This is a genomic window from Modestobacter caceresii (assembly GCF_000761485.1).
GTDB lineage: Bacteria > Actinomycetota > Actinomycetes > Mycobacteriales > Geodermatophilaceae > Modestobacter > Modestobacter caceresii.
Genome location: NZ_JPMX01000022.1, coordinates 1 through 46086 on the forward strand (window position 1 = coordinate 1; position 46086 = coordinate 46086).

The 46086-nt window shown below is 74.6% G+C and carries 44 protein-coding genes, 1 tRNA gene and 1 pseudogene; 33 read left to right on the top strand and 13 right to left on the bottom strand.

Going from position 1 to position 46086, the window contains the following annotated elements; translation table 11 throughout:
- From dacB to IN07_RS06745, 10 genes are all read left to right on the top strand, one after another.
- Positions 1–1586, top strand: a 1586-nt coding sequence (dacB, locus tag IN07_RS06700; RefSeq protein ID WP_331437122.1) for a D-alanyl-D-alanine carboxypeptidase/D-alanyl-D-alanine endopeptidase, incomplete at its 5' end; no start/stop codon positions are given.
- 38 nt (positions 1587–1624) lie between these two features.
- A complete protein-coding gene (locus IN07_RS06705; protein ID WP_197058383.1) occupies positions 1625–2719 on the top strand; it encodes a zinc-dependent metalloprotease in 1095 nt (364 codons plus the stop codon).
- A gap of 14 nt (positions 2720–2733) precedes the next feature.
- Positions 2734–3759 (top strand): tRNA lysidine(34) synthetase TilS, encoded by a 1026-nt coding sequence (tilS, locus tag IN07_RS06710; protein ID WP_036334577.1) that lies wholly within the window; start codon positions 2734–2736, stop codon positions 3757–3759.
- 5 nt (positions 3760–3764) lie between these two features.
- Positions 3765–4355 (top strand): hypoxanthine phosphoribosyltransferase, encoded by a 591-nt coding sequence (hpt, locus tag IN07_RS06715; RefSeq protein WP_331253759.1) that lies wholly within the window; start codon positions 3765–3767, stop codon positions 4353–4355.
- Between the two features lie 181 nt (positions 4356–4536).
- Positions 4537–6537, top strand: a complete 2001-nt coding sequence (ftsH, locus tag IN07_RS06720) for an ATP-dependent zinc metalloprotease FtsH (protein ID WP_036334578.1) — start codon at positions 4537–4539, stop codon at positions 6535–6537.
- Positions 6534–7232, top strand: coding sequence for a GTP cyclohydrolase I FolE (gene folE / locus IN07_RS06725; RefSeq protein WP_081975240.1), 699 nt, complete (start codon positions 6534–6536; stop codon positions 7230–7232). Before ftsH ends, folE begins: the two co-directional genes overlap by 4 nt.
- A complete protein-coding gene (gene folP, locus IN07_RS06730; protein WP_036334580.1) occupies positions 7229–8086 on the top strand; it encodes a dihydropteroate synthase in 858 nt (285 codons plus the stop codon). The genes folE and folP overlap by 4 nt, the downstream gene beginning before the upstream one ends.
- Entirely contained in the window at positions 8079–8441 is a 363-nt protein-coding gene (gene folB / locus IN07_RS06735; protein WP_036334581.1) for a dihydroneopterin aldolase, read from the top strand. The genes folP and folB overlap by 8 nt, the downstream gene beginning before the upstream one ends.
- Positions 8438–8941: a 2-amino-4-hydroxy-6-hydroxymethyldihydropteridine diphosphokinase gene (gene folK / locus IN07_RS06740; protein WP_036334582.1), complete on the top strand. Its 504-nt coding sequence runs from the start codon at positions 8438–8440 to the stop codon at positions 8939–8941. Before folB ends, folK begins: the two co-directional genes overlap by 4 nt.
- Positions 8938–9441, top strand: coding sequence for a DUF3180 domain-containing protein (locus IN07_RS06745; RefSeq protein WP_036334584.1), 504 nt, complete (start codon positions 8938–8940; stop codon positions 9439–9441). The genes folK and IN07_RS06745 overlap by 4 nt, the downstream gene beginning before the upstream one ends.
- Positions 9442–9489: 48 nt before the next feature.
- On the opposite strand, the gene IN07_RS25675 is transcribed toward IN07_RS06745, so the two are convergent.
- From IN07_RS25675 to IN07_RS06765, 4 genes are all read right to left on the bottom strand, one after another.
- Positions 9490–10449 carry a glycine betaine ABC transporter substrate-binding protein gene (locus IN07_RS25675; RefSeq protein ID WP_052090968.1) on the bottom strand — a complete coding sequence of 320 codons (960 nt, stop codon included), beginning with the start codon at positions 10447–10449 and terminating at the stop codon, positions 9490–9492.
- A gap of 86 nt (positions 10450–10535) precedes the next feature.
- Positions 10536–11378, bottom strand: coding sequence for an ABC transporter permease (locus IN07_RS06755; protein WP_081975247.1), 843 nt, complete (start codon positions 11376–11378; stop codon positions 10536–10538).
- Entirely contained in the window at positions 11375–12067 is a 693-nt protein-coding gene (locus tag IN07_RS06760; RefSeq protein WP_081975241.1) for an ABC transporter permease, read from the bottom strand. Before IN07_RS06760 ends, IN07_RS06755 begins: the two co-directional genes overlap by 4 nt.
- Positions 12064–13200, bottom strand: a complete 1137-nt coding sequence (locus IN07_RS06765; RefSeq protein ID WP_036334586.1) for an ABC transporter ATP-binding protein — start codon at positions 13198–13200, stop codon at positions 12064–12066. The genes IN07_RS06760 and IN07_RS06765 overlap by 4 nt, the downstream gene beginning before the upstream one ends.
- Positions 13201–13614: 414 nt before the next feature.
- Between IN07_RS06765 and IN07_RS06770 the strand changes: the two genes are divergently transcribed.
- Complete coding sequence (locus IN07_RS06770; protein ID WP_036334587.1) at positions 13615–15069, top strand: DUF6779 domain-containing protein; 1455 nt, start codon at positions 13615–13617, stop codon at positions 15067–15069.
- Here the strand turns inward: IN07_RS06770 and IN07_RS06775 are convergent.
- A complete protein-coding gene (locus IN07_RS06775) occupies positions 15066–15818 on the bottom strand; it encodes an SDR family oxidoreductase (protein WP_036334588.1) in 753 nt (250 codons plus the stop codon). The two genes, IN07_RS06770 and IN07_RS06775, sit on opposite strands and share 4 nt — an antisense overlap.
- A 303-nt stretch (positions 15819–16121) precedes the next feature.
- On the opposite strand from IN07_RS06775, the gene IN07_RS06780 reads away from it, so the two are divergent.
- The 9 genes from IN07_RS06780 to IN07_RS06820 all read left to right on the top strand — a co-directional run bounded on the left by IN07_RS06780 (position 16122) and on the right by IN07_RS06820 (position 26782).
- Positions 16122–17078 carry a Rossmann-like and DUF2520 domain-containing protein gene (locus IN07_RS06780; RefSeq protein ID WP_052090970.1) on the top strand — a complete coding sequence of 319 codons (957 nt, stop codon included), beginning with the start codon at positions 16122–16124 and terminating at the stop codon, positions 17076–17078.
- The gene (panC, locus tag IN07_RS06785) at positions 17075–17929 is read left to right on the top strand and encodes a pantoate--beta-alanine ligase (RefSeq protein ID WP_036334590.1); all 855 of its coding nucleotides are present in this window, start codon (positions 17075–17077) and stop codon (positions 17927–17929) included. The genes IN07_RS06780 and panC overlap by 4 nt, the downstream gene beginning before the upstream one ends.
- An 11-nt stretch (positions 17930–17940) precedes the next feature.
- A complete protein-coding gene (panD, locus tag IN07_RS06790; RefSeq protein WP_269429949.1) occupies positions 17941–18354 on the top strand; it encodes an aspartate 1-decarboxylase in 414 nt (137 codons plus the stop codon).
- A 14-nt stretch (positions 18355–18368) separates the two neighbouring features.
- Complete coding sequence (locus IN07_RS06795) at positions 18369–20036, top strand: L-aspartate oxidase (protein ID WP_036334594.1); 1668 nt, start codon at positions 18369–18371, stop codon at positions 20034–20036.
- Positions 20037–20126: 90 nt separating this feature from the next.
- Positions 20127–21062 (top strand): carboxylating nicotinate-nucleotide diphosphorylase, encoded by a 936-nt coding sequence (gene nadC / locus IN07_RS06800; RefSeq protein WP_036334634.1) that lies wholly within the window; start codon positions 20127–20129, stop codon positions 21060–21062.
- A gap of 1 nt (position 21063) precedes the next feature.
- Positions 21064–21888, top strand: coding sequence for a type III pantothenate kinase (locus tag IN07_RS06805; protein ID WP_036334596.1), 825 nt, complete (start codon positions 21064–21066; stop codon positions 21886–21888).
- Between the two features lie 11 nt (positions 21889–21899).
- Positions 21900–23405 (top strand): lysine--tRNA ligase, encoded by a 1506-nt coding sequence (gene lysS / locus IN07_RS06810; protein ID WP_036334598.1) that lies wholly within the window; start codon positions 21900–21902, stop codon positions 23403–23405.
- Positions 23406–23544: 139 nt separating this feature from the next.
- Positions 23545–23898, top strand: coding sequence for a histone-like nucleoid-structuring protein Lsr2 (locus tag IN07_RS06815; protein WP_036334599.1), 354 nt, complete (start codon positions 23545–23547; stop codon positions 23896–23898).
- Positions 23899–24238: 340 nt separating this feature from the next.
- The gene (locus tag IN07_RS06820) at positions 24239–26782 is read left to right on the top strand and encodes an ATP-dependent Clp protease ATP-binding subunit (RefSeq protein ID WP_036334600.1); all 2544 of its coding nucleotides are present in this window, start codon (positions 24239–24241) and stop codon (positions 26780–26782) included.
- Positions 26783–26905: 123 nt separating this feature from the next.
- On the opposite strand, the gene IN07_RS06825 is transcribed toward IN07_RS06820, so the two are convergent.
- Positions 26906–27820, bottom strand: coding sequence for an HhH-GPD family protein (locus tag IN07_RS06825; protein WP_081975242.1), 915 nt, complete (start codon positions 27818–27820; stop codon positions 26906–26908).
- A 184-nt stretch (positions 27821–28004) separates the two neighbouring features.
- Here IN07_RS06825 and IN07_RS06830 point away from each other — a divergent pair, with 184 nt between their 5' ends.
- A complete protein-coding gene (locus tag IN07_RS06830) occupies positions 28005–28715 on the top strand; it encodes a hypothetical protein (protein WP_036334638.1) in 711 nt (236 codons plus the stop codon).
- A 130-nt stretch (positions 28716–28845) separates the two neighbouring features.
- Here the strand turns inward: IN07_RS06830 and disA are convergent, their stop codons facing one another.
- The 3 genes from disA to IN07_RS06845 form a co-directional block, all read right to left on the bottom strand.
- Complete coding sequence (disA, locus tag IN07_RS06835) at positions 28846–29928, bottom strand: DNA integrity scanning diadenylate cyclase DisA (RefSeq protein ID WP_036334601.1); 1083 nt, start codon at positions 29926–29928, stop codon at positions 28846–28848.
- Positions 29929–30040: 112 nt separating this feature from the next.
- On the bottom strand, positions 30041–31408 hold the full coding sequence (radA, locus tag IN07_RS06840; RefSeq protein WP_036334602.1) for a DNA repair protein RadA: 1368 nt from the start codon (positions 31406–31408) through the stop codon (positions 30041–30043).
- A 47-nt stretch (positions 31409–31455) separates the two neighbouring features.
- Positions 31456–32100: a copper chaperone PCu(A)C gene (locus tag IN07_RS06845; RefSeq protein ID WP_036334604.1), complete on the bottom strand. Its 645-nt coding sequence runs from the start codon at positions 32098–32100 to the stop codon at positions 31456–31458.
- 102 nt (positions 32101–32202) lie between these two features.
- Here IN07_RS06845 and IN07_RS06850 point away from each other — a divergent pair, with 102 nt between their 5' ends.
- Complete coding sequence (locus IN07_RS06850; RefSeq protein ID WP_036334606.1) at positions 32203–33768, top strand: cryptochrome/photolyase family protein; 1566 nt, start codon at positions 32203–32205, stop codon at positions 33766–33768.
- A gap of 36 nt (positions 33769–33804) precedes the next feature.
- Here IN07_RS06850 and IN07_RS06855 read toward each other — a convergent pair whose 3' ends face one another.
- Positions 33805–34665, bottom strand: coding sequence for a UbiA family prenyltransferase (locus tag IN07_RS06855; RefSeq protein ID WP_231558030.1), 861 nt, complete (start codon positions 34663–34665; stop codon positions 33805–33807).
- A 130-nt stretch (positions 34666–34795) separates the two neighbouring features.
- On the opposite strand from IN07_RS06855, the gene IN07_RS06860 reads away from it, so the two are divergent.
- The 5 genes from IN07_RS06860 to rlmB are packed head-to-tail and all read left to right on the top strand — an operon-like array spanning position 34796 to position 38867.
- Positions 34796–35278: a CarD family transcriptional regulator gene (locus IN07_RS06860; protein ID WP_036334607.1), complete on the top strand. Its 483-nt coding sequence runs from the start codon at positions 34796–34798 to the stop codon at positions 35276–35278.
- Positions 35279–35330: 52 nt separating this feature from the next.
- A complete protein-coding gene (ispD, locus tag IN07_RS06865; protein WP_036334609.1) occupies positions 35331–36002 on the top strand; it encodes a 2-C-methyl-D-erythritol 4-phosphate cytidylyltransferase in 672 nt (223 codons plus the stop codon).
- The gene (gene ispF, locus IN07_RS06870; protein ID WP_036334641.1) at positions 35999–36508 is read left to right on the top strand and encodes a 2-C-methyl-D-erythritol 2,4-cyclodiphosphate synthase; all 510 of its coding nucleotides are present in this window, start codon (positions 35999–36001) and stop codon (positions 36506–36508) included. Before ispD ends, ispF begins: the two co-directional genes overlap by 4 nt.
- Positions 36505–37905, top strand: a complete 1401-nt coding sequence (cysS, locus tag IN07_RS06875; RefSeq protein ID WP_036334611.1) for a cysteine--tRNA ligase — start codon at positions 36505–36507, stop codon at positions 37903–37905. Before ispF ends, cysS begins: the two co-directional genes overlap by 4 nt.
- Positions 37905–38867: a 23S rRNA (guanosine(2251)-2'-O)-methyltransferase RlmB gene (gene rlmB, locus IN07_RS06880; RefSeq protein WP_036334613.1), complete on the top strand. Its 963-nt coding sequence runs from the start codon at positions 37905–37907 to the stop codon at positions 38865–38867. The genes cysS and rlmB overlap by 1 nt, the downstream gene beginning before the upstream one ends.
- A gap of 131 nt (positions 38868–38998) precedes the next feature.
- Here the strand turns inward: rlmB and IN07_RS06885 are convergent, their stop codons facing one another.
- The gene (locus IN07_RS06885; protein ID WP_052090974.1) at positions 38999–40279 is read right to left on the bottom strand and encodes a DUF445 domain-containing protein; all 1281 of its coding nucleotides are present in this window, start codon (positions 40277–40279) and stop codon (positions 38999–39001) included.
- Between the two features lie 103 nt (positions 40280–40382).
- Positions 40383–41888 carry a S1C family serine protease gene (locus IN07_RS06890; RefSeq protein ID WP_036334615.1) on the bottom strand — a complete coding sequence of 502 codons (1506 nt, stop codon included), beginning with the start codon at positions 41886–41888 and terminating at the stop codon, positions 40383–40385.
- A 219-nt stretch (positions 41889–42107) separates the two neighbouring features.
- Between IN07_RS06890 and IN07_RS06895 the strand changes: the two genes are divergently transcribed.
- The 3 genes from IN07_RS06895 to IN07_RS06905 all read left to right on the top strand — a co-directional run bounded on the left by IN07_RS06895 (position 42108) and on the right by IN07_RS06905 (position 43203).
- Positions 42108–42755, top strand: a complete 648-nt coding sequence (locus tag IN07_RS06895; protein WP_036334616.1) for a hypothetical protein — start codon at positions 42108–42110, stop codon at positions 42753–42755.
- Between the two features lie 80 nt (positions 42756–42835).
- Positions 42836–42910: transfer RNA gene (locus IN07_RS06900), tRNA-Thr, on the top strand.
- A gap of 83 nt (positions 42911–42993) precedes the next feature.
- The gene (locus IN07_RS06905) at positions 42994–43203 is read left to right on the top strand and encodes a dodecin (protein WP_036334618.1); all 210 of its coding nucleotides are present in this window, start codon (positions 42994–42996) and stop codon (positions 43201–43203) included.
- 115 nt (positions 43204–43318) lie between these two features.
- Here IN07_RS06905 and IN07_RS06910 read toward each other — a convergent pair whose 3' ends face one another.
- Positions 43319–43717 carry a DUF5313 family protein gene (locus IN07_RS06910; RefSeq protein ID WP_052090981.1) on the bottom strand — a complete coding sequence of 133 codons (399 nt, stop codon included), beginning with the start codon at positions 43715–43717 and terminating at the stop codon, positions 43319–43321.
- A gap of 97 nt (positions 43718–43814) precedes the next feature.
- On the opposite strand from IN07_RS06910, the gene rarD reads away from it, so the two are divergent.
- The 3 genes and pseudogenes from rarD to IN07_RS06925 all read left to right on the top strand — a co-directional run.
- On the top strand, positions 43815–44726 hold the full coding sequence (gene rarD / locus IN07_RS06915; protein WP_036334621.1) for an EamA family transporter RarD: 912 nt from the start codon (positions 43815–43817) through the stop codon (positions 44724–44726).
- A gap of 134 nt (positions 44727–44860) precedes the next feature.
- On the top strand, positions 44861–45262 hold the full coding sequence (locus IN07_RS06920) for a DUF3263 domain-containing protein (protein WP_081975246.1): 402 nt from the start codon (positions 44861–44863) through the stop codon (positions 45260–45262).
- Positions 45263–45456: 194 nt separating this feature from the next.
- Positions 45457–46086: pseudogene (locus IN07_RS06925) on the top strand (hypothetical protein); the annotation flags it as partial.

Genomic DNA, 46086 nt, shown 5'->3' on the forward strand with positions numbered 1-46086 from the left:
GCGCTGCGGCGGAGCGCAGGGCCGCGGCCGACCGCGCTGAGGCCGACCGTGCCGCCGGGGAGCGGGCCGAGCGCGACGAGCGGGAACGGGCGCAGGCCGCGCGCGCGGCAGGTCGCCGCGACGTCCCCGAGCGCACTGCCGCTGCTCCCGCAGCCGTGGGCGCCACCGCTGTCACCTCGGGTCGGCGGCGGGCAGAGCCCGGTCGCGGGGGCGGCCGGCTGGTGAAGGTCCTGGCCGCCGCGGTCCTCGCCGTCGTGCTGGTCGCGGCGGGTGTGGTGCTCGCCCTCGACCTGACCGGAGGTGGCGACTCCACCGTGGCCGAGGACGCCGAGCAGGTGCCGGACGCCGTCCTGCCCGAGCTCACCGACCCGAGCCCGGTGCTCGCCCCGCTGTCCGCGGAGGCCCCGGTGCCCGACCCGACAGCGCTCGCGGCCGTGCTGACCCCACTGCTCGCGGACCCGGTGTTCGGCAGCGACCTCTCCGCCCAGGTGGTCGACGTGGCCACCGGTCAGGTGCTCTTCGACCGCGACGCGACCGACCCCAGCACCCCGGCCTCCACCGCCAAGCTCCTCACCGCCCTCGCCGCGGTCACCACCCTGGAGCCCACCGACACCCTGTCGACGACCGTGGTCGCCGGCAGCGCCCCCGGCGAGGTCGTCCTGGTCGGCGGCGGTGACCCGACCCTGTCGACGACCGCCCCGTCGGTCGACTACCCGGGCGCGGCGACCGTCGCCGACCTGGCCGCCCAGGTCCAGCAGGCGCTCGGCGGCCAGCCGGTCACCAGCGTCGTCGTCGACAACTCGTTGTTCAGCGGCCCGCTCACCGCCCAGGGCTGGGGCCCGGACGACGCGCCGTCGACCTACGCCGCCCCGGTGACCGCCACCGCCGTCGACGGCGCCCGGCAGGTCCCCGGCAACACCCCCCGCAGCGGGTCCCCGGGCACCGACGCCGGAGCGGCCCTGGCCGCGGCTCTGGGCGCCCCGGGTGCCGCGGTCAGCCTCGGTGCGGCGCCGGCTGGCGCCCGCACGCTGGGCAGCGTCGAGTCCGCGCCCGTCGCTCGGCTGGTCGAGCAGGCGCTCACCACCTCGGACAACCTGCTGACCGAGTCGCTGGCCCGGCACGTCGCCATCGCCCGGGGACTGCCGGCGACCTTCGACGGCGCCGGGCAGGCGATCGCCGCGGCGCTGGCCGAGGTCGGGTTGGACACGACCGGGCTCGCCCTCTCCGACGCCAGCGGCCTCTCCCGCGACGACCGGGTGCCCGCCGGGCTGCTGGTCGACGTCGTCCAGGCCGCCGCCGACGGCAGCATCCCCGACGCCGACCTGCTGCTCTCCGGTCTGCCGGTCGCCGGGTACGACGGCACCCTGACCGACCGCGCTGCGGCCGGCCCGGGCAGCCCGGGGTCGGTGCGGGCCAAGACCGGCACGCTGCTGGGCGTCAACGACCTGGCCGGCACGGTGCAGACCGCTGACGGTCGGCTGCTCGCGTTCGCGGTGCTCGCCGACGGGGCCACCGGGAGCATCGCGGCCACCGAGACCGCACTGGACGCCGTGGCGGCCGCGCTGGCCGGCTGCGGCTGCCGCTGACGGCGGCCGGGCGAGGTGCCCCCGCGTAAGGTGAGGCGATGAGCCGCTCCTCGTCACTGGTCGACTGGGACCTCGCCGGCCGCACCGCCCGTCGCCTGACCGGCGCCGGCCCGGAGACCACCCGGGAGGAGGCGGCGGCCGTCGTCGCGGAGCTGCACAGCGCTGCCGCGATCGCCGTCGCGCACGTCGAGGAGCTGACCGGTCTGCGCCCAGTCCCCGGCGGCCCGGTGCCCACCGTGGCGGTCGTCGACCGGCCGGGCTGGATCGACTCGAACACCACGGGCATGGCGGCCTTGCTGGACCCGCTGGCCGACGGGCTGCAGGCGGCGTCGGGCACGACGCCGGGGCCGCTGGCCACCGCGATCGGCTCCCGGGCGACCGGCGTGCAGGCCGGTGGCGTGCTGGCCTTCCTGTGCACCCGCGTGCTGGGCCAGTACGAGGTCTTCGGCAGCGGCGGCCGGCTGTTGCTGGTGGCGCCCAACATCGTCGAGACCGAACGCCGGCTCGGCGTCGACCCCAGCGACTTCCGGCTGTGGGTCTGCCTGCACGAGGTCACCCACCAGTTGCAGTTCACCGCCGTCCCCTGGTTGCGCGGCTACCTCGAGGAGCAGATCGCCGCCTTCGCCGAGGCGACCGACCTCACCCCCGACGTGCTGCGCGAGCGGCTCAGCGACGTGCTGCGCAGCCTCACCGACGTCGTCCGCGGCACCGGTGCCGACGACGACGCCCCGCAGGGGCTGATGGCGCTGATCCGGGACCCCGAGCAGCGCGCCGTGCTCGACCGGGTCACCGCGGTGATGAGCCTGGTGGAGGGGCACGCCGAGTTCGTGATGGACGGCGTCGGCCCCGACGTCGTCCCGTCCGTGCGCACGCTGCGCAAGCGCTTCGCCCAGCGCCGCAAGGGCCGCGGCCCCATCGATCGGGTGCTGCGCCGGCTGCTCGGCCTGGAGCAGAAGATGCAGCAGTACGCCGACGGCCGGGTCTTCGTCGCCGGGGTGGTCGAGCTGGCCGGCATGGACGGGTTCAACCAGGTCTGGGCCGGGCCGGAGAACCTGCCGTACAAGGAGGAGCTGACCGAGCCCGCCCGCTGGGTGCAGCGGGTGCTGGAGTCGCGGCCGGCCTTCCCGGCCTGATCCGGGTCCCCCAGATGGCCGGACCCGACCCCGCCGTCGCGGCGCTGCGCACTGCGGTGCGCCCGGGCCTCGCCGCCGGCACGGGGCCGGTGCTGGCCGCCTGCAGTGGGGGAGCGGACTCCCTGGCCCTGGCCGCCGCGCTGGCCTTCGAGGCGCCGCGCGCGGGCCGGCCGGTCGGCGGGGTCACCGTCGACCACGGACTGCAGCCCGGCTCGGCCGAGCAGGCCGAGCGCACCGCCGGCCTGCTCCGTTCCGTCGGGCTCTCCCCGGTGCTGGTGCTCACGGTCGACGTCGGCGACGCGGGCGGGCCGGAGGGGGCAGCCCGGGCGGCCCGGGCAGCGGCGCTGGCCGGGGCGGCGGCGGAGCACGGGGCGACGATCGCCCTGGGCCACACGCTGGACGACCAGGCCGAGACCGTCCTGCTGGGGCTGGCCCGCGGTTCCGGCCCCCGCTCGGTCGCCGGCATGGTCGAGCACCGCCCGCCGTTCTGGCGCCCGTTGCTCGGCGTCCGGCGGGAGACGACCCGGGCCGCCTGCACGGCCCAGCAGCTGCCGGTGTGGGACGACCCGTGGAACAGCGACCCCGCCTACACCCGCGTCCGGCTGCGCACCGAGGTGCTGCCGCTGCTGGAGGAGGTGCTCGGCGGCGGGGTGGCGGCGGCCCTCGGCCGGACCGCGGCGATGACCCGGGAGGACCTGGACACCCTCGACGCGCTCGCCGACACCGAGCTCGCGGCGCTGATCGGGCCGGACGGCGACCTGCCCGCTGCCCCGCTGGCCGGCCTGCCTCCGGCGCTGCGGCGCCGGGTGCTGCGCGCCTGGCTCCGCCGGGCGGGGGTGCCCGACCTGCAGGGCGTGCACCTGTCGGCGGTGGACGCTCTCCTCGCCCGGTGGAGGGGACAGGGACGGGCGGACCTCCCCGGCGGTGCGGGGGTGCGGCGTGCGTCTGGCAGGCTGACCGTGCAGCTCGGCGCTCCTCCCGGTCGCGGGACCGGTCCGCGCCCCGCTGCACCTGATGCCGTCCCCCCAGAGGAGCCCTGACCGTCGTGAGCGAGCCCGCCATCCCCGCAGCCGGCCCGTTGGGCCCGGACCACGGCTACGGCCCGGACATCGACCACGTGCTGCTCTCCGAGGAGCAGATCCAGGGGAAGATCGCGGAGCTCGCCGCGCAGATCGCCCACGACTACGCCGGTCGCGAGGTGCTGCTGGTCGGCGTCCTCAAGGGCGCGGTGCTGTTCATGTCCGACTTCGCCCGGGCGCTGCAGCTGCCGACCCAGATGGAGTTCATGGCGGTCTCCTCCTACGGCAGCGCCACCAGCTCCTCCGGCGTGGTGCGGATCCTGAAGGACCTGGACCGCGACATCGCCGACAAGCACGTGCTGGTGCTCGAGGACATCATCGACTCCGGGCTCACGCTGTCCTGGCTGCTGAAGAACCTGGGCAGCCGGCGGCCGGCGTCCCTGGAGGTGTGCACGCTGCTGCGCAAGCCGGACGCGGTGAAGGTCGACGTCCCGGTGCGCTACATCGGCTTCGACATCCCCAACGAGTTCGTCGTCGGCTACGGGCTCGACTACGCCGAGCGGTACCGCGACCTGCCCTACATCGCCACGCTCAAGCCCGAGGTCTACTCCTCCTGACGGGGTACAACCGCGAGGCCAGCCCCTCCTTGCCCAGCAGGGACACAGGTCCTGCGGTGTACCTTCGGCACCAACGACGTCGCCCCGCGCGGGGCGTCCCCCAGGGTCGCGAGCGGCGTCCAGCGACGATCAGGAGGGTCGACGGGCAGGTCGGGCTCACCCCGGCGCCCGGCCACGGTGTATGGAACGCAAGAAGATCTTCCGGAGCGTCTGGTTCTGGATCGCCATCGTCGTCCTGCTGGCCTTCGTCGGCTCCAGCTTCTTCCGTGGTGACCCCGAGTACCAGGAGGTCTCGACCTCCACGGCGCTCGCCCAGTTCGCCGAGGGCAACGTCGACTCCGCCACCATCAACGACCGCGAGCAGACGGTCGACCTCGACCTGATCGACCCGGTCGAGGGCAGTGACCAGGTCACCGCCTTCTACCCGGTCGGCGCCGAGGAGGACGTCTTCGACCTGGTCAGCGGCCTGGGTGAGGGCGAGGGCGTCGACTTCGACACCAACGTCTCCCAGGACAACCTGCTGGTCAGCATCCTGGTCAGCTTCCTGCCCTTCGTGCTCCTCCTGCTGCTGCTCTTCTGGCTGTTCAGCTCCATGCAGGGCGGCGGCCGGGGCGTGATGGCCTTCGGCAAGTCCAAGGCCAAGATCGTCAGCAAGGACAGCCCGAAGACGACGTTCAGCGACGTCGCCGGCGCCGACGAGGCGATCCAGGAGCTCCACGAGATCAAGGACTTCCTGCAGAACCCGGTCAAGTACCAGGCGATCGGCGCGAAGATCCCCAAGGGCGTGCTGCTGTTCGGCCCGCCCGGCACCGGCAAGACGCTGCTGGCCCGCGCCGTCGCCGGTGAGGCCGGCGTGCCGTTCTACTCGATCTCCGGGTCGGACTTCGTGGAGATGTTCGTCGGCGTCGGCGCCAGCCGGGTCCGCGACCTGTTCACCCAGGCCAAGGAGAACGCCCCGGCGATCATCTTCATCGACGAGATCGACGCCGTCGGCCGGCAGCGCGGCGCCGGCATGGGCGGCGGGCACGACGAGCGCGAGCAGACGCTGAACCAGATGCTCGTCGAGATGGACGGCTTCGACGTCAAGGGCGGGGTCATCATGATCGCCGCCACCAACCGGCCGGACGTCCTGGACCCCGCGCTGCTGCGCCCCGGCCGGTTCGACCGGCAGATCCCGGTCGACCGCCCCGACCTGCAGGGCCGGACGGCGGTGCTCAAGGTGCACGCCACCGGGAAGCCGCTGGCCGACGACGTCGACCTGGAGACCGTGGCCCGGCGGACGCCCGGCTTCACCGGGGCCGACCTGGCCAACGTGCTCAACGAGGCCGCCCTGCTCACCGCCCGCCAGGACGGCACGATCATCACCGACGCCACCCTCGAGGAGGCGATCGACCGCGTGCTCGCCGGTCCGGAGCGCAAGACCCGGGCGATGAGCGAGAAGGAGAAGAAGGTCACCGCGTACCACGAGGGCGGCCACGCCCTGGTGGCGCACGCACTGCCGAACACCGACCCGGTGCACAAGGTGACGATCCTGCCGCGCGGCCGCTCGCTGGGCCACACCCTCGTGCTGCCCACCGAGGACCGGTACACCCAGACCCGCTCGGAGATGATCGACACGCTGGCCTACGCGCTGGGCGGCCGGGCGGCCGAGGAGCTGGTCTTCCACGAGCCCACCACCGGCGCCGGCAACGACATCGAGAAGGCCACCTCGCTGGCCAAGTCGATGGTCACCCAGTACGGGATGAGCGCGAAGCTCGGCGCGGTCAAGTACGGCAGCACCGACTCCGAGCCGTTCCTGGGCCGGGACATGGGCTCGCGGCCGGACTACTCCGACGCCGTCGCCGCCGACATCGACGGCGAGGTGCGCGCGCTGATCGAGGCCGCGCACGACGAGGCGTGGGAGATCCTGGTCGAGTACCGCGACGTCCTGGACCGCCTGGTGCTGGAGCTGCTCGAGCGGGAGACCCTGTCCCGCGAGGACATGGACCGGATCTGTGCCGGGGTGGTCAAGCGCCCGTCGATGGCGCCCTACAACGGCTTCGGCAAGCGCACCCCCTCGGAGCGTCCGCCGGTGCTGACCCCGGCCGAGGTCGCCGCGGCCAACGGGGCGGTGCACGGCTCGGCCAACGGCGCTACGCAGGCGCCGGTCGGCGACGTCGGCGCACCGGCCCAGGGCCGGTGAGCAACGCACTCGGGGGAGCGTCACTCGGGGGAGCCGCGGACGGTCGGGGCGACGCCCGTCGGGGGCCGGTCGACGGCCTCGGTCAGGACCCGGGGACCGGCGACCCGGTGGCCGACCTGGCCGAGGGGCGGGTCGACGCAGCCCGGATCGAGACCGCCGTCCGGGAGATCCTGCTGGCGATCGGGGAGGACCCGGATCGGCCCGGCCTGGTCGACACCCCGGCGCGGGTCGCCCGGGCGTACGGGGAGACCTTCGCCGGCCTGAGCCAGGACCCCTACGACGTCCTGGCGACGACGTTCGACGAGGACCACGACGAGCTGGTCCTGGTCAAGGACATCCCGATGTACTCGACCTGCGAGCACCACCTGGTGCCCTTCCACGGTCGGGCGCACGTCGGGTACATCCCCGGCGCCGACGGGCGGGTCACCGGGCTGTCTAAGCTGGCCCGCCTGGTGGAGGTCTACGCCCGGCGGCCGCAGGTGCAGGAGCGGATGACCCGGCAGGTCGCCGACTCGCTGTTCGAGGTGCTCAAGCCCCAGGGCGTCATCGTCGTGGTCGAGGCCGAGCACCTGTGCATGGCGATGCGGGGCGTCCGCAAGCCCGGCGCCACCACGATCACCTCGGCGGTGCGCGGCATCTTCCGGGAGAGCCCGGCCACCCGCAGCGAGGCGATGAGCCTCATCCTGGGCAGGTGAGCAGCTCCCTGCCGCGGCCGGGGCGGTGCCTGGTCATGGGCGTCCTCAACGTCACGCCGGACTCCTTCTCCGACGGCGGCTGCTACGCCGACGCGGGCGCCGCCATCACCCACGGGCTGGAGATGCACGCCGCCGGGGCGGACTACGTCGACGTCGGCGGTGAGTCGACGCGGCCGGGCGCGGACCGGGTGGACGCGGCCGAGGAGTGCCGGCGGGGGGTGCCGGTGGTCCGGGAGCTGGCCGACGCCGGCGTGCGGGTCAGCGTGGACACCACTCGCGCGGAGGTCGCCGCCGCGGCCCTGGAGGCCGGGGCGGTGCTGGTCAACGACGTCAGCGGGGGCCTGGCCGACGAGGGCATGGCCCGGCTGGTGGCCGAGACCGGGGTGCCCTGGGTGCTGATGCACTGGCGCGGGCACAGCCGGGAGATGTACGCGGCCGCGCGCTACGGCGACGTGGTCACCGAGGTCGGCGCGGAACTGACCGCCCGGGTCGAGGACGTCGTGGCCGCCGGCGTCGACCCCGCCCAGCTGGTGCTCGACCCGGGGCTGGGGTTCGCCAAGAACGCCGAGCACAACTGGGCGCTGCTGGCCGGGCTGGACCGGCTGGTCGCCCTCGGGCTCCCGGTGCTGGTCGGCGCCTCGCGCAAGACCTTCCTGGGCCGACTGCTGGCCGGGCCCGGCGGGGAGCTGCGGCCGGTCGAGGGCCGGGAGGCGGCGACCCTGGCGATCTCGGTGCTGGCCGCGCAGGCCGGCGCCTGGGGTGTGCGGGTGCACGACCCGGTGCAGTCGCTGGACGCGATCGCCACCCTGGCCGCCGTGCGCGCGGCCGCCGGCGCAGGAGGAGCACGTGGCTGACCGGATCACCGTGCACGGCCTCACCGGGCACGGCTTCCACGGCGTGTACCCCCCCGAGCGCGAGCACGGCCAGACCTTCCGGGTCGACGCGGTCCTCGAGCTGGACACCGCCCCGGCCGCGGCGGACGACGACCTGACCAAGACCGTCCACTACGGCGAGCTGGCCCAGCAGCTGCACGCCGTGCTCGTCGGCGAGCCGGTCGACCTGCTGGAGACGCTGGCCCAGCGGCTGGCCGACCTGTGCCTTGCCTACCCGGTGGTCGACGCGGTGGAGATCACCGTGCACAAGCCCGAGGTCGACCTGGGCGTGCCGGCCGACGACGTGACCGTGGCGATCCGCCGCACCCGCTCATGAGCCGGGCGGTCCTCTCCCTCGGCGGGAACCTCGGCGACCGGGCCGGCACGCTGCGACGCGCGCTGGTGGCGCTCAAGGAGCACGGCCTGGTGGCCCGGTCGACGCTGTACGAGACGCCGCCGTGGGGGCCGGTCGAGCAGCCGCCGTACCTCAACGCGGTCGCCGTCGTCCGGGGTGAGCGGGACGCCGCCGGCTGGCTCGCCCTGGCGCAGGAGCTCGAGCAGGCCGCCGGGCGCACGCGGGAGGTCCGCTGGGGCGCCCGGACGCTGGACGTCGACGTCGTCACGGTCACCGCCGACGACGGGACGCCGGTGGTCTCCGCCGACCCGGTGCTGACCCTGCCGCACCCGCGGGCCGCGGAGCGGGCCTTCGTGCTCGTCCCCTGGCTGGCGCTGGACCCCACGGCGGCCCTGCCCGGGCACGGCCGGGTCGCCGACCTGGTGGCGGCGCTCCCGGCCGACGAGGTGGCCGCGGTCGTCCGCTGGGAGCAGCTGGCATGACCTCGGTCCGTCGCCGGGACCTGCTGGCCCTCGCGGCCGGGCTGGCGCTGGCCAGCTGGCTGCTGGTCCGGGCCGGCTACGGCTCGCTGCCGGAGCTGCAGTGGTGGCTGCCGGTGCCGCTCGGCGTGCTGGCCGTCGCCGAGCTGCTCGGCGCCCGGGCGCTGGCGGCCCGGCTGTCCGCGCAGCGCGACCGCCGTCCGTCGCCGGGGCGGACCCCGGGTGCCACCCGGCCGGTCGAGCCGATGCTGGTGGCCCGGGTGGCGGTGCTCGCCCAGGCCAGCGCCTACGTCGGCGCGGTGCTCACCGGCTGCTGGGCGGGGCTGCTGCTGCACACGGTGCCGCTGCTGGGCCGGCTGTCCGCGGCCACCGCCGACACCGTCACCGGGGTCCTCGGCGTCGTGTTCGCCGCCGGGCTCACCGCTGCGGCGCTGTGGCTGGAGCACGTCTGCAAGATCCCGCCCGGCGAGGACGACGACGCGGCACCCACCGCCCGGGCCTGAGGCGGTCCGGCCGGGCAGGGAGGACCGGCCCGGCCGGACCGCCGTGGGTCAGGGCTGCTCGGCCAGGTCGGCGATCGAGGTGAGGCCGTACTCCTCCGCGGTCTCCCGGGTCACGACGATGGCGTCCTTGTCCTCCGCCTCCGACTGCTCGAGCACGGTCAGGTTCTCGGGCAGGGCCTCGGGGAGCGCGGCGTAGACGTCCTCGGAGCTCACCGCGGTCGCCTCCTCGTCGAAGTACTCCAGCAGCACGCCGGTGTACTCCGGGATCAGGTCGATCGACCCGTCCTGCAGGCCGGGCATGTAGACCTCCCGGCTGCCGATGTTGAGCTGGGTCTGGACCGTCGCGCCCTGGGCCTGCAGCGCCTGCGCGTAGATGTTGGCCAGGGTGATGTTCTCCGGGAAGTTGGCCGACCCGATGGTGAGGTCCGCCCCGGCGGCCTGCGTGCCCGTCGCGTCCAGACCCTGCTCGGCCAGCCACTGCCCGGCGACCGCGGCCGGGTCCTGCCGGTCGATGATCACCTGCTCGTTGAGCGAGATGAGGTCCTCGGTGGTGAGCTCCGCGGACACCGCGTTCAGCACGGCCCCGACGCCGTCGGTGGCCTCCTCGGTGCTGATCAGCGGGACCACGTTCTGCGCGGCGAACAGGTTCTCCGGGTCCTCCAGGACCACCCAGTCGTTGGCCGCGATGTTCGGGTCGGTGGTGAAGACGTCGGCTGCGTCGATCTGGCCGTTGGCCAGCGCGTTGATGGTGAGGGGGCCGCCGGCGTCCAGGCTGCGGAACTCACCGAAGGAGACGCCGTAGACCTCCTCCAGGCCGGGGACGCCGTCGGGTCGGGTCTGGAACTCCGGCGGCCCGCCGAGGACCAGCTCGGCGGCGATGGTGTCGCCGCCCCCGGCGGGGGTGCTCTCGCCCCCTCCGGCACTGCTGCTGCCGGACTCTCCGCACGCGGTCAGTGCCGTGAGCAGGGCGGTCCCGCCGGTCAGCGCCGTGGCGATCCTGCGGTTCATGTGGTCTCTCCTGGGGTCGGTCGCGGCGCGGCGCGCCGGGTCACTGGGTGCCGGGTGGCGGGTGCCACCCGTGGAAGGGGACCGGGTCACCCCGAGGGGTGTTCGCCGGAGGGGGTCAGGGCAGCCGCCGGTGTGGTCGCCTGCCCGGGGCGCGGCCCACCGTCGGGCCCGCCGCGCGGTGGCTCGGGCCGCACCACGGTCACCGCCGCGCTGCGGCTGTCCCGGGTCGACCGGCGGGAGAACCGGCCGGAGACGCCGCGTGAGACGGTCGCGCGCTGCAGCAGCGAGAGCGCCAGGTCGACCAGCAGGGCCAGCGCGGCGACCAGGACCGCGCCGCCGGCCATCTGGCCGAAGTCCCGGCTGGCCAGCCCGTCGTACACGTAGCGGCCCAGGCCGCCGAGCCCGACGTAGGCCGCGATCGTCGCGGTGGCGATGACCTGCAGTGCGGCGCTCCGCAGGCCGGAGAACACCAACGGGAGCGCGTTGGGCAGCTCCACGCGGAACAGCACCTGCCGGCCGGTCATGCCCATGCCGCGGGCCGCATCGCGGGCGTCCGGTGACACGTTGCGCACCCCGGCGTAGGTGTTGGCCAGGATCGCCGGCAGGGCCAGCAGGACCAGGGCGATCTCCGTGGGCACCAGGTAGACGGCGTCCCCGCGGCCGCTGATCAACGGCGACACCATCACGTACAGGAGGATCAGCAGGCCGACCGTCGGCAGCGCCCGCAGCCCGTTGGCCACCGAGACCAGCCAGGACGCCCGGCCGGTGTGGCCGAGGACGAGCCCCAGCGGGAAGGCGATCACCCCGGCGATCGACAGGGCGATCGCGGTGTACGCCAGGTGCGCGGAGGCCTGCTCGACGATGCCGGGCGTGACCCGGGTACCGGTCCAGTTCTGCGGGTCGTTGAGCCACAGGAGCACGTCGTTCATCGGGCCGCCGAGACCCGCTGCCACGGGGTGATGAGCCGGGCACCGAGGACGATCGACCGGTCGAGCAGCAGCGCCAGCGCCACGGACAGGACGATGCCCAGCACGATCGGCGGGTAGTAGGGGCCGGTCACCGACAGCTGGAACCCGGTGATGAACAGCTGGCCGAGCTGGGGGATCCCGATGGTCGCCGCGATGGCGACCAGGCTGACGTTGGCCACCATGGCCACCCGCAGGCCCGCGGCGATGACCGGGACGGCCAGCGGGAGCTCCACGGTCCGCAGCCGCTGCAGCCGGGTGAAGCCCATCGCGGTGGCCGCCTGCACGGCGTCCTCGGGGACGGCGGCCAGGCCGTCGGCGACCACCCGCACCAGCAGCGCGACGGTGTAGAGCGTCAATGCGGCGACCACGTTGAGCGGGTCGAGGATCTGCGTGCCCAGCAGGGTCGGCATGACGACGAACAACGCCAGCGACGGGATCGTGTAGAGGAGGCCGGACACCGAGACGACCGGTGGGTAGGCCCACCGGTACCGGCGGGCCAGCCAGCCGATCGGGAGGGCCACCAGCAGGCCGATGACCACGGGCAGGACCGACAGCCAGGTGTGCGCCCACAGCAGGTCCAGCACCTCGGCCCGGTGGTCGGCGAAGTAGCCGAACAGGTCCCAGGGCGCCGAGCCGGCGGCCGAGCTCATGGCCTGACCTGGGCGGAGGGGTCCGCGGTGGCGGCGTGCAGGTGTTCCAGCACGGTGCCGGCCCGGACCGAGCCGATGAGCCGCCCGTCCTCGTCCACCACCACACCGCGACCGCTGGGCGAGGAGAGCGCGGCGTCCAGTGCTTCGCGCAGGGTGCCGCCGAGCGCGGAGAGGGTGCCGCCCAGGTTCAGCAGGTCCGGGGTGACGGGATCGCCCGGCGCGGGCCCGGGCCCGCCGTCGGGATGGGCCCGGAGGTGCAGCCAGCCCTGGGGGAGCTGCCCGTCGTCCACCACGAGCACCCAGTCGTCGACGGCGACGTCGTGCGCCCGGGCCACCGGTGCGCCGAGCGCCACGGTGGGCTCGGTCGCCACGGCCACCTCGGCGGAGATGAAGCCCAGCGCTCGGTAACCGCGGTCACGACCCACGAACTCGGCCACGAAGGGATCCGCGGGAGTGGCCAGCAGGTCGGCGGGGGCGGCCACCTGGGCCAGTCTCCCGCCCACGGCCAGGACGGCGACCCGGTCGCCGAGCGTGATCGCCTCGTCGATGTCGTGGGTGACGAACAGGATCGTCTTGCCCAGCTCGCCCTGCAGCCTCAGGAACTCCTGCTGCAGCTGGTCGCGGACGACCGGGTCGACGGCGCTGAACGGCTCGTCCATCAGCATGACCGGCGGGTCGGCGGCCAACGCCCGGGCCACGCCCACCCGCTGCTGCTGACCGCCGGAGAGCTGGGCGGGATAGCGGTCGGCGAAGGAGGCCGGCAGTCCGACCAGCTCCATCAGCTCGATCGCCCGGCGGCGCGCCTGCCGACGGCCGGTCCCGGTGAGCAGCGGGACGGTGGCCACGTTGTCCACGACGGTGCGGTGGGGGAAGAGCCCGGCGTGCTGGATGACGTACCCGATGCCCCGGCGCAGGTCGGTGGCGGACACGGAGGTGACGTCGCGGTCGTCGATCGTGATCGTGCCGGAGGTCGGCTCGACCATCCGGTTGACCATCCGCAGGCTGGTCGTCTTGCCGCAGCCGGACGGCCCGACGAGCACGGTGATCTGGCCCGAGGGGGCGGTGAGGCTGAGTTCGTCGACCGCGACGGTCCCGTCGGGGTACGCCTTGGACACCGCGTCGAAACGGATCATCGGGGTCCTCCCTGCGGCTGGTGTGCACTGGGCCGGAGTCGACGGTCGTGGGTGGGCGGTGCGCTGCTCTCGGTGTCCGCTGGCGTCACGGAGGTGGGTGTGGCCACCGGCTCTCCTCGATCGACTGGCGGTTGCGGCACGTTCGACCGGTGCTGCCCCCACGGGGGCCACAGCGCGGGCACCATCGAAACACATCGCGTCGTGCACGATCATTCCCTCGGCGCGACGTGCGCGTCTCGGGTCAGTGGCCCCGACCCGGGGCTGTGCGGAGAGACACTTGGCGCGTACACAGCGGAGTTGACCGGTGCCGGCGGCGGCCGCCCGTACGCTGCGGACATGGGAGGTCGCCGCGACGACGGAGTCCCCGCCGCGCATCCCCTCCCGCCCGCGCCACCCCGGAGGGTCACGGTTCCGGTGGCACCGTCGGCCGGGCTACCAGCGCAGCGGGTCTGGCTGGGGGCCGCGCTCGTGCTGGCCGTGCCGGCCACGGCCGCGGTCTTCCTGACCGAGGACCCACTGCACCTGCGCGTGGCGCTGCTCGCCGTCTGCTGGGCCTTCGTGATCGCCGCCTTCCTCGCCGGCAGTCGGCGCGCCGACCAGGTGGCCGCAGCCGCCCGGGAGGCCGAGCTCCGGCACGCCTACGACGTGGAGCTGGCGCGGGAGGTCGCCGCCCGGCACGAGCACGAGGCCGAGCTGGAGAACCGCCTCCGGCGCGAGGCCGAGCAGGCCACGCATGACCAGCTCGGTCGACTGCGCACCGAGCTCACCGCCCTGACCGAGCTGCGCGGTGAGCTGACCGCCCTGAGCGAGCTGCGCGCCGAGCTGGCCGGGCTGGGCGAGCTGCGCAGCGACCTCGGCCGGATGCGCAGCGAGCTGACCGAGCAGCTGTCCGGCGAGCTGCTGATCGAGCGCATGGTGATGCGGGCGCAGTCCGTCCGGGGTGCGGCGCAGCCCGCCGACGTCGGCCGCACGGTGGCGGGCGCGCCGCCGGTGTGGGAGTCCTCCGGGTGGATGTCGTCCCCGGCCGGGCGGGACCCCCGCAGCGAGGCCGGCCGGGCCCTCCCGACGGCCGCCGCCGAACCCCGCGACGAGCCCGCGTCGGAGTCCAGCACGGCACGCCCGCCGGTCGCCGAGGCCGCTCCGTCCGCGCCGGCCGGGGAGCAGCCCTCCCGGGACCGGCCGCCCTCGCCGCTGGAGTGGCTGGTCGAGGAGGCCGTGCTGGAGAGGGCGGTGCTCGAGGACGCGGTGCCTGAGCCGTGGGTCGAGCCGAGCCCGAGGTCGCCGCTGGCGTGGCTGGAGGACGAGGCGCTGCTCGGCGCAGCCGGCCGGGCTCCCGCTGAACTGCCGGTGGTGCCGATGCCCTCCCGGCCGCCGCTGCCCGAGCCGGCGCTCCGCGTGTCCGACGTCGTGGCCGCGATGGCGGAGCCGGTGGAGCCGCCGCGGCGTCGTCACCGCCGGACCGCAGAGCCCGACGAGGAGGCTGTCGCCCCCTCGACCGGCCGCCGGCGCAGCCACGCCGCCCCGGAGGAGCACCTGGCCACGAGCGCCGGCTGGTCGGGCGGGGCAGCCGCGGCCGTGACCCCCGTACCGGGCACGCCGGCCGCGGACCTCCCGCCGTGGGCGTCGTGGGAGCCGCCGGCCGAGCCGGCCCCGACGGACGACGCGCTGCCCGGGAGCTGGTCGGACGCCCCGACCGCGGACCCGGTGCCCCCGGCGGCGCCCCCGGCGCAGGGGCACGCCCGGCTGGAGCAGATCCTGGCCGGGAGCGGGGTCCCCGCACCCAGTGGCGGCCGGTCCCGGCGGCGCCGCTACCGCGACGAGGGCGAGGACGCCGGCGACGACGTCCTCGCCCGGGTGCTCGGCCGCTAGATCGGGCCGCGGGACAGTGCGCCGCCGTCGAGCACCAGCGTCTGACCGGTGACCCAGCCGGCCTGGTCGCTGAGCAGGTAGGCGGCCGCCTCACCGATGTCCTCGGGCACGCCGAGCCGGCCGACCGGGTACTGGCCACCCAGCTCGTCCTCGCGGCCGGTGAACAACGCCTCGGCGAACCGGGTCTTCACCACGGCCGGGGCGACGGCGTTGACCCGCACCTTCGGGCCCATCTCCACGGCCAGCTGCGTGGTCAGGTTGATCAGCGCGGCCTTGCTGACGCCGTAGGCGGCGATCCCCTCGCTGGACTTCAGCCCGGCGACCGACGCCACGATCAGCACCGAGCCGCCGTGCTCGGACATCCACGCCTTCCAGGCCTCCTGGACCAGGCCGAGGCTGGCGACGACGTTGGTGTCCAGGATCTTGCGGAAGGCGTCCAGCGGGGCGTCCATCAGCGGGCCGAACACCGGGTTGATGCCGACGTTGCCGACCAGCACGTCCAGGCTGCCGAACGTGTCGATCGCGGTGCGGACGGCCTCGGCGCGGTGCTCCGGGTCGCCGACGTTCCCCGCCACGGCGACCGCCTTCTCCGGGCCGCCGAGCGCCTCCACCGCCTCGGCGAGCGCGTCGGGCTTGCGCGCGGTGACCACCACCCGGGCGCCTCGCTCCACCAGGCTCTGTGCGATCGCCAGGCCGATGCCCCGGCTCGCGCCCGTCACCAGGGCAGTGCGTCCTTCGAAGCTGCTCACCGTGCTCCTCCTGCTCACCAGTGCCGGCTCCGCTGCCGGCCGACCCACCCAATCACGGGCAGATCCGGCCCCGGAGGTCGCCCGGGTGAGTCAGGACACACCTCGCCGGCGTTGCCCGGGAGGCTGTGGATGACAGACTCGTTGCTGGCGGTACTCCTGCGTGACACGTCCTCCGGGGTGGTTGCAGCAGACGGCCCGCCGCGATCCACCGCTCCACGCGCCACCCACACGGCCCACGACGACGTGGGACGACGCGACCTGAGTCCGGTACCCGCGAGGGACTGGAACGAGAGGTGCACCGGGATGTCCGTCCGTCCCCGCGCGAACCCCGCGCGCCCTGCTGTCCTGCCTGCGGGTCTGCCCGCCGCGACCGAGGCGCCCGCCCGCCTCCGGGTCGGGATCGTCGGCGCCGGCCGGGTCGGCGCCGTGCTCGGCGCCGCGCTCTCCACCGCCGGCCACGAGGTGGTCGCCGCCTCCGGGGTGTCCGCCGCCTCCGCCGAACGCGCGGCCCGCCTGCTGCCCGGCGTCCCGCTGCTGCCCGCCGACGAGGTCGTCGCCGCCAGTGACCTGGTGGTGCTCGCGGTCCCCGACGACACCCTCGCCGGCCTGGTCGCCGGCCTCGCAGAGACCGGCGCCTGGCGGCGCGGCCAGCTGCTCTTCCACACCTCCGGCGCGCACGGCCTGGCCGTGCTGCTCCCGGCCGAGCGTTGTGGCGTCCTGACCCTGGCGCTGCACCCGGCGATGACCTTCTCCGGCGCCCCCGAGGACGCCGCCCGGCTGGCGGCCGCGCCGTTCGGGGTGACCAGCCGCTCCGAGCACCGCCCGGTCGCCGAGACCCTGGTGCTGGAGATGGGCGGCGAGCCCTTCTGGATCGACGAGGCCGACCGCGGGCTCTACCACGCGGCGCTGGTCACCGGCGCGAACCACCTGGTCACGCTGGTCGCCGAGGCCGCCGACCTGCTCCGGGCCGCCGGTGTCCACGAGCCGGCCCGGGTGCTCACGCCGCTGCTGACCGCCGCGCTGGACAACGGGCTGCGCCGCGGCGACCGCGGGCTCACCGGCCCGGTCAGCCGCGGCGACGTCGGCACGGTGGCCGCGCACCTGGACACGCTGGCCGAGCGCGCGCCGGCGGCGGTCGACGCCTACGTGGCGCTGGCCCGGCGCACCACCGAACGCGCGCTGGCCGCCGGCCGGCTCCGGCGGCACGAGGGCGCGCCGCTGCTGGAGCTGCTCGACTCGGCCCAGGAGGCGGCGCGATGAGCACGTCCCTCCGGTCGCCGGTGGTCGCCGAGACCACCGCCGAGCTGCGCCGGCTGCGCGCCGAGCTGCCCGGGCCGGTCGTGCTGGTGCCCACGATGGGCGCCCTGCACGAGGGGCACCGCACGCTGGTCCGCGCCGCCCGTGAGCTCGGCGGCAGCGTCGTCGTCTCGGTGTTCGTCAACCCGACCCAGTTCGGCCCCGGTGAGGACTTCGACCGCTACCCCCGCACCTGGGACGCCGACCTGGCCGCGCTCGCCGAGGAGGGCGCCGACCTGGTGTTCCACCCGCCGGTCGACGAGGTGTACCCACCCGGCGCGCTGGGGGTCACCGTGCAGGCCGGGCCGCTGGGGGAGGTGCTGGAGGGCGCCGTCCGCCCCGGGCACTTCGCCGGCGTGCTGACCGTGGTCGCGAAGCTCTTCGGCCTGGTCCGCCCGGACGTCGCCGTCTTCGGCGAGAAGGACTACCAGCAGCTGACGCTGATCCGGGCGATGGCCCGTGAACTGGCGCTGGGGGTGCAGGTGGTCGGCGTCCCGACGGTCCGCGAGGACGACGGCATGGCGCTGTCCTCCCGCAACCGCTACCTGTCCCCGGAACAGCGCCGGGCCGCTGCGGCGTTGTCCGCAGCACTGCGTGCCGGCGCCCAGGCGGGGCCGCAGGGCACCGACGCGGTCCTGGCCACGGCCCGCGCGGTCCTCGCCGAGGCGCCCGACCTGCTCCAGGACTACCTGGAACTGACCGATCCAGACCTCGGACCGGCACCCGCCGCCGGCCCCGCCCGGCTGCTGGTCGCCGCTCGCGCCGGCAGCACCCGACTCATCGACAACACCGCTGTGGAACTGGGGAACCGCTGATGATGCGCACCATGCTGAAGAGCAAGATCCACCGGGCCACGGTGACCCAGGCCGACCTGCACTACGTCGGGTCGGTCACCGTCGACGAGGACCTGATGGACGCCGCCGACCTGCTGGCCGGTGAGCAGGTGGCGATCGTGGACGTCACCAACGGCGCCCGGCTGGAGACCTACGTCATCCCCGGCGAGCGCGGCACCGGCGTGCTGGGCATCAACGGTGCCGCGGCGCACCTGGTGCACCCCGGCGACCTGGTGATCCTGATCAGCTACGGCCTGATGGACGAGTCCGAGGCCAAGTCCTACCTGCCCGCGGTCGTGCACGTCGACGCCGACAACCGCGTCGTCGAGCTGGGCGCCGACCCCTCGGCCCCGGTCCCGGGGGCGACGGACCAGCAGCGCAGCCCGCTCGGCGTCCCGGTCCGGTGACCCGAGCCGCAGAAATGGCCATTTCTGCGGACGTCGGCCCGGGGCTGCCGCGGCGGCTGCGTGCCCCCGCCCCGGGGTGGGAGCTGACCGCCGACGTCTGCGTGGTCGGGTCCGGAGTCGCCGGGCTCTGCGTGGCGCTGCACGCCCGCGCCGCCGGGCTGTCGGTCGCCGTCGTCACCAAGGTCGAGGTGGACGACGGCTCGACCCGCTGGGCGCAGGGCGGGATCGCCGCCGTCCTCGACCCGGCCGACACCCCGGCCGCGCACGCCCGGGACACCGAGGTGGCCGGGGTGGGGCTCTGCGACCCGGACGCCGTCCGGGCGCTGGTCACCGAGGGGCCAGAGCGGCTGCACCAGCTGATCAGCTGGGGGGCCGCGTTCGACCGGGGCCCGACCGGCCGGCTGCTGCTGACCCGGGAGGGCGGCCACTCCACCGACCGGATCGTGCACGCCGGCGGCGACGCCACCGGGGCGGAGGTCCAGCGGGCGCTGCGCGACGCGGTGGCCGCCGACCCCGGGGTGACGCTCGTCGAGCACGCGATGGTGCTGGACCTGCTGCGGGACGCCGACGGTCGCGCCGCCGGCGTCACCCTGCACGTGCTCGGCGAGGGCAGCGCGGACGGCGTGGGCGCGGTGCGGGCACGGGCCGTGGTGCTCGCCACCGGCGGGATGGGCCAGGTGTACGCCGCCACCACCAACCCGGGCGTCTCCACCGGCGACGGCGTGGCCCTGGGCCTGCGGGCCGGGGCGGTCGCGACCGACCTGGAGTTCGTCCAGTTCCACCCCACCGCCCTCTACCTGGGCCCGGACGCCCGGGGACAGCAGCCGCTGGTCTCCGAGGCGCTGCGGGGCGAGGGCGCGGTGCTGCGCGACGGCGCCGGGGAGCGGTTCATGCCCGGCGTGCACCCGCTCGCCGAGCTGGCCCCCCGCGACGTGGTGGCCAAGGCGATCACCCGGGTGCAGCTGCGCGACGGCGTCGACCACGTCTGGCTCGACGCCGTCGGCCTCCCCGGGCTCGCCGAGCGCTTCCCGACCATCGTGGCCCGCTGCCGGGAGGCCGGCATCGACCCGGTGACCGACCTGGTGCCGGTCACCCCGGCCGCGCACTACGCCTCCGGTGGGCTGGCCACCGACCTGTCCGGGCGGACCACCGTGCCCGGCCTCTACGCCTGCGGCGAGGTCGCCTGCACCGGGGTCCACGGGGCCAACCGGCTGGCGTCGAACTCCCTGCTGGAGGGGCTGGTCTTCGCCGCGCGGATCGGCGACGCGCTGGCCCGCGAGCTGCCGGTGCCCGCTGCTGCGGGACCGGTGGACCCGCGGCCGGCCGGGCTGGTCGACGTCGCCGCCCGCGGGCCGCTGACCACGGCGATGTCGGCGCGGGTCGGCGCGGTGCGCAGCGGCCCGGGGCTGGCCGAGGCCGCCGGGCAGCTGGCGGCGCTGGGGGAGTGGACCACCGCCGTCCCCGGGGTGCCCGGCTGGGAGACCACCGACCTGCTCACCGTCGCCACCGCGATCACCGCCGCGGCCACCGCGCGCGAGGAGACCCGCGGCTGCCACTGGCGGGAGGACCACCCCGAGGCGGTCGAGGACTGGCAGGTGCACGTGGACGTGCGACTGGACGACGACGGGCGGGTCCGGCTCACCCGCCGCCCGGTGGGCACGCCCGTGGCGGTGGACTGGTGAGCGAGCATCGCAGCGAGCGCCAGCGAGCGAGGAGCGGAACGAGCCACCCGAGCGGAGCGAGGCGATGACGTGGTGAGCGAGCATGGCGCGGTGACCACCCCGGCTGCCCGCGCCCTGCCCGCCGACCCCACCGACCTGACCGCCACCGGTCTGAGCGCCGCCTGGGTCGCCGAGCTCGTCGAGCGCACCCTGACCGAGGACCTGACCGGCGGTGCCCCGCTGCCCAGCGCCCCCGACGTCGCCGTCGGCTACGACGTGACCAGTGCCGCGACCGTCCCCGGCACCCAGTTCGGGACGGCGGACCTCGTCGCCCGGGCCGACGGCGTGGTCGCCGGGCTGCCGCTGGCGGCCCGCGTGTTCACCCGGCTGGCGCCCGGGGCGACGCTCACCGCCGGTGCGGCCGACGGTGACCGGGTGCGCCGCGGCGACGTGCTGCTCACCGTGCGCGGCCCGGTGCGGGCGCTGCTGGCCGCCGAGCGCAGCGCGCTGAACATCGCCAGCCGGGCCAGCGGCATCGCCACCGCCACCCGCACCTGGGTCGACGCCGTCGCCGGCACCGGCGCGGTCGTGCTGGACACCCGCAAGACCACCCCGGGGCTGCGGCCGCTGGAGAAGTACGCGGTGCGCTGCGGCGGCGGGTCGAACAAGCGGATGGGCCTCTACGACGTGGCGATGGTGAAGGACAACCACGTCGCCGCGGCCGGGTCGGTGGCCGCCGCCGTCACGCTGGTCCGGGAGCGTGCGCCCCGGATCACCGTGCAGGTCGAGTGCGACACCCTGGAACAGGTCGGCGAGGCGTTGGACGCCGGCGCCGACTTCCTGCTGCTGGACAACATGACCCCCGACCAGCTGCGGCAGGCGGTGGCGCTGGTGGGCGATCTGGACGTCGACCTGGAGGCCACCGGCGGGCTCACCCTCGACGTCGCGCGGGAGGTGGCCGACACGGGCATCGACTACCTCTCCGTCGGCGCGCTGACCCACTCCTCGCCGATCCTCGACCTCGCCCTCGACCTGCGGGCCGGCTGACGTGCTGCTCACCGTCGACGTCGGCAACAGTCAGACGGTGCTGGCCACCTTCGACGGCGCCCGGCGGCTCGACTGCTGGCGGGTGACGACGCAGCCGCGGGCCACCGCCGACGAACTGCACATGCTGTGGCGCGGGCTGCTGCGCGACACCGTGGTCACCGGGGTCGCGGTCTGCTCCACCGTGCCCGCGCAGCTGCCGGCACTGCGGCAGCTGCTGGACCGGCTCGCCGTCCCGGTCACGCTGATCGGGCCGGGCGTGCGCACCGGGGTGCCGCTGCACGTGGACAACCCGCGCGAGGTGGGGGCTGATCGGGTGGTCACCGCACTCGCCGCCCACGAGCTGTACGGCCGCCGTCCCGACGGCACGGGCCGGCCGGTCGTGGTCGTCGACTTCGGCACCTCCACCACCGTCGACGCCGTGGGCCCGGAGGGGCAGTTCCTCGGCGGCGCGCTCGCCCCCGGCGTCGAGGTGAGCCTGGACGCGCTGGCCTCCCGCGCCGCACAGCTGCGCTCGGTGGAGCTCACCGTCCCGACCCAGGCGATCGGGAAGAACACCGTCGCCGCCCTGCAGTCCGGGATGGTCCTCGGCTTCGCCGGGCTGGTCGACGGACTGGTCGCCCGGATCGCCGCCGAACTGGTCGCACAGTTCGGTGCCGCCCCGGTGGTGGTGGCGACCGGGGGACTGCACCGGCTGCTCGTCGACAGCTGCCGATCCATCGGGGAGCGTGAGCCCGATCTCACCGTGCACGGCCTGCGGCTGGCCTTCGAACGGCACCAGTCGTCCAGCGGGGCCAGCGGTGGCGGGACGTCGTCCGGCCGCCCGTAGGCTCTGTGCCCGTGAGTGAGGAACCCCCCGGCCCGCCCGAGGACGAACTGCCCGAGCAGCTGCGGGTCCGGCGGGCCAAGCTCGACCGGCTGCGCGAGGCCGGCGTGGATCCCTACCCGGTCACCGTCGCCCGCACCACCACCCTCGCGGAGGTGCGCGCTGCGCACCCCGACCTGGAGCCGGACACGATGACCGGCGAGCAGGTCGGCGTCACCGGGCGGGTCATCTTCTCCCGCAACACCGGCAAGCTGTGCTTCGCGACGCTGCGCGAGGGCGACACCGAGCTGCAGGTCATGCTCTCCCGTGACCGGGTCGGTGAGGAGCCCCTCGCCGCGTGGAAGGCCGACGTCGACCTCGGTGACCACGTGCTGGTCACCGGCGAGGTCGGGACGTCGCGGCGCGGGGAGCTGTCGGTCTTCGCCGACTCCTGGCAGCTGGCCGCCAAGGCGCTGCGCCCGCTGCCGGTGGCGCACAAGCCGATGAGCGAGGAGCTGCGCGTCCGCCGCCGCTACGTGGACCTGATCGTCCGCGACGAGGCGCGTCGCACGGTGCACCAGCGGTCCACCGTGATGAGCACGTTGCGCTCCGGTCTGACGACCCGTCGGTTCCTCGAGGTCGAGACGCCGATGCTGCAGACCGTGCACGGCGGCGCCGCCGCCCGGCCGTTCCGCACGCACATGAACGCCTTCGACCTGGACCTCTACCTGCGCATCGCCCCCGAGTTGTTCCTCAAGCGCTGCATCGTCGGCGGGCTGGACCGGGTCTTCGAGATCAACCGCAACTTCCGGAACGAGGGCGCTGACTCCTCGCACTCCCCGGAGTTCGCGATGCTCGAGGCCTACGCCGCGTACTGGGATTACCAGGAAATGGCCCGGATGACCCAGGAACTGGTGCAGGAGTGCAGCACGGCGCTCTTCGGCGACCACGTCGCCCGGCACCACGACGGCACCGAACTCGACCTCTCGGGTGAGTGGCCGCAACTGTCGCTCTACACCGCGGTCTCCGATGCGGTCGGTGAGGAGATCACCCCGGAGACGCCGGTGCAGCAGTTGCGCGCCATCGCCGAACGGCACGACATCGGCGTCGACCCTGCCTGGCTGCCCGGGAAGGTGGTCGAGGAGGTCTTCGAGGCGCTCGTCCAGGACCGGCTGCAGTCGCCGACGTTCGTCATCGACTACCCGCTGGACACCTCACCGCTCACCCGCGCCCACCGGTCCGAGCCGGGCAAGGCGGAGAAGTGGGACCTCTACATCGGCGGGATCGAACAGGGCACCGCCTACTCGGAACTGGTGGACCCGGTCGTCCAGCGGGAGCGGTTCACCGCCCAGGCACTGTTGGCCGCCGCCGGGGACCCGGAGGCGATGGCGCTGGACGAGGACTTCCTCGAGGCGCTGGAGTACGGGATGCCGCCCACCGGCGGTCTCGGTTTCGGCATGGACCGGCTGATGATGACGCTCACCGGATTGGGGATCAGGGAGACGATCCTGTTCCCTTTGGTGCGCCCACTCCATCAATGACTCACCTGTCCGGGGCATTTACCAGGAGAATGCCCCGGAATTGGCATGAATGCCACTGTTCGTGGTGCAATGGGGTCGTCGATCACGGGGGAGCAGTGACGACAGTCCACGACCCCGCAGCAACAGGAGAGAACAGACAATGGCACGTAAGGTCCAGGTGATCCTGAGCGACGACCTCGACGACAGCATCTCTGCTGACGAGACGGTCACGTTCGCCCTCGACGGGACGACGTACGAGATCGACCTGTCGGACAAGAACGCCGCGGAGATGCGCGACGTGTTCGGCAAGTACGTCGCGGCCGCCCGCAAGGTGAGCAGCCGTGGCACCCGGGCCTCGGGCGCAGGCCGGTCGCGCGCCACCGGTGGCGGCGGCCGGATGGACCGTGAGCAGGCCGGCGCGATCCGCGACTGGGCCCGCAGCAACGGCCACCAGGTCAGCGACCGCGGCCGCATCCCGGCCAGCGTCGTCGAGGCCTTCGAAGCCGCCCACTGATCGAAGGACCCCCTCGCCCCCCACCACTCGCAGGCTCGTGGTGGGACCCTGCGAGGGGGCCGTTCCAGCGAGTCACCTTCGGCCCGGCACCTCATCGAGGTGCCGGGCCGTCGTGCGTCCGCTCATGGCGTAACCGCGGCGGAACACCACTCCTGGGACGACAGTTGTCTCCATCGAGCCCCCCGAGAGGTCCGACGGCCTGGTCTCGACGCCGATCGGGTGGTGCGAACTACAGTGGAACGACCGGTGCCCCAGCGCGCCGACGTACGTCGGGTGTCCACCGTCCCCTGCCGGGGACACGAGCACAGCAGGTCCAGCCGGTCAGAGGGAGATACAGCAGATGTTCGAACGGTTCACCGACCGAGCCCGTCGGGTGGTCGTCCTGGCCCAAGAAGAGGCCCGGATGCTCAACCACAACTACATCGGCACCGAGCACATCCTCCTGGGTCTGATCCACGAGGGTGAGGGTGTCGCCGCCAAGGCGCTGGAGTCCCTCGGCATCTCGCTGGAGGGCGTCCGTCAGCAGGTCGAGGAGATCATCGGGCAGGGCCAGCAGGCCCCGTCCGGCCACATCCCCTTCACCCCGCGCGCCAAGAAGGTCCTGGAGCTGTCGCTGCGCGAGGCGCTGCAGCTCGGCCACAACTACATCGGCACCGAGCACATCCTGCTCGGCCTGATCCGCGAGGGCGAGGGCGTCGCCGCCCAGGTCCTGGTGAAGCTCGGCGCCGACCTCAACCGCGTGCGCCAGCAGGTCATCCAGCTGCTGAGCGGCTACCAGGGCAAGGAGCCGGCCGCCGCCGGCGGGCCCGCCGAGGGCACCCCGTCGACCTCGCTGGTCCTCGACCAGTTCGGCCGCAACCTGACCCAGGCCGCCCGCGACGGCAAGCTCGACCCGGTCATCGGCCGGGCCAAGGAGATCGAGCGGGTCATGCAGGTGCTGTCCCGCCGCACCAAGAACAACCCGGTCCTGATCGGCGAGCCCGGCGTCGGCAAGACGGCGGCCGTCGAGGGCCTGGCGCAGGCCATCGTCAAGGGCGAGGTGCCCGAGACGCTGAAGGACAAGCAGCTCTACACCCTCGACCTGGGCGCGCTGGTCGCCGGTTCCCGCTACCGCGGTGACTTCGAGGAGCGGCTGAAGAAGGTCCTCAAGGAGATCCGCACCCGCGGCGACATCATCCTGTTCATCGACGAGATCCACACCCTCGTCGGGGCGGGCGCTGCCGAGGGCGCGATCGACGCAGCCAGCATCCTCAAGCCGATGCTGGCCCGTGGTGAGCTGCAGACCATCGGTGCCACCACGCTGGACGAGTACCGCAAGCACCTGGAGAAGGACGCCGCTCTCGAGCGCCGCTTCCAGCCCATCCAGGTCAGCGAGCCGACCCTCGCCCACACCATCGAGATCCTCAAGGGCCTGCGGGACCGCTACGAGGCGCACCACCGGATCAGCATCACCGACGGCGCGCTGGTCGCCGCCGCGACGCTGGCCGACCGGTACATCTCCGACCGCTTCCTCCCGGACAAGGCGATCGACCTGATCGACGAGGCCGGCGCCCGGATGCGGATCAAGCGGATGACCGCCCCGCCGGACCTGCGCGAGTTCGACGACCGGATCGCGGCCATCCGCCGCGAGAAGGAGTCGGCCATCGACGGGCAGGACTTCGAGAAGGCCGCCTCTCTCCGCGACAAGGAGAAGCAGCTGCTGGGCGAGAAGGCCGAGCGCGAGAAGCAGTGGAAGGCCGGTGACATGGACGTCGTCGCCGAGGTCGACGACGAGCAGATCGCCGAGGTCCTCGCCAACTGGACGGGCATCCCGGTCTTCAAGCTGACCGAGGAGGAGACCACCCGGCTGCTCCGCATGGAGGACGAGCTCCACAAGCGGATCATCGGCCAGGAAGAGGCCATCAAGAGCGTCAGCCAGGCGATCCGGCGCACGCGGGCGGGCCTCAAGGACCCCCGTCGTCCCGGTGGCTCGTTCATCTTCGCCGGCCCCTCGGGTGTCGGTAAGACCGAGCTGGCCAAGGCGCTCGCGCAGTTCCTCTTCGGCGAGGACGACGCCCTCATCCAGATCGACATGGGCGAGTTCCACGACAAGTTCACCGTGTCGCGGCTCGTCGGTGCCCCTCCCGGCTACGTCGGTTACGACGAGGGTGGCCAGCTGACCGAGAAGGTGCGGCGCAAGCCGTTCTCGGTGGTCCTCTTCGACGAGATCGAGAAGGCGCACGCCGATGTCTTCAACACGCTGCTGCAGGTGCTGGAGGACGGCCGGCTGACCGACGGCCAGGGCCGGATCGTGGACTTCAAGAACACGATCCTGATCCTGACCACGAACCTCGGGACGCGGGACATCTCCAAGGCCGTCGGCCTCGGCTTCCAGGCCGGGAACGACAGCACCAGCAACTACGAGCGGATGAAGCTCAAGGTCAACGAGGAGCTCAAGCAGCACTTCCGGCCGGAGTTCCTCAACCGCATCGACGACATCGTCGTGTTCCACCAGCTCACCGAGGACGAGATCGTCCACATCGTGGACCTCATGCTCGCCCGGCTGGAGACGCAGCTGTCGAACAAGGACATGTCGCTGGAGGTCACGCCGGCGGCGAAGAAGCTGCTCGCGGCCCGAGGCTTCGACCCGGTGCTGGGTGCGCGGCCGTTGCGCCGCACCATCCAGCGCGAGATCGAGGACACGCTTTCGGAGAAGATCCTCTACGGCGAGATCGCCTCCGGGCAGATCATCGTGGTGGACGTCGAGGAGGACGCCGACCCGACGGCCTCGCGCTTCACCTTCCGCGGTGAGGCCAAGCCGATCGACATGCCCGACACCCCGCCGGTCGCCCTCACGGGCGCCGACGGCGAGGACGAGGGTCCGGCGGCCGCTCAGGCCGAGTGATCGACGACCCCGTCCGCTGACGGGGTCCTGACAGGGGCCGTCCTCCGCATCCGCGGGGGGCGGCCCCTCGTCGTCCGTCCGGTCCGGGCGACCCCGCTGGCGGTCAGCTCACCGGGGGAGGCCTCAGCCGGGGAGGGAGAAGCGGCCGTCCGGGGTCTGCTCGACCAGCCCGTCCACCAACAGCGAGTCCAGGCAGCGCGAGCGCTGGACGGCGTCGTCCCACGCCGGCGTCAGTGCATCGGCCTCGACCGGCTCCGGTGCGGCCCGCAGCACGTCGAGCAGTCGACCTCGCACCTGGCGGTCGGTGCCGGCGAACGCCTGCACCCGCCGCGGGGGGCCGTCGTACGCCGGCGAACCGGCCATCCGCCACGCGCACCGGTCGGAGACGGGACAGGCGCCACAGCGAGGGCTGCCGGCGACGCAGACGAGCGCACCGAGCTCCATGACGGCCACGGAGAACCGCACCGCGCGGGCGTCGTCGGCCGGCGCCAGCTCGGCGATGTCGGTCAGGTCCGTCGCCCGGGCGGGCGCCGCCTCGGCGCGTCCGTGCACCAGCCGTGCGACGACCCGTCGGACGTTGGTGTCGACCACCGGCTGGCGGCTGCCGTGGCCGAAGCAGGCGACCGCCCGGGCGGTGTACGTGCCGATGCCCGGGAGCGCCTCGAGCTCGGCGACGTCGGCGGGCACCGCGCCACCGTGGCGTTCGTTGATGGCGACGGCGGCCTCCCGCAGGCGCAGGGCCCGCCGCGGGTAGCCGAGCTTGCCCCAGGCCCGGATCACCTCGGCCGGGCTGGCTGCCGCCAGGTCCGCGGCAGCGGGCCAGCGGGCCAGCCACTCGCGCCAGACCGGCTCCACCCGGCGCACCGGCGTCTGCTGGAGCATGACCTCGCTGACCAGCACCGCCCACGGGTCGGTGCCGGGGGCGCGCCACGGCAGGTCCCGGGCGGCGCCGGCGTACCAGTCCACGAGGACGTCGCCGACGGCCTCTCCGGCGGGGGCGGGCTGGTGGCGTGCGGCGCCGGGCGAGGTGGTGCTCACGGGGATCCAGTGTGCCTGGGCCCCCACGGACCCTGCCGTCGGAGTTGCAGACGAACCGAGCCAGCACCCTCCGTCACCACCCGCCGGGTGGACCGTGGCCCGGGGCCGCGCCGGGGCGATGGGCCCCCTCCGGTCAGGGCGTGGCGCGCTGTCGGCGACCGGCTCGCCGGTTAGCGTCGCCGACGTGCTGCACCCGGTCGGCCCGTTGCCCGCTGTCGTCTACTGGCGACGGCGTCTGCTGGTCCTCGGGTGCGCGGTGGGCGTGCTCGGTGGCGGCGGCTGGCTGGGGGTCGCGGTGGCCACCGGGTCGCCGGACGAGGACACCGTGCTCACCGCCGCGGGCGATGAGTCGGTACCCGCGCCGGCCCTGGACCAGGTCGTGCCGTCGCTGGCGGCGGTGCAGCTCCCGACGGCCGAGCCCGCCGAGGAACCGCAGGACGCGGAGCGGCAGGACGGCGAGCCGGCGGACGAGGAGCCGCCGGCCGAGGCGCTGCCCGTGGACGGCGGACCCTGCAGCAACGACATGATCGGCGTCGAGGTGCGGCCGACCCCGGCCAGCAGCCCGGTCGGCAGCAAGCCGACGTTCGACCTGGTGGTCACCAACGTCTCGCAGGTCTCCTGTGTCCGTGCGCTGGACAAGGGGCTGCAGGAGATCGTGATGGTCGACGCATCGGGCACCCGGGTGTGGGGGAGCAACGACTGCTTCCCGGAGACGACGACGGACCCGCGGACGCTGCAGCCGGGGGAGTCCGTGGTGTTCCCGGTGCTGTGGGGTGGGCTGAGCAGCACGCCAGGGTGCACCGCGGAGCGCGTGCAGCCCGCACCGGGGGACTACCGGCTGCGCGGCCGGTTGGACACGGCGACCAGCCCCGACGCCGCCTTCACCCTGACCTGACCTGACCTGACGGGCCGCAGGCCCGTACGGCCCCGCTGCAGAGGCCCGATGCGAGCTTGCAAGCGTTGGCAAAAGGACCCCGTCCTCCTCATCCCTCGCAAGCTCGGGACGAGCCTCGGGACGGGGCCGATCAGCTGTAGCGGTCGAGGATGGACGTCTCGGCGAGCCGGGACAGCCCCTCGCGGATGCCGCGCGCCCGCGCCTCACCGACGCCCTCCACGGCCAGCAGGTCCTCGATGGTGGCGGCGAGCAGCTTCTGCAACCCGCCGAAGTGCGCCACCAGCCGGTCGATGATGCCCGCCGGCAGCCGGGGGACCCGGGCCAGCAGCCGGTAGCCGCGCGGGCTGACCGGGGAGTCCAGCGCATCGGGGGAGGTCGGCAGGCCGTAGCAGCGGGCGACGGCGGAGAGGTCGAGCAGCTCGGTGGCCGTCAGCGCGCGCAGGTCGGCGAGCACCTCCTCGCCGGTGCGGTTCCGACGGACGCTGGGGAGGTAGTCGCGGACCAGCAGGCCGCGGTCCTCCTCGACGCCGGCGAGCATCTCGTCCAGCTGCAGGGCCAGCAGCCGGCCGTCGGTGCCCAGCTCCACGACGAAGCCCTCGATCTCGTCGGCGATCCGCCGCACCATCTCCAGGCGCTGGCTGACGCTCATCGCGTCACGGACCGTGACGAGGTCCTCGATCTCCAGTGCGGACAGCGTGCTCGCGACCTCGTCGAGCCGGAGCTTGTAGCGCTCCAGGGCGGCGAGGGCCTGGTTGGCCCGCGCCAGGATGGTCGTGGGGTGCTCGAGGGTGTACCGGCGGCCGGCCACGTAGACCGAGATGATGTGCATCGACTGGCTCACGGAGATGACCGGGAACCCGGTCTGCAGTGCCACGCGCTCGGCGGTGCGGTGCCGGGTGCCGGACTCCTCGGTGGGGATCGTCGGGTCGGGCATCAGGTGGACACCGGCCCGGACGATCCGGGTGCCGTCGTAGGAGACGATCACCGCGCCGTCCATCTTGGCCAGCTCCCGGAGCCGGGTGGCCGACAGTGCGACGTCCAGGGCGAAGCCGCCGGTGCAGAGGGACTCGACGACGCGGTCGTAGCCCAGGACGATCAGTGCTCCGGTACGGCCGGCCAGGATCCGCTCCAAACCGTCCCGGAGGGCGGTACCGGGGGCGATGCGGCCGAGCAGTTCCCGCAACGCGGCCTCGGGGTCCACAGCGGGGGACACGAACGCTCCTGACGGTCGGGCGGTACGGCGGCTGATCCTACGGGGCGGAGGGGCGAGGTCGGTCACCACGGGTCCCCCGTCAGGGCGTTCACCCGGTGGCGGTCGCGCTGCGTCACCACAGCCGGGTGAAGGCCGCTCCCAGGTCGGGCACCTCGATCAGCCGGAGCCCCTGGGGCGCGGGACCGGAGTCCACCGGCACCAGCGCGGCGGTGTACCCCTGTCGTGCCGCCTCGGCCAGCCGCCGCCCGGTGCCCCCCACCCGCCGGATCTCGCCGGACAGGCCGACCTCACCGATGGCGACGAGGCCGGCGGGCAGCGGCCGGTCCTTCGAGGCGGAGGCGATCGCGAGGGCCAGCGCCAGGTCGGCGGCGGGTTCGGCGATCCGCACGCCCCCGACGGAGGCGGCGAAGACGTCGGCGTCGGCCAGCCGGACCCCACCGCGCCGCTCCACCACGGCGTTGATCATGGCGACCCGCTGGGAGTCCAACCCGCTGACCGCACGGCGTGGTGAACCGCCGCCGCCGGCGGTCGCCACCAGGGCCTGCACCTCGGCGAGCAACGGCCGGCTGCCCTCCATCGTCACCGTGACGCAGCTGCCGGGCACCGGTGCGGACCGCCGGGAGACGAACAGGTGCGAGGGGTCGGGGACGCCGACGACACCACCGTCGCCGATCTCGAAGCAGCCGATCTCGTCGGCCGGGCCGAACCGGTTCTTGGTGGCTCGCACCAGGCGCAGCGTCGAGTGGCGTTCGCCGTCGAAGGAGACCACCACGTCGACCAGGTGCTCGAGTGCCCGCGGCCCGGCGATCGCGCCGTCCTTGGTGACGTGGCCGACCAGGATCGTGGTCATGTTGCGGGCCCTGGCCACCGCGCTGAGGGCGCTGGCCACCGCGCGCACCTGGGTGGCGCCACCGTCGGTGCCGTCGACGGCGGGGGACCGGACGGTCTGCACGCTGTCGAGCACGAGCAGGGTGGGGCTCACGTCCTCCACGTGGGCGAGCACCGCGGACAGCTCGGTCTCCGCAGCCAGGTAGAGCTGGTCGTGCAGGGCACCGATCCGCTCGGCCCGCAGCCGGACCTGCGCCGCGGACTCCTCGCCGGAGACGACCAGGGTCGGCCCGTTGGCCGCGGCCACCCGGTGGGCGACCTCCAGCAGCAGCGTGGACTTGCCGACGCCCGGCTCGCCGGCCACCAGCAGCACCGCGCCGGGCACCAGGCCGCCGCCGAGGACACGGTCGAACTCGGTGATGCCCGTGGGCACGGCGCGGGCGCCGGCGAGCTCCACCTGGCCGATCGGGCGCGCCTTGGCGCTGACCGGGCCGGCGGAGACGGCGCGCAGCGGGGAGCCGACGGTGCCGACCTCCTGCACGCTGCCCCAGGCCTGGCACTCCGGGCAGCGGCCGACCCACTTCGCCGAGGCGTAGCCGCACTCGGAACAGCGGTGGGCGGGACGGGAGGACTTCACACCGGATGCTGGCACGCCGTCATGGTGACGGCGGGGTACGACAGTCCCGGGAGGGGCGTGGGTCAGCCCTCCTCGTCGGCCGACTCCTGCTCGCGGGCCTCCTGGCCGGAGTTCTCCTCGACGGTGCCCTCCTCGCCGGCGACCTCTTCCTCGCCGTGGAAGTCGAACTCCTCACCGCGCGGGAGGTCGCGGGTGGGCACCCCGACGGGGACCGGGACGGTGATCTCGCCCGCCTCCTCGAAGGTGAAGGTCACGTCGATGAACTCGCCCGGCCCGATGGCCTCGGTGAGGCCCACGAGCGCGACCGTGGGCCCGTTGCCGCTGCTCAGGTAGAGGATGCCGTTCGGCGGGACGGTGAGGCCCAGGTCGGCGGAGCCGCTGGTGTCGGCGGCCAGTTCGGCAGCGTCCGGGTCGATCACCTCGACGCTGTCGAAGGCATCGCCCTCGATCGACACGAGGGTGTCCTCCTCGCGGCCCGTGCTGGCGATGGCGCCGACCAGTCGGGCGTCGCTCCCGCTGGTGTACTGCCCACCGGTCGGGTAGGGCAGCGAGAGCGCCCGCAGCGTCACGTCCTCCAGGTCGGCCTGGTTGCCCACGTTCGGCTCCTGGGTCGAGGTCTGCGTGACCTGACCGGCGCTGCAGGCGGTGAGCGCGATCGGGGTGAGCAGCAGGGCGCCCATCACGGCAGCGCGCGGTGCGCGGTTCACAGCGTCGACCTCCAGAGACGTGTCGGCCACCGAGGACGCCGGTGGCACGAGTCGCGCTGAGCGTAACCGGCACCCCAGGATGTCCGCTGGGAGGTGAGGGGCATGGCGGCAGGTGGCGTGGGCTACCTCCCGGGGTCCGGCGACCCCGCGCTCGCCGACTTCCCAGCTCAGGCGCCGGACACCCGCCGCTGGTGCTTCGCCGACCAGCTCGGGCCGCACTTCCTCGACGCGCCGGACCAGCCCGTGCTGCTCGTCGAGTCGCGGGGCGTCTTCCGCCGCCGCCGCTTCCACCGGCAGAAGGCGCACCTGCTGCTGTCGGCCCTCCGGCACCGTGCGGCCGAGCTCGGCGACCAGGCGATCTCCCTGCAGACCGACAGCTACGCCGAGGCGCTGGACCGGGTCCGGGAGCCCCTGTCGGTGTGTGCGCCGACCACCTGGCCGGCGCGCGACTTCGTGCTCCGCCGTCCCGGCGTCACGGTGCTGGAGGCCCGGGGCTTCGTGACCCGGCAGGCCGACTTCCGCCGCTGGGCGGAGGGCCGTTCCCGGCAGCGCCTGCTGATGGACGACTTCTACCGGGTGGCCCGGCGGGTGCACGACGTCCTGATGGACGGGGCGGAGCCGGCCGGTGGCACCTGGAACCTCGACCACGAGAACCGCGAGCCGGCACCGGCCGACGGGCGGGTGGACGTCCCGCCGCCGTGGCTGCCCGTCGAGGACGAGATCGACGAGCAGGTGCGCGCCGACCTGGACCGCTGGGCGGCCGACGGCGACGTCGCCTTCGTCGGGGACGACGGCCCACGGCTCTTCCCGGTCACGCACGCCGAGACCGAGGAACGGCTCCAGGACTTCCTCACCCACCGGCTGCACGCGTTCGGCCCGCACGAGGACGCGATGCTGGCCGGTGACCCGTGGCTGGCCCACTCGATGCTGTCGGCGTCGCTGAACCTGGGACTCGCCGACCCGGCCGACGTCGTCGCCCGGGCCGAGCAGGCGTACCGCGACTCGGTGGCCGCCGGCGACCCGCTGCCGCTGAACTCGGTCGAGGGGTTCGTCCGGCAGGTGATGGGCTGGCGGGACTGGATCTGGCACCTCTACTGGCAGCTCGGGCGCGACTACCGGCACGGCAACGCGCTGGCCGCCCACGAGGAGGTGCCGCCCTGGCTGGGTGACCTGGACGCCGAGGCCGTGGGGGCCAACTGCCTGTCCTCCGTGGTCCGGGACGTGCGCGAGCGCGGCTGGGTGCACCACATCCCGCGGCTGATGGTGCTGGGCAACTACGCGCTGCAGCGCGGGATCGAGCCGCTGGCGATGACCGACTGGTTCCACCGGGTCTTCGTCGACGGCTACGACTGGGTGATGGTCGCCAACGTCGTCGGGATGAGCCAGCACGCCGACGGCGGCGTGCTGGCGACCAAGCCCTACGCCGCGGGCGGTGCGTACATCAACCGGATGAGCGACTACTGCGGCAGCTGCCGGTACGATCCGAAGAAGCGCCTCGGTGCGGACGCCTGCCCGTTCACCGCCGGGTACTGGGCGTTCCTGGAGCGGAACCGGGAGCGGCTGGCCGAGAACCGGCGGATGCGTCAGCCGTTGTCCGGTCTGGGGCGGCTCAAGGACCTGGACGCCGTCGTGGAGCAGGAGCGGGACCGGGGCACCGACCCGCGCTGAGCGCGGCAGTGGCCCGGTGGGGCAGGAGGGCCCTCCTCAGGTGATCGCCGCCCCGCCGGCCAGCAGCAGGGCGACGTCGAGCACGGTCAGCAGCAGCACCGCCGGGAAGGCGAGCCGGCGAGCGCGGGGGCTGCCGGCGAGGGCGGCGGCGACCACGGCCGGCGCGGCGACGGCGCAGGCCAGCCAGCCGAGCGGGCCCGGCGGACCGGGCGGCCCCAGCACCAGCAGCAGGGTGGCGCCACCGAGCAGCACGGCGCCGGCGATCGCGGAGGGCACCGCCCCCACCCGGTGCGGCAGACCGCGGACGCCGGTGGCCAGGTCGTCGTCGACGTCGGGCGCCACGTTGGCGACGTGCGCGGCGCCGCCGAGCGCTGCCCCGGCCGCGATCAGCCACCACGGTGCTCCGGGGCCGCCCGGCGCCGCGGCGACCACGCCGGCGGGCAGCGCGCCGAAGCCGGTCAGGTAGGGGAGCGGGGACAGTGCGGTGCGCTTGAGGCCGGCGTCGTAGGCCAGCCCGCTGGCGACCAGCACCAGGAGCAGGAGCCCGGGCACGACGCCCAGCGCCAGGGACGTGACGACGGCGACGGCGACGGCGACGGCCGTGGCCCGGCGCAGCAGCGCCGGGGTCAGCAGCCCTTGGACGACGGGCTTGTCGGTCCGGCCGACGGCGAGGTCCCGGTCGGCGTCCAGCCAGTCGTTGCACCAGCCGATGGCGGCCTGCCCGGCCAGCACCGCGACCCCGACCAGCACGGTCCGGCCGGCGGGGACGTCGGCGGCGACGGCGAGCAGGACGGCGACCGTGGTGACCGCCAGCGTCGGTTCGAAGTGGGTCGCGCGGGCCATCGCCGCGGCGATCGTGAGCCCGCCGGAGCGGCGTACGGCACCCTCCGACTGCACACCGACCACCTCCCTGTCAACCCCGTGCCGACCTCGGTCACGCCGCTGACCAGCACTTTTGTAGCACTCTGCCGAGCCGGACCGCATCCTCTCGTGCTAACCTGGGGTGAGCGAAAGGGGTCACATACACATGGGCTTCACTGTTGGCGAGACCGTTGTCTACCCGCACCACGGCGCGGCGCTCATCGAGGCGATCGAGCAGCGCACCATCAAGGGCGTCGAGAAGTCGTACCTCGTGCTGAAGGTCGCCCAGGGCGACCTGACCGTCCGCGTGCCGGCCGACAACGCCGAGATCGTCGGTGTCCGCGACGTCGTCGGCCAGGAGGGCCTGAACAAGGTCTTCGAGGTGTTGCGGGCGCCGCACACCGAGGAGCCGACCAACTGGTCGCGGCGCTACAAGGCCAACCTCGAGAAGCTGGCCTCCGGTGACGTGAACAAGGTCGCCGAGGTCGTGCGTGACCTCTGGCGTCGTGACAAGGACCGTGGCCTGTCCGCCGGCGAGAAGCGCATGCTCTCCAAGGCGCGGCAGATCCTGGTCAGCGAGCTCGCGCTCGCCGAGGGCACCAACGAGGACAAGGCCGAGGTCCTCCTCGACGAGGTCCTCGCATCGTGAGCAGGGCTTCCTGAGCCGCTCGCACCATCCCAGAGACACCCAGACCGCTCCCGTGCACGCTGTCGGCATCGTCGCAGCGGCCGGGAGTGGTCTGCGTCTGGGGGCAGAGCTGCCCAAGGCCCTGGTGCACCTCGGGGGCCGGCCGCTGGTCTGCTGGGCGGTCGAGTCGCTGCGTGCCGGCGGGGTCGAGCAGGTGGTGGTCGCCGTCCCGGCGCCGCAGCAGGCGGCCTTCACCGCCGTCCTCCCGGACGACGTGCACGTCGTCGTCGGCGGGGACACCCGCACGGCGTCGGTCCGGGCCGCCCTCGGCGCCGCCCGTGAGCACGCCGACGCGGTGCTGGTCCACGACGCGGCGCGGCCGCTGACCCCGCCCGACGTCGTCGCCCGGGTGCTGGCCGCCCTGGCCGCGGGCGCCCGCGCCGTCGTCCCGGTGCTGCCCGTCGTGGACACCACCGTGGTCGTGGACGGCGACGGGGTGGTGACCGCCGACGTGCCCCGCGCCCCGCTGCGCCGGGTGCAGACCCCGCAGGGCTTCGACCGGGCCACCCTGGTGGCCGCCTACGCCCACGCGCACGGCACCGCGGCCGAGTTCACCGACGACGCCTCGGTGGTCCGGGCCGCGGGGATCCCGGTGCAGACCGTGGCCGGTGACGAGCGCGCAGCCAAGATCACCGTCGCGCACGACCTGCGGATGGCCGAACTGCAGACCGAGTGGCCCCGGTGAACCCGGAGCTGCCCCGCGTCGGCATCGGCACCGACGTGCACCCGATCGAGGCCGGGCGCCCGTGCTGGCTCGCCGGGCTGGAGTGGCCGGGCGTCGATGGCTGCGCGGGTCACTCCGACGGCGACGTCGTCGCCCACGCCCTGACCGACGCCGTGCTGTCGGCCGCCGGCCTCGGTGACATCGGTGGGCTGCTGGGCACCGACGACCCTCGCTGGGCAGGCGCCCGTGGTGCCGCCGTGCTGGAGCACGTCCGCGAGGTGCTCACCGCGGCCGGCTGGCAGGTCGGCAACGCCTCGGTGCAGCTGATCGGCAGCACGCCCAAGGTCGGTCCCCGCCGCGCGGAGGCGGAGGCGGCGCTCTCTGCGGCCCTCGGTGCGCCGGTCAGCGTCACCGCCACCACGACCGACGGGCTGGGCCTCACCGGCCGTGGCGAGGGGCGGGCCGCGGTGGCCACCGCGCTGGTGGTCCGGAGCACGTCCACCGCGCCCGTAGAATCCACCCGGTGAGCCTCCGCCTGTACGACACGGCCGCGCGTGCCGTGCGCGACTTCACGCCCCTGCGTGCAGGACGGGTCTCCATGTACGTCTGCGGGCTCACCGTGCAGGGCCCGCCGCACATCGGCCACGTCCGGTTCGCGCTCGCCTTCGACGTGCTGCGCCGCTGGCTGCTGCACCAGGGCGACGAGGTCACCTACGTCCGCAACGTCACCGACGTCGACGACAAGATCCTCACCAAGGCCGCAGCGGCCGGCGTCCCGTGGTGGGCCTGGGCGTACGAGAACGAGCGCGCCGCCACCCGCGCGTACGACGTGTTGGGCACGCTGCCGCCCACCTACGAGCCGCGGGCCACCGGGCACGTGCCGGAGATGGTCGAGCTGATCGAGCGGCTCATCGCCGGCGGGCACGCCTACGACGTCGACGGCGACGTCTACTTCGACGTCCGTTCCTTCCCCGGCTACGGCGAGCTGACCGGCCAGAAGCTGGGCGACCTGCAGCCGGCTGCGGACACCGAGACCGACGAGCGCAAGCGCGACCCCCGAGACTTCGCGCTGTGGAAGTCGGCCAAGGACGGCGACCCCGCCACGGCCTCCTGGCCCACCCCTTGGGGCCGCGGGCGTCCGGGCTGGCACCTGGAGTGCTCGGCGATGGCCGAGAAGTACCTCGGCGCGGAGTTCGACGTCCACGGTGGTGGGCTGGACCTGCGCTTCCCGCACCACGAGAACGAGCGGGCCCAGTCGCAGGCCGCCGGTGACGGGTTCGCCCGGTACTGGCTGCACAACGGCTGGGTCACCATGGGCGGCGAGAAGATGAGCAAGTCGCTGGGCAACACCGCGCTGGTCGACGAGGTCGTCCAGCGCGTGCGCCCGGTGGAGCTCCGCTACTACCTCGTGGCCCCGCACTACCGCAGCACGATCGAGTTCACCGAGCCGGCGCTGGAGGAGGCGGGGGTCGCCTACCGGCGGCTGGAGTCCTTCGTCCGGCGCGCGGCCGAGGTGGTGGGGGAGGACGCCGGGAAGCCGGTGCTGCCTCCCGAGTTCACCGCCGCCCTGGACGACGACCTGAGCACGCCCGCCGCCGTCGCGGTGGTCCACGAGGTCGTCACCCAGGGCAACAGCGCGCTGGCCGCCGACGACGCCGAGGCGCTCGCCGCCGCGCTGGGCGCGGTGCGGGCGATGCTGGGGGTGCTCGGTCTCGACCCGCTCGACCCGCAGTGGGCCGACGCCGGCGGCGACCGCCGCCTGGCCGAGGTCACCGACGGCCTGGTCGCGCTCGCGCTGGAGCAGCGCACCGCGGCCCGGGCCCGCAAGGACTACGCGTCAGCTGACGCGATCCGGAACCAGCTCGGCGCCCTGGGCGTGCAGGTCGAGGACACCCCCCAGGGCACACGATGGGAGCTGACCTGATGGCCGGCAACAGTCAACGGCGCGGCCGCTCGGCCGGCGCCGGCAAGAAGACCGCGACGTCCGGCACCGGCGGCAAGAACCGCCGGTCGCTGGCCGGGCGGGGCGCCACCCCGAAGGCCACGGAGCGGCCGCACCACCCTGCGTACAAGGCGGCGAAGGCCGCCGCGGCGCGCCAGGACAACCGGCAGCGGGTGCAGCGGCGCAATGCCGAGGCCCCTGAGCTGCTGCTGGGCCGCAACCCGGTGCTGGAGGCGCTGCGGGCCAGCATCCCGGCGACGGCGCTCTACGTCGTCACCGGTGACACGAGCCGCGGCGGGACCGACGAGCGGATCGCCGAGTCGGTGCAGCTGGCCGCCGACCGCGGGCTGCCGCTGCTCGAGGTGGGCAAGGCCGAGTTCGACCGGATGAGCGACCACGCGCTGCACCAGGGCATCGGCCTGATGGTGCCGCCCTACGACTACGCGCACCCGGACGACCTGCTCGACATCGCCCGCGACTCCGGCCGCCCGCCGCTGATCGTGGCGCTGGACGGCGTCACCGACCCGCGCAACCTGGGCGCGGTCATCCGCTCGGCCGCGGCCTTCGACGCCCACGGTCTCGTCGTGCCCGAGCGCCGCGCGGTGGGCATGACCGGCTCGGCCTGGCGCACCAGCGCCGGCGCGGCGGCCCGGCTGCGGGTGGCCCGAGCCGTCAACCTGGGTCGCAGCCTGGCCTCCTACCAGGAGGCGGGCCTGCAGACCGTCGGCCTGGCTGCCGACGGCGACATGGGCATCCACGAGTACGACGGCTTCGCCGACCCGATCGCTCTGGTCGTCGGAGCCGAGGGCACCGGGCTGTCCCGGCTGGTCCGGGAGCGCTGCGACGTCGTCCTGTCCATCCCGATCACCAAGGACACCGAGTCGCTGAACGTCAGCGTCGCGGCCGGGATCGCGCTCTACGCCGCAGCCTCCGCCCGCCGGTGACCGCACCGGCCGGTCCCCGCTGAGCGGGACCGGCCGGCGACGGCGACCGAGGGTGAGCCGCGTCCCCGTCGGGTGAGCCGGGGCATGACGCGGTTCGACGGTCGCCGGGGCGGCTCACCCTCGGGCGGTGATCAGCCGAGCAGCTGGGCGACGGTGTAGATCACCAGGCCGGCCAGGCCGCCCACGACGGTGCCGTTCACCCGGATCCACTGCAGGTCACGGCCCACCTGGAGCTCGATCCGCCGGCTGGTCTCCTCGGTGTCCCAGCGGGCCACGGTGGTGCCCACCAGGTCGGCGACGTCACCGGAGAACCGCTCGACGGCGTACCCGGCGGCCCGCTGGGACTGCCGCTGCACCAGTTCACGCACCGTCGGGTCGGTCTGCAGCAGCTGCGCGCCGGAGCGGATCAGCCCGACCACCCGCGCCCGCAGCTCGGAGTCCGGGTCGGCCGCGGCGGTGACGACCGCGCTCTTCGCCGTGCTCCACAGCGAGCCCGACCAGGTGCGCACCGCCGGGTGGTCCAGCAGCTCCTCCTTGAACCGCTCGACCCGGGCCGCGGCCTCCGGATCGGTGCGGAGCGTGTGCACGTAGGCCCGCAGTCGCTTGTCGTAGCTGCGGCGCAGCTCGTGCCGGGAGTCCGCGCCCACCTCGGCGAGGAAGCCCTGGAGCAGGTCGAACACCCGGTCGAACACCCGGTCGTCGACCCAGTCGGGCACCCAGGCGGGGGAGGCGTCGCCGAGCCGGGTGCGGAAGACCAGCCGGTTGTCGGCCAGGAAGTTGGCCAGCCCGGTGAGCCCCGCGGAGAGCACCTCCTGGTGCCGGTCGCCGTCGACGACGAGCTCGATGCCGCGGGCCACGGCCGGCGCGGCAGGGGTCTCCCGGAGCTTGCGGTCGACGAAGGCGGCGACGGCGGGCTGCAGCTCGTCGTCCTTCAGCAGGTCGGTCAGCCCGCCGAGGGCGGCACCGGCGTCGCCGGCCAGCCGCTCGGCCCGGCCGGGGGCGGCCAGGAACTCGCCCAGCCGACCGGGGACGTCGACGGTGGCCAGCCGCTCGTCGACGACCGCCCGGGTCAGGAAGTTCTCCCGGACGAAGGTGCCCAGGCTGGTGCCGATCTGGTCCTTCTTGCGCGGGATGATCGCGGTGTGCGGGATCGGCAGCCGCAGCGGGTGCCGGAACAGCGCGGTGACGGCGAACCAGTCGGCCAGCGCGCCGACCATGGACGCCTCCGCGGTGGCCCGGACGTACCCGACCCAGCTGCCCGCCTCCTCGCCCAGCAGCACGCAGCCGAGGAAGACCAGGGCGGCGAGGACGAACAGCCCAGTGGCCAGCCGTTTCATCTTGGCCAGGTCGCGGGCGCGCTGGGGGTCGTCGAGCGACTCGGCCAGCGGGGTGGTCAGCTGGGGTCCGGGCACCCGGCCGAGCCTAGGCGTCGGGGCGGGACACCCCACGCCGGACGTGCGACGACCCCGGGGCCGCGGGGGCGACACCGGGGTCGTCGGTCAGTGGGGTCCTACCTCACTCCGAGGTCTCGTCGAGGGTGACCTCGACCTCGGTGCTGTCCCCGCCGCGACGGACGGTCAGCGTGACGTCGTCGCCGGGCTGGGCGCTGCGGATCGCGGCGGTCAGCTCGGTGGAGGTGGTGATCGGCCGGTCGCCGACCGCGGTGATCACGTCACCGGCCTGCAGGCCGGCCTCGTCGGCGGCGGAGCCCTCGGAGACCGTGGCCACCTGGGCGCCCTGCCCCACGGCGGAGCCGGGGTCGGCCGCGGTGCGGGCGCTGACCCCGAGCAGGGCGTGCGTCGCCGAGCCGGTGTCGATGATCTGCTCGGCGATCCGCTGCGCGGTGTTCGACGGGATGGCGAAGCCGACGCCGATGTTCCCGCTGGTCGACTCCTGGCCCGGCAGGCCGGTGCTGGCGACCGACGCGATCGCGGTGTTGATGCCGATGACCTCGCCGTCGGCGTTCACCAGCGCACCGCCGGAGTTGCCCGGGTTGATGGCCGCGTCGGTCTGCAGGGCGTCGATCACCGTGTTCTCGTCCTGGGTCGACCCGGCCTGCACCGCCCGGTTGGTGGCGCTGATGATCCCGTCGGTGACCGTGTTGGTCAGGCCCAGCGGCGCACCGATGGCGACCGCGAGGTCGCCGACCTGGACGGCTTCGGAGTCGGCGAAGACCGCCGGGGTCAGCCCGCCGGCGTCGGAGAGCTTGACCACGGCGAGGTCGTTGCTCGGGTCCGTGCCGACGACGGTGGCGTCGTAGACCGTCCCGTCGGAGGTGCGCACCTGCACGGTCACGTCGTCGGTGCTGCTGTCCAGGCTGACCACGTGGTTGTTGGTGAGCACGTAGCCGTCCTCGGACATGACGACGCCGGAGCCCGACCCCGAGCCCGCGGCGGCGCTCACGTACAGGGTGACCACGCTGGGGGCCGCCGCGGCGGCCGCGGCCGTCGTGCTCGTGGCCTTCTCGGCGTCCTTGATGACGACGGGCTGCGCGCTCGTCCCGCTGGCGCTGACCACGGTGTCCACGTCGCTCAGCGCGACCACGCCGGCGCCGGCGCCACCGCCGATCAGCGCACCGGCGACCAGTCCGGCCACGCCCAGCCGCCAGCGCCCGGTCCGCCGCGCCGGCGCGGCCGCGGCGGGGAAGGGCTGCGGGCCGTAGGACGGCTGAGGGAAGGCCTGGGTCTGGGTCTGGAAGGCGGGGGGCACGGCACCGGCGGGGGGCACGGAACCGGCGGGTGCGCTCGCCCCCAGGGTGCGCTGGTACCCGGCGGTGCCGTAGCCGGCCGGCGGCCACGGCTGGTGCGCCGTCGCGGGGGCGGCCGCGAACGGCGGGGTGGCCGACGGCTGCTCGGTGGCACCGGCGGTCGGGAACTGCTCGGTCGGTGCGCTCGCGGGCTGCCCGGAGCCGGGGGTCTGGTGGGTGGACGCCGGGCGGCTCTGCTGTGGCGCCCAGCCGGAACCGGCCGCGCGGTCGGCGCCGAGGCCCGTCTCGTCGGCCGGGCGGTTCTGCTCACTCACGGGAAGTCCCTCCTCACGGCAGGACCTCCCCGCCGCGAAGACACCACTGTGCGCCCTCGGACTGGCTCGCGACTGGTGGTGAGCTGTGAATCAGCTGGACGTCGCTCGCCGGGGGACGGCGGCCGTCACTGCGCCGCACCGTCGGCAGGGGTGATCAAGCCTGGTGCGGGGAACGGGACGCCCGACACCCCTCACCCGCTCGCTGCCTGGAGGCCACCCGTGCCCCTCCCTGTCCTGCTCACCCGCGCCGCCCTGGGCATGTCCGTGCTGGTCGGCGGCGCGCTGGCGGCGGTCGGCGGTGTGTCGCTCGGGCTGCCCGGTCTGGTCGCCGTGGCGCTGGCCGCGGGCGTCGCCGCCTGCCTCGGCGCGGGCATCGCCCGGGACGCGGCGGTCCGGGACCCGCGGCAGGCGGCCGTCGACGCCGCCTGGCGCAGTGCCGTCGTCACCGTGGCCGTGCTGCTCGTGCTCAGCGGCTGCGCCGTGCTGGCCGGCGGCGCCATGACGGTGTTCGTGGCGGCCACCGGGGTGCTGGTGCTGCTGGTCCGGTGGGGGGTGCGGCGGGTGCGGGAGGACCGGCGGGCCGCCCCGGCCCTCGTGCTGCCGCTGGCCGCCGACGACGGGTGGGTGCGGGCGCTGTCGGTGCCGGCGCTGGGCCGGGAGTGGGTGCGCACGTCGGCGGCGCTGGCCGAGACCCGCGAACCGGTGGCCCGGCAGGAGCTGGTGCGCCGCCGGCAGGAGGCGCTGGACGAGCTGGAGCGCCGCGACCCCGCGGGGTTCGCCCGCTGGCTCACCGCCGGGGCGACCGTCGACAGCGACCCGGCGGAGTACGTCTCCGGCGACCCCGCGGCCGGCTACGACGCCGCCTGAAGGACCGACCGGGTGCGACGGTCACCGCTGGCCCCGACCCGCCCCCGGTAGCCTGCTCTGCGGCGCCCGATCAGCGCGTCGCCCCATTAGCTCAGTGGTAGAGCACCCGCCTTGTAAGCGGAAGGTCGTCCGTTCAATCCGGACATGGGGCTCCACCCCTCTCGCGGGCCGCGCCGGGGCGTGCCAGGGTCGAGGCCGAGCGCTGCCGTCCGGGCAGTCGGCGTCGAGGAGTCCCGTCGTGAGCGACCACGTGTACCGGCTGAGCGAGATCGTCGGCAGCTCCACCACGAGCGTCGACGACGCCATCCGCACGGCGGTGCGCAAGGCCTCGGAGACGGTCCGCCACATCGAGTGGTTCCAGACCCAGGAGATCCGCGGCCAGGTCGTCGACGGCGACGTCGCCTACTTCCAGGTGACGATGAAGATCGGGTTCCGCGTCGAGGACTAGCGGTCCACGCCTGGCCCGGCCCCACCAGCGACGAGCACCGGCCGGCGGGTCGTGCGGCCCCCTCGCAGGGGCCCGTCGCGAGCTCGCGAGTGGTGGGGGGCGAGGGGGTCCTTCCTCAGTCGTAGCTGCCCGCGCCGCCGGAGCGGTACCGGGCCTGGCGCTCGATCCGCTCCCGCTCGGCCCGCTCGGCCCGCCGCGCGGCCGTCGTCCCCGGCGGCCAGCCGGCCTTGACCGCACGGTGCTCGGTCGTCTCGGTCATGTAGGCCACCGAGAACAGCAGCCCGATGACCACCCCGCCCAGGGTCGCGGTGAGCCGGATGTCGAAGGGCACCGGCGGGACCAGCAGGCACAGCAGGAGGACCGGGGCGAGCTGCACCAGGGCGCGGGCCAGGTGCCGCCACACCCAGCTGCGCCTGGTCGTGTCGTCGAGGACCCAGTCCGACAGCGAGGGCGGCAGCCCGCCGCCGTAGGCGTACCAGAGCCACTGGGCCGGGTTGGGGCGTCCCGCGTGCACGTCGCCCACGGTAGGCCTGCGGCTGACGCAGGAGGGCGGTGGTCCGGGTGGGTCCCACCGCTGCGGACCCGAGGGTGGGCGGGCGTACGGTGCGCCGGTGGACGAACGGCGTGTGGGGGTGGGGGCCGGCCTCGGCGCCTACGCCCTGTGGGGGGTCTTCCCCCTCTACTTCCCCCTGCTCGAGCCGGCCGGCGGGCTGGAGATCGTCGCGCACCGGGTGGTCTGGTCGCTGCTGTTCGTGGGGCTCCTGCTCACCGTCCGGCGGGGCTGGAGCCAGGTGCGCGCCGTCGTCACCGACCGGCGGGCGCTGCTGGTGCTGGCGGTCGCCGCGGTGCTGATCGCGGTGAACTGGCTGGTCTACGTCTACGCGGTGAACTCCGGGCACGTGGTCGAGGCGTCGCTGGGGTACTTCATCAACCCGCTGGTCAGCGTCCTGTTCGGGGTGGTGTTCTTCCGGGAGCGGCTGCGCCGGCTGCAGTGGGTCGCCGTCGGCACCGCCGTGGTGGCGGTCGTCGTGCTGACCGTCGACTACGGCCACCCGCCGTGGATCTCCCTCGCCCTGGCCGTGAGCTTCGGCCTCTACGGCCTGATGAAGAAGCTGGTCCGGGTCGATGCCGCGCCCGGTCTGTTCGTGGAGACGGCGGTCGTGTTCCTCCCCGCGCTGGTCGTCATCGGCGTGCTGGGCGCCCAGGGCGAGGCCGCCTTCGGGACGGCGGGCGTGGGGAACGGGCTGCTGCTGGCCAGCTCGGGTCTGGCCACCGCCGTCCCGCTGCTGCTGTTCGCCGCCGCCACCCGCCGGGTGCCGTTGTCGACGATCGGCCTGCTGCAGTACGTCACGCCGCTGATCCAGCTGGCCATCGGCGTCTTCGTCTACCACGAGCCGATGCCGCCGGCCCGGCTCGTGGGCTTCGCCGTCGTCTGGCTCGCGCTGGCCGTCTTCACCGCCGACATGCTGCGCAACGCGCACAGCAACCGGCGGGCCGCCGCACCCGTGCCGGCCGGCATCTGACCGGTCTTCCACGGGTTGCCGACGCGCCCCGGTGCCAGCCGCTCCGGAGCGGCTGCCACGCGGCTACCGTCGACGGGGTCCGGAACCCGGGGCCAGGCGCGCCTGGCCGACGCCCTTCCCTCGGAGGCACGACCATGAGCGACGACCCCGTGCAGCCCGCCGGGCCGACGGCGGACGAGCGCACGGCGGTGGTCGGGACCGAGCCCGGGACGGCGCAGGCGACCGCAGCGGACGGGGCTGCTGTGACGGGCGGGGCGCCTGGGGACGACACGGCTGCGGGCCTGCCCGATCGAGAACGGGAGATCCTGGCCTTCGAACGTCAGTGGTGGCGCTTCCCGGGCGCCAAGGAAGCCGCCATCCGGGAGCGCTTCGGGATGACGTCCACCCGCTACTACCAGGTGCTCAACGCCCTGATCGACCGTCCGGAGGCCCTCGTCGTCGACCCGCTGCTGGTGCGTCGGCTGCGCCGGATGCGCGCCGGGCGGCAGCGTCAGCGCTCCGGCAGGGTCCTGGGCACGGACCTCCGTCGCGACTAGCCTGTCTCACTGTGGGGAGGCATGCGGCGCCGTTCGGTGAGGGAAGTCCGTCCGACGCGACCCCGAGCCCGGCACGTCGACGCACCGACCCGCCCGTCCAGCCACCCGTCGAGGCCGCGCGTCCGGCCGAGGCGGCTCCCCGCTCGGTGACCCCACGCCGGCCCCAGCGGCCCGCGCCCGACAGCGACGCGGCGATGACCCTGCCCCGGCAGAGCCGGGCCGAGCGCCGGCGCGAGGGCCTGCTTCCGGCGGGCGAGGACCCGTTGCTCCGCCGGCCGGCCGGCCGACCCAGCGCACCGCCCCCCGGCAGTGGCCGGCGACGGACGGACCAGGCCCCTCCCGCCACCGCCGGGGAGCGCCCCGCGGTCGCCGGTCCACGGACCCCCGCCCCGCGGCCGGTGCCGCCGGTCTCCGGCCCGTTGACCGCCGCGACGCCGGCCCCCGTCCCGCTCAGCTCCTCGCCGGGCGTGCCCGCCCTGGAGCACCGCACCGCGCCGCCGGTCGCCCGCCCCGCGCCTCCGCCGTCGGGTGGCCGGCGTGCGGGGTCCACCGGCTCGACCGCGGCCCCGATGACGACGGGCATGCCGAGCTGGGCGGCCGAGCCCAGCGCACCACTGCCGGACGTCACCCAGCGCGTCTCCGGCTCGTTGCCGGCCGAGTCGGCCTGGGGCGCCTCCGTGGCCACCCCGGCAGCGCCCGTGGCCCCGCTGCGTGAACCCCAGCTGCCCGCGCGGGGGAGCAGCGCCGCCGGGCGTGCGCCCACGCCCACCCCGGCCGTGCCCCGGCGCGCCGACGTCCGCACCCCCCGAGCCGAGCCCGAGACG

Coding starts and splice junctions, on each gene's coding strand:
- IN07_RS06705 (WP_197058383.1), top strand. CDS start 1,625: ATGAGCCGCTCCTCGTCACTGGTCGACTGGGACCTCGCCGGCCGCACC.
- tilS (WP_036334577.1), top strand. CDS start 2,734: ATGGCCGGACCCGACCCCGCCGTCGCGGCGCTGCGCACTGCGGTGCGC.
- ftsH (WP_036334578.1), top strand. CDS start 4,537: ATGGAACGCAAGAAGATCTTCCGGAGCGTCTGGTTCTGGATCGCCATC.
- folK (WP_036334582.1), top strand. CDS start 8,438: ATGAGCCGGGCGGTCCTCTCCCTCGGCGGGAACCTCGGCGACCGGGCC.
- IN07_RS06745 (WP_036334584.1), top strand. CDS start 8,938: ATGACCTCGGTCCGTCGCCGGGACCTGCTGGCCCTCGCGGCCGGGCTG.
- IN07_RS25675 (WP_052090968.1), bottom strand. CDS start 10,449: ATGAACCGCAGGATCGCCACGGCGCTGACCGGCGGGACCGCCCTGCTC.
- IN07_RS06755 (WP_081975247.1), bottom strand. CDS start 11,378: ATGAACGACGTGCTCCTGTGGCTCAACGACCCGCAGAACTGGACCGGT.
- IN07_RS06760 (WP_081975241.1), bottom strand. CDS start 12,067: ATGAGCTCGGCCGCCGGCTCGGCGCCCTGGGACCTGTTCGGCTACTTC.
- IN07_RS06765 (WP_036334586.1), bottom strand. CDS start 13,200: ATGATCCGTTTCGACGCGGTGTCCAAGGCGTACCCCGACGGGACCGTC.
- IN07_RS06780 (WP_052090970.1), top strand. CDS start 16,122: ATGTCCGTCCGTCCCCGCGCGAACCCCGCGCGCCCTGCTGTCCTGCCT.
- panC (WP_036334590.1), top strand. CDS start 17,075: ATGAGCACGTCCCTCCGGTCGCCGGTGGTCGCCGAGACCACCGCCGAG.
- panD (WP_269429949.1), top strand. CDS start 17,941: ATGCTGAAGAGCAAGATCCACCGGGCCACGGTGACCCAGGCCGACCTG.
- IN07_RS06795 (WP_036334594.1), top strand. CDS start 18,369: ATGGCCATTTCTGCGGACGTCGGCCCGGGGCTGCCGCGGCGGCTGCGT.
- IN07_RS06815 (WP_036334599.1), top strand. CDS start 23,545: ATGGCACGTAAGGTCCAGGTGATCCTGAGCGACGACCTCGACGACAGC.
- IN07_RS06820 (WP_036334600.1), top strand. CDS start 24,239: ATGTTCGAACGGTTCACCGACCGAGCCCGTCGGGTGGTCGTCCTGGCC.
- IN07_RS06850 (WP_036334606.1), top strand. CDS start 32,203: ATGGCGGCAGGTGGCGTGGGCTACCTCCCGGGGTCCGGCGACCCCGCG.
- IN07_RS06860 (WP_036334607.1), top strand. CDS start 34,796: ATGGGCTTCACTGTTGGCGAGACCGTTGTCTACCCGCACCACGGCGCG.
- rlmB (WP_036334613.1), top strand. CDS start 37,905: ATGGCCGGCAACAGTCAACGGCGCGGCCGCTCGGCCGGCGCCGGCAAG.
- IN07_RS06920 (WP_081975246.1), top strand. CDS start 44,861: ATGAGCGACGACCCCGTGCAGCCCGCCGGGCCGACGGCGGACGAGCGC.